This window comes from Nostoc sp. (assembly GCF_036919575.1).
In the GTDB taxonomy this organism is placed as follows: Bacteria; Cyanobacteriota; Cyanobacteriia; order Cyanobacteriales; family Nostocaceae; genus Nostoc.
The window spans coordinates 56777-114447 of record NZ_JBALBY010000045.1 but is presented as its reverse complement, the minus strand read 5'-3'; the positions used below and the strand labels follow the sequence as shown (position 1 = coordinate 114447).

Sequence of the window (57671 nt, the reverse complement as noted above, 5' to 3'; positions counted from 1 at the left end):
TGTATGCTTTGAGGTTTTTGTCTAGTTGGTTTTCTAGTTCGTTGCGGTCAACAATCAAGATTACAGTATTATCGCCGCTAATATTGCGGAGTTGGGCGGCAATTGTAATCATCGTGAGGGTTTTACCACTGCCTTGGGTATGCCAAACTAGTCCGCGTTTTTTATTCGGGTCTTGGATACGTTGCAGGACTTTTTTGACTGCACGCGTCTGGTGTTGGCGTAAAATTACTTTGGTTAAGCCGTCATCGCGTTCGAGGAAAACAACGTAATATCTAAGAATCTCTAAAAAGCGTTGATGGTCGAAGAAGGTTTTGATTTTCTCTTCATAGTCGCCTTCTTGGATAATGGAACCTAACCCCCCGACCCCCTTCCCTGCCTTCGCATAGCGTGCCGAAGGCAGGGAAGGGGGAGTAATATTGTTGTTCCCGTCCCCTTGTAGGGGAGGGGTTAGGGGAGAGTTCAGTTTCCATTCAAACAAGTTTTTGCGGTTGGTATTCCAGGTTAAGCCATACCAGAAATTCCAGAGTTCTGTGACTTCAAAAACTTGGGGAAAGGCTAGCAATTCGGGGGTTTGGTTGTGGTAGCGGCGAATTTGGTCAATGCCTAGTGCTAAACCATCAGTTTTATTTTCTGCTTTGGTTTCAGCAATGGCAACGGGAATACCGTTAATTAGAAAAATAATATCAGCGCGGTTAGGAAATTTTGCGCCTTTTTGCGACCATTCATCTGTGACTTGGAAGATGTTATTTTCTGGGTTGTTAAAGTCGATAAGGGTAATGTTTCTGTCGCGGTTTTCTTCTTGGGCGACAAAAATAGATTGTTTGCCTTGCAACCAGTTTAAAGCTTCGCGGTTGCCTTCGATGGTGTTGTCAATGTTTCGCAAGCGGCGAAGAATTTCATCTATGTTGTTAGAGGTGACTACGCCAGGATTTAGTTTAATTAGTTGGCTGCGAAGAACATCGGCAAAGTAGCGTTCTTTGAGCTTCTCCTCTCCCTTCCCTTCCCGCCGTTGTAATGCTTCTTTTGAAGTTAGGTATTCCCAGCCTATTTGATAGGCGTATTTCAGCATCGGTCTTTGCACGGCGGAAGTTTCGCTCATACGTAAGTCTCGGTTACGGGTTGGGTGGAAATTTTACCTGTCATCAGTTGTTCTAGCATGGCGTGAAAGAGTTCGTCGATAAGGGTGATTTCTTTTTCTAGGGAGGAAATTTTGCGATCGCAGTTTTTCAAAATGTCTGTAATATATATCTGTTCTTCAGGAGAAGGGAAGGCAATTTTATACTGTTTAAGCAAACCAAGATTAAGGTGTGAAATTTGCCCTTGATGAGCCGCTTCTCTTAACTTCTCATATTGATTCATTAAATATTGCCAGAGAAATTCTGAATCTATTTTGTAATTTGGTATAATTGCTGCTGTATTTTGTGTAGTTGCGGCACCGATTTCTAACAAAGCTACTTGTCCTCTGGTTTTCCCCTGACCGTACATTGCCATGAATACGGTTTTAGGAGGATAAATCTTTAGATTATAGTTTAGTAATGCCTGCTCACTTATATAAGTATCAGATTCATAAATTCTGTTATTTACTATTTGCGCTGTCTTGATAAATGGAATATTACCTATGTAATATTCTGGTTTGTTAGTAGATGGTGTAGTACCTGTAGAAATACTACAAATCTCACCCAACTTCACAACTTGCCAACTTTCAGGAATCTTGCCTATATCTGTCTGCTTGCGGGGTTCATTACCAGTACCATTAGTAAAGAGATACTGCATCAGTGCAGCTTTGCGTTCCCGTTCCAGGTCTAACTCTCGCTGACGGGTTTCTTTGGCTTTCTGGATGGTTCGCAGAGTATGAGCGATCGTTTTTTGTTCAGGAAGTGGGGGAAGCGGTACAAGAAGATTTTTAATAATTGGAATATTTACACCGCCTTTTAGTTTTCCTCCTTTATTTGCATCTATCTGCTGCCAATATGTTTCAGTTTCAAAATAAAAATTTAAAAAGCTAGGGAGTAACTCATGCTTTGTTCTAATCCGAATTAAATAAGAAGCAAATACAGCTTCAGGGCAATCATCTATCAAAAATGATTTTCCGGTAGTTGCTCCGATCCGAGCAACTACTATGTCGCCTAAAATTAATATATATTTATCAATCTTGGTTTTATCAATTTCACAGTATGGCACATTATTCCATTGCACTGTACCATCCTGAATATCAGTAATTCTTAAAAATTTATACCCACTATCTTTTTCAGTTGCACTGGCTGTATAACCATACTCCGGCTTTTCGCAATATTCCCCTAACTTTACAACTTTCCAATGAGGTGGTAATTGAATCTCACTCATCCCTACCCCTCTCATATTCCATCAGCAATAATTAAATCCATCATTTCATTTTTATTCTTACGATAAACCCGAAAATCACTATCTAGAGTTAATACACTACTACCACTAATCAACTCACTCATTCTTACCAAACACGCATCAGCTAAAGACATCGGCACATTCTGATATCGCTTCAGCAACTCTCTAACCGTTCCTATTTCATCACTGAGACGAAACGAAATTTGAATTAAGCCAGTATCTAGTAAAGACATAACCGCATCTTCACCCCCATAAAAATCTCGCAATATAAAACACGCTTCACTAATTACTGCTTCACAAGTAAAAAAAGGATAAGCTAAATTAGCAACTTCTTTAGTAGCCCAACTATGATATTGTTCCCGATTATTAATTAAAGCAACTAAAGGGCCAGTATCAATAATGATATTTTGCTTCACTACCTACCGAACCCTTCTAAATACTTTTTATTAGTCGCCAAATCTCCGGGGCCTCCATCAATACATCCAATAAACTCCTTAGCAGCTTCTAAAAATGAAACTTGTTTTTCCTCCTCTTTGTCCTCAATTTTTTCTTCCTTTTGCATCTCCTTAAACTGCAAAAACTGAATAAAATCAATTACCTCCTCCTGCTTCTCAGGAGATAACTTTTTAAATTCATCAATCACTATTTGTTCCTTATCAATTGCTTGAGTCATTATCCTATCCTCCTGACAAAATCAATCTAAAATCTAAAGTCTCAAATTAGCAAGCACCTCAGCTAAATCCTTATCCGCCCATTCCCTCTCTTGTCTTGCTACCGCCAAATCTGTCAAAATATCTTCAATGGAACGATGCACAACTTTGTCGCTAACATCCACAAACTGCGACGGGCTAAGATTATAATCTGCTTCCCTCAATTCTTCTAACTTAACAACTTTACTCAGCTTCTCCCGCGTTTCCCAATTGCAATAAACCTCACCAACCGCCTTAATCCCTTCCTTTGTGAAAATATTCTTTGGATCGCCTTTTACAAAATAATCAGCAGCATTAATCAGCAAAAACTCGCCCTTACGATTCAGAGGTTTCAGGCGATTTAACAAAATTACCACCCCTGGTGCAGTCGTGTTATAAAACAAATTTTCAGGTAGTAAAATCACCCCTTCAACTCTGTCCCTTTCCACAAACTCCTTGCGAATGTCTCTTTCTTGATTTTTGTTCTGACTCCCGGAACCGCGCGATACTGCACCTGTATCCAAAACAACCGCCGCCCGTCCGTTATCTTTCAGCGATGCCCAAATATGCTGCACCCATCCCCAATCTGCTGAAGATTTGGATGCAATTCCGTCCTTAAACCGTTCAAAAGAATCTTCTTCATAAGCATCTGCGCCGTAGTTATTCTGATTCCACATCGGATTAGCAACCACATAATCAAAGCGCATCACCTTCTTATCAACCGTAAATTTAGGTTGCCTGAATGTATCGCCAATCTTAATTTGTGTATCAGTAAAATCTTGCAAAAACATATTCATTTTAGCGATCGCAAAAGTTGTCGGGTTCAACTCTTGCCCAAATAAGCGAGGTGCTTTACTCTCCTCCCCTGGATGTTTGCGGTTGAACACCAGACGCGGCTTAGTCAACAACCTTCCCGATCCACAAGTGGGATCATAAATCTTCGTGTAGGGTTCAGGGTCAATAATTTCCGCAATCAACCAACCCACCTCTGATGGTGTCAGAAACTCCCCCGCACTATCCCCCTGTCCTTCGGCAAACTTCCGCAGCAGATACTCATACGCTTCCCCTAAAACATCTGCATTGGTATTCTTTAACCCCAAGCGATGCCGACTGATGACTTCAATTAACTCCTTTAAACGGTCATCATCCAAAACGCGCTGATCGCTTTGCTTCTCGTTATAATCTTTTAGCGTCAGCGTTCCCGATAACCCAGGATTGCGATTTACCACCTCCCGCATCGCCGTTGTGATAAATTCTCCTAAGCCATCTTTAGGATGAAAGCGAATCGCATCCCAACGGTATTCATGGGGGACATAGTAACGCACAATCGGCTGACGGTTATTTTTAATTGCATCTTTGTGATCTGCTTCAATGAAAGCACGGGCTAAGTCTCCACCCCCAAACTTCTCGGCGCACTTTTCATACTCATCATCAAACACATCAGACAGCCGTTTGTAGAAAATTAGCGGCAGAATAAAATCCTTGAATTTTGGTGCATCCGTCGAACCGCGTATCTTACAAGCAGCATCCCACAGCCATTGTTCCATTGCGGGAATGTCCAAACGCTCATCAGCTTGGTTCGCTAACTGTAGAAGTGGTAAATCTCCAGAACCGTTTTCCTCTGCTTGCTTTTTACTGTTTTTCCTTGTTCCACGCGGCACTATACTTAACTCCTGCGTTAGCGAAGCTCGTCGTTGGCAAAGCCTCTCGTAGAGAAGACATCGCTTCTATCTTATGAAAGAGAATCCCTATTTTCCCAGTTTCTCGGCTAATTGTTGATAAATGATATCTAACCACACAGGAATCACAGGTTGACCTTGTTCTAGAGATGCGATCGCTTTTTTTCTGTCAAACTCCACAAGCTCAAGTGAGGCAGCCCCCGTCTTGGCGGTTCCCGTCGATGGGGGACTGCCGAACCCGGAGGGCGAACGCTCCTGCGCTTGGGACAACAACATAAACCGCTTACCTTTGCCTGAAGTAAATAACTCCGGCTCTTGGTCTTTCAGCTTTTTGAGCGTGGTGCTGGCTATGTCAAAACTCAACCCCACAGATAGCCAATATGACATTGCAGCCAGTTCCAGCAAATTAGACTTTGAGTAATAAATACTACGTCCTGTCCCCGTATCACTGATTATAGGAACAATCACCCCTCTCTCTCGCCAATACTGTAGCTGACGAAGGGTGCAGCCTGTGATTTCAGCCGCTTCCTTGCTTGTAAAAAATGTCTCCTGCATACAATTTATTTTACAGAAGACTTGTTTAATACAATTATGTTAGTATTAGACAATATTGTTTTAAAGCGATGAGCCAAATCACTATTCAGTGTCGTCTTGTAGCCTCAGAATCATCACGCCAGCAACTATGGAAGTTGATGGCAGAGCTAAATACGCCACTGATTAATGAACTATTGCATCAGGTAAGTCAACACCCAGAGTTTGAAACTTGGCGACAAAAGGGCAAACACCCCACTAGTGTTGTCAAAGAACTCTGCGAACCTTTGAAAACTGACCCTCGCTTTATTGGTCAGCCTGGACGGTTTTATACGAGTGCGATCGCCACAGTCAATTACATCTACAAATCTTGGTTGGCACTGATGAAGCGATCGCAGTTTCAACTAGAAGGCAAAATTCGCTGGTTGGAAATGCTCAACAGTGATGTTGAATTGGTAGAAAGTAGTGGTGTCAGCTTAGATAGTCTTCGCGCTAAAGCTGCTGAAATTTTGGCTCAATTTGCTTCCCTCAATACTTCTGAAACTCCATCAACGAATGTAAAAAAAGCTAAAAAGCGCAAAAAAGCTCAAAGTTCAGACAGCAAGAGTTTATCAAAGAACTTATTTGAGTCCTATCCCAAGACAGAAGATAACTTGACTCGTTGCGCCATCAGCTATTTACTCAAAAATGGTTGCAAAATCAACGAGAAAGAGGAAGACGCTAAAAAATTTGCTCAACGTCGCCGTAAACTTGAAATTCAGATTGAACGCATCAGAGAACAGCTAGAAACACGAGTTCCCAAAGGTCGAGATTTAACCGCTACCAAATGGTTAGAAACTATTGTTGTTGCCACTCATAACGTTCCAACAAATGAAGCCGAGGCGAAATCTTGGCAAGACAGCCTTTTAAGGCAATCTAGCAAAGTACCTTTCCCGGTAGCTTACGAAAGCAACGAAGACATGACTTGGTTTAAAAACCAGTTTGGGCGTATCTGTGTAAAATTCAACGGTTTGAGTGAGCATAGTTTTCAAGTCTATTGTGATTCTCGCCACCTTCACTGGTTTCAACGCTTCCTAGAAGATCAACAAATTAAGAAAAATAGCAAAAACCAGCACTCTAGTAGCCTGTTCACTCTGCGTAGTGGGCATATTGTTTGGCAAGAAGAGGAAGGCAAAGGCGATCCTTGGAATGTTAATCGTGTAACCCTCTACTGTTCTGTAGATACCCGCCTATGGACGATTGAAGGAACCAATCAAGTAAGGGAAAAAAAAGCCGAAAAAATCGCTAAAATTATCACCAATACAAAAGCCAAAGGCAAGCTTAATGAAGAACAGCAAGCCCATATAAAACGGCAAAACTCTACTTTAGACACAATTAATAACCCTTTTCCTCGCCCCACGAAACCTTTATATAAAGGACAATCTCATATTCTTGTTGGTATTAGCCTCGGCTTAGAAAAGCCTGCAACGCTAGCGGTAGTAGACGGCACTACAGGTCAAGTAATTACCTATCGCAGCATCAAACAACTACTGGGTGATAATTACAAACTGGTAAATCGACAGCGAGAGCAAAAGCATTCCTTATCCCACCAACGCCAAATAGCTCAAACGCTTGCTGCACCAAATCATTTTGGAGAATCGGAGTTAGGGGAATATATAGACAGATTACTAGCGAAAGAGATTATTGCGATCGCCCAAACATACTCTGCTGGAAGTATTGTTCTACCTAACTTGGACAATATGCGAGAACAAGTTCAAAGTGAGGTTCAAGCCAAAGCTGAACAAAAATCAGACTTAATAGAAGTTCAAAAAAAGTATGCCAAACAGTACCGAGTTAGTGTTCATCAATGGAGTTACGGCAGATTGATGGCAAATGTTCACTCGTCAGCTGTTAAAGCTGGAATTGTGATAGAGGAGTCAAAACAGCCAATTCGAGGTAGTCCACAAGAGAAAGCGAAAGAATTAGCGATCGCAGCTTACCATTCTCGCAAAATAAACTGATTGACAAAACACCGAACCTTGATAATAAAATAAGAAAATTCAACAGCGCCGCAGTTCATGCTTGTTATAAGCCTCTGTGCTGTGTAAATTTGGGTTAGTTTGACTGTTGTTAAACAGTCTTGCTTTCTGACCCTGGTAGCTGCCCACCTTGATGCTGCTGTCCCTTGCGGACAGGAATAAGGTGCGCCCCCAGTAATAGAGGTGCGGGTTTACCGCAGTGGTGGCTACTGAATCACCTCCGACCAAGGAGGAACCCACCTTAATTATTTTTTGGCGAATCAAAGCGGGGTCAATTTCTCTGGGGTTCTGCCAAAAGTTTAAATCGCTTGTTTAGTGAGGTTTATAGCCTTTAACGTGTCAGTTGATTTACTCTTTTAAGTGTTAACTGACGGGCGTTTTTGGGAGACGTGACAAAAATGCCTTCATAACTATTGGTAAATCAAGGGTTTGAAGCGCAGAGTTTCAACACCCCTCCCAACTAGAGGCGGGTTGAAAGAGATATTCTTGCATAGTAAAAATCCTGAATAGTTGAGTTTCAACACCCCTCCCAACTAGAGGCGGGTTGAAAGATATTTGCTAGAAGGACAAATGAAGCAACTCTACTTCGTTTCAACACCCCTCCCAACTAGAGGCGGGTTGAAAGTCCGCAGGGAGCAAACTTAATCCATGAACCACTGAGTTTCAACACCCCTCCCAACTAGAGGCGGGTTGAAAGTTTCTGGTATCGGCATGATAAAACCCTTTGGCAGTTTCAACACCCCTCCCAACTAGAGGCGGGTTGAAAGAAAATCAAAACCCCGATAATTGAGAATAAGCTACGAGTTTCAACACCCCTCCCAACTAGAGGCGGGTTGAAAGATGCTCAATCTTTCCCTCTTGTACCAGAGATGCGAGTTTCAACACCCCTCCCAACTAGAGGCGGGTTAAAAGGAGTGGACACACAAAAAACAAAAGCAATCAGAAGTATTTCAACACCCTTCTCAGTCAAAGATGGTTTAAAATCAGGAAAAATGAGACTTTGCACGATAATACTTTTTTACGTTTGAAAAGCATTCCTAGCTAGCGATGGGCTGAAAGAAAACTCTGAAAATTGACAATTTTTTTGGGGAGAGTTTTACAAACTTCTCTTAAAAATAGGTGGGTTGAAAGATTGGTAAAAGTCATGGAATTCTTGGACTAATGGGACAAAAACTTGTCAACTTACAGCAATTTTCATTTCTTTGAACCACAAATCCTCGTAGGGGGTGTAAGGTCTTGCGCCCCTACCATATGGTCTATTTACCTGAAGATATCTGTAACAAAATCAAAATATTGTCAATTTTCTTCCACCTATAAGATACAGAAGATCACAGTTAAATTAGGGAGACTCATAGTAGTGCATGAAGGGTTAGAATGAAAGTCTACTCAATTGACTTGCGATAAAAAACATAACTATATTACAAAAAGTAAATATGCTCCAAACCCTTACCATTGAGAAATCACAAATGACGACCCTCTCTGGTTGGAGACGCACTTTCGTTGATAAGTACAGTTTATTTGCGCCGACATCCTTAGTTAATAAGTCATGCATTGTTAAACTGGTATTGTGACCATAGCAGTTCATTTTTGATATGCCTTATCCAGACTGTCTAATGGACACTAATTTGTTAACGCGGACATTTATCTGTCAATATGGACATTAATTTGTCAACGCGGACAAATAAATTGGCAACCGACAGCTTTTAAAGCAGGGGACTTAAACCCCTAAACTTAGTTAAATTCCATGACTTTTACCAATTACCCAATTACGCCGGAAAAACCGGGCTAAAGCTGATTCTTCTAAGGATAGATATATTGGACGTCCGTGGGGACAGGTACGGGGATTGCGAGTGCCTTGCCAATCATCTAAAAGTGTCTGCATTTCTTGCTGGTTCATGGGTGTACCATTACGAATGGCACTGCGACAGGCGACAGCTACTTGGGCTGTTTGTAAGTCGCCTCCCCAACTAAGTTCTAAAATTGCTTCTGCACAATCGTCTCGCTGCTGCAAAGGTGCGGGGATGTTACGGACTGCCCAAAGTTGTTCGCCAAAGGGTTCTATTTCTAAACCGATGCGTTGCAGTTGTAATACTTGCGCTGGCGACAATTGATAAAGAATGATTGGCGGTTCCACGGAAACTAGTTGCCAATCATCACATAATTGCTCATACAAAACTCGCTCATGGGCGATGTGCTGTTCCACTAACCACATACCACCTGAATGTTCCGCCACAATATAGGTATTGCTAACTTGAGCGACAGCTTTTAAGGAATTAGGAGAGACGCGATTAATCGCGTCTGTACAAGGCTTGGGATTTTGAGGATTGAAATTGTAGCCGCCTTTGGCTTCTGCGGTTTTGAGTAATTTACTAACTCGTGTTGTGTGAACAGCTTCTTTGAGATTGGTAGAAGAGATGCTGAGTGCTTGGTTAATTGCTTGGGTAATTTGCTCTTGCCAATAAATGATTTCGTTCAGGTAAATTTCTGTTTTTGCCGGATTGCGATTCCAGTTAATTTGATCGGGGGAAATGGCAAGATGTAAGAAACAAATTGGATAGCGATCGCGTGGTAATGTTCTATGAAATGCTGATAATATCGTTTGCTCTAGTTCCGGCGTCTTAACCATCCGTCCGTTAATAGCTACACGCACCCAATCTGGACGATGACGATGAGTGCGATCGGGTAATCCTACCACTAAAGTGAGTGCTGAGTGGGGAGAGACGCGATGAATCGCGTCTGTACAAGAGTCTGGAGTAGAGACGCGATTCATCGCGTCTTCTGTATAGGAATTTAGCGGGTTGGGTATTTCGAGTTTCACTTCTTGCAAGTCACCTTGTCGCACTTGCGGTAAAATCTGCGGTAGCAGCTGCCCAGTTGTGGCGGCGGGACAGATGGTGAACCATTGACGGTCATTTTGCCAAATCTGCCAGGTGACATGGGGATGACATAGGGCAATTTGTTGAATTGTGGCTTGCACGGCTTTCATTTGCTGTGCTGCTGTGGGTAATCCCTGACGACGAGATGAGCAATTACCGAAAAGATGCGAAACTGTAACCACTGTACCAGGTGCGATCGCAGTTACTTCAACTTTTACAACTTCTCCGCCATCGCCATAGCTAATCCGCCATCCTAATTTTCCACCCACAGGACGACTCAAAATTTCCAAATCTGCCAGAGTCGTCAAACTGTGCAACGCCTCACCACGAAACCCTAAACTGTTTATTTTCCATAAATCGTCACTAGAGCGAATTTTACTGGTGCTGTGGGCTGTGGCTGCTTGTTGCAAATCATCTAGGTTCATTCCACAACCATTATCTGCCACACGAATTCGCCATTGCTGTGGCCATAGAGAAACCACAATTCGCGTTGCACCTGCGTCTAGGGAATTTTCTACCAATTCCCGCACCACAGAAGCTAAAGAGTCGATGACCTCTCCAGCTGTAATCAGATATACAACTTCTGTCGGTAGAGCTTGAATAGTAGATGCCATAAATTTCAGTGAAAAAGGAACCACAGATAAACACCGATGAATTATCTGCGTGCATCTGTGGTTTAATTACTCAAACATTGATTTTTTCAAGATATCTATTGTGCATTAGAACTTTCTCTACGCCATCAAAAAAAATCACTGATTGCAACATTAATTAACATTAAATCCTCTTACTTTCTACTTCTCTCTAGGTGGTCGTTAATTACTATCCCTTGTTGCCAAAACTTTCGGTGGTTCAGGTTTCAGCAAACCGTTTAACAGGGATGCGGGAGGTTGACTGTAAGGCCAAGCAAAAGCATGACGGAAAGCGGCATCTTGACAAGCTTGTAGTTGTTCAAAACTAATTATGTTGTAAGTCAGAAGATTTTCATACTCAAACGGTAGACGCACATTATGCAATCCAGCATTATCAGTACAAATAGCGATATCTACCCCAGCATCAAAACAACGATCAAAAACTAATTTGAGTTGACGTATATCTTGCAAAGTACCAGTTTTTAGGTAAGTTGTCGGACAAACCTCTAAACATTGTCCGCGTTTAGCCACATCATTAAGTAACTCTGGATACAGTAGGGGAATTTGAATGCCGTGACCAATCCGCATTAAATAGGGTAAAAGTTCTGGATAACAACCGGCGGTGGTTTCATATAGATGTCCCGTGGTCTTAATGCCCAGCGATCGCGCATAATCATATAGGCTGATCCATTCTTCCATGCGATCGGCGTAATAGCTATCACCCCCCGCTACATCTACTGCACAGACATACTGCTTATTTTGCGCCGCCAAATCAACAATCGCCTTGTTCACCTGATATGGTAGGCGCGTGTGCATACAGAGAATTTGGCTACTAACAATCGGATATTCTGGCTGGTGGCTAGCAAGTCCGACTACTTGCACAATTTCTGCCATCTTGTCAATTCTCTGTGATTGATTCAGATGCTCAGGTGTCCGTAAATAGGGAGTGTAGCGCAGTTCCAGATAAGCCAAATTTTCAAATATGTAAGCACCCCGCACCAAGCGATAGATAAAGTAAGGCAAAGTCTCCACAGTTTGCACACTTTCTACCAAGGTGTGTAATTCTAGATACTCATCTAGGGTATTGCGTGGGCGGGTATAAAAATCTTCAAATTCTGAATAGTCAGCAAATCGGGAAATTAACTCTGAAGAATGTCGCTCAAAATATCGCCATAAAACTCGCGGTACGACCGAGCCGCCCAGGTGTCTATGTAATTCAGCATATAAAGCCATAGTGGTATTTTTAACTAAAAATTTCAATAATTGTAACAAAAACATCAGAATAAAAAATCTCTAGTCGAAAAAATGTAGCTAAAAGCAATCATATGCCTCTCACTCACCCGGCTACGGTGTACACACAAGTCGGAAAACCCGATCCAAATTGACTCTACAACCCACTGACCAAAACCTCACCCAAGATTACCCAAGGGTAAATCTTTCCCTCTCCTTAGTAAGGAGAGGGACAGGTTTTGCGTAGCAGAAGCAGGGTGAGGTTTTTCGAGATTTTAGGCTTATTTTCTGAAAATCTAGCATTTAATAGTGTTTTGAGCATACATAAATAAACTTGACATCATCAAGATGAAATTGATAATATTAATAACCTTAATTTTTGTGTTACACTGAAAAAATATTGCTATTGTTGAGCAAGTAAAATATAGCAATATATTTTTCCTTTAACTAAGCAAATTCCTGGCAAGGTTGGTATTAATTGAAAATTCAAGCGTTGGATGTCAAGGCTGGCGATCGCATTATTGCTTACTGCAACAACAAAATGCAAACCTGCAAGGTAAAACGCATTTTAGATCCTGGTCAAGCTAATATCACACTATCAGTCTTCACTTCTGAGAATTATCGCGGTTGCTCAGTTTCATCTATAGTCCGTTTTCGGAGCAACGCGTTGGTAGATTTGGTAAGTTAAAAATCAAGGAAACATTCAATCTCAAAAATCTCTCTAGCTCTTGTCCAGCCTCAAACTGGATCTAATTTTTATTAAAGATGCGATGTCTGCTGTGGGCTACGTCTACGCACATCCAAATCCGTTAATTGTGGCTGGATGATTTTTAAAATGATTTTTAAAGAAAAGCGCCCTGAGACTACACCAGTGCAGGCGACAGCAATTGTTGAAGAAGAATTCAGGAGTCAGAATTCAGGAGTCAGAATTCAGGAGCGTGGGAGATTGACCCACCACTGATTGAAGGCCACTAAATCGTTCGCGCAGCGTCTCTGAAAGAGAAGATTTAGTGGGGGTCTAAACCCCCTGATTCATCCGCTTTTTCGTTCAAAATTCTTATCTGTTTTCTGGCTCCTGACTACTGAATTCTGTTTCGATAAAAATCTGAGAGGAAAAATTGGGAGTGTGATGGCGCTTTGCGTCTAGGCATTACTAAAATCACCCTCCCCTTGATGGCTTTTGTTAGTTCTTTTTCACATCACGAGCCATGTTGAGGTAATAGTCGTCAATTTTGGCATTAGGACGACGGCGGTTAGTGGTGGAAATTTTAGCAGTGTTATCCTGAGCCTTTTCAATTGGCTGTTTCGCTGAAGCTTGTTTTTTGGCTTGCGCCTCATTAGATTCTAAGAAATAATCAGAGCTAGTAAATCCGAAAAGCTTGGCAAAGAAACCAAAAAAATTTCCCACAAGATTAGAAATAGTTTGGAATAAAACACCAAACAAGCCTTCCAAACGAAGGAACAAGTTCCGAATAGTTTGAGGTAGACGAAGCATGACAGCACCTTCAATGATTGCCTATTCTCATTGTGACTCAATTCGGATTCGCGGGATTGGTGCTATGGCAAAAATCTACCACTGGGTAGGCGTAGCTCAAACAAAGCCCAATCTCTGCAATCATACTGTCTGTCCAATATTAGTTTTCCTGAACCAGCAAAACCGACTTCACCGGACGCTTGATAGAATTTCCCTCCAAATCAACCTTTCCGTAAAAGGTTTTGCCCTTGTAATACAGCGAAGACGAACTCCCTCCATCCAGATTCATCGCTTGATCGGCACCAAGAGTTTTCATAAAATCAGCTAATGCTGGCAATGACACCCCAGAGTTAGCGGGAGCCGAGGATTTTTGAGCCACCATAACTAAAACAACGCTACCATCACGGGTGATACCCACAGCAGTTCTGGCGTTGGGTTGGTTGCTGCCAAGTGCATCTCGTTTATTGGCATTATCCACAAAGCCCTCTTGCACTGACGTGAGTTCTGGTAACAGCCGTGGGCCTGCACCTACAGCATCGACTAACTTACAACCTGCTGGTGGTGACTGGCTGTGTAGGGCAATATCATAGCGAACGGTTTGCCCACATAAGTAGCGGCGGAATTCTGTGCGATTGAATATTTGACCCAGGTAAGATTTTAAGTTGGGATTGTTCACTAGGCGATCGTTTTGCTTGGGGTCAGCTACCAACTTCCCTTGTACGACAATATATGATGTAGACTTTTGGTTAACTGGGTCAAAAAAGCCTGCGTTCAAGATAGCTACGGCTCGATACTTCTGGGCAAATTCTTCTACAGTCGCTACCTTCTCTGATAATGCAGGAGTTACCAAAAATTTGCTATTAGCTGGAATTAACAGGATATGAGCTATGCTTTGGCGCAAAGTGCGCTCGAAGTAGCGGATAGTTTTTAGTGGTGGAGATGCAACAGTCGATATTGACGGTGTTGAGGAACGCAAATTAAACCACAACACCATTGCCAAACTAATTAATATCAAACTCAGGAGTTTAATTTTTCTCACTTATGAACTTACGCGATCGCTACTTTTGGCTGATGGTAAAAATGCTCTCAAAAGCCCTATTCGATTATAACTGTCGCGCACCTTGCGGTATAAGCATTTTAAAGACTTTTCACTCTTATAAGAGCTTGAAAACTTTGCTATTATGTACACATCCGCGCAACTGAACCTTAAAACCTAAATACAGCAAAGCTTTCAAAGGTCAGCAGGTTGCAAAACACCTTATAAGGATTGAAACGGAAATATTTATTACAGACACAAAGGGGATTGAAACCTTGTGCATTCTACCTGCGTATCCCTTAGCCATTGCAAAACACCTTATCCCTGATAGGGATTGAAACGCTTGAAACTTACTAAATCCCTATTGGGGATTGAAACTAAGACCATGTTAGAAACCACAAACCTAAAAAATATCTCCAAAAAATTCGCTCTAGCCAGAAATTCTGCTTCTTTCAAAGAAAATGAGGCAATGAGAGCTATTGCATATAGCATGGATTTACTACTACCTGGTTTGTATATATGGCTACTTGGTTTTAGTATTCGCATTGGTGGGAGCGTACCAGATGATATTCCCTATAAATATCCGGGTAAAATTCACAGTTACACTGGAATTGCTTTAGTATTACCAGGATATAGAATTTTTACGACTTACCAGGGTAGTTATGACCCTAAACAGACATCAGATACAGGGACTAACAGCTTTTAATTGTACGGTTCTCGACTCAAATACTTTTGAAACCTTAATGACTCAGGCAGGATATTCAATCTCAGGTAGCGCACCTGCACAGTCTAATAGAATAAAAGTATGGTGGATTCATACCGAATACCCAAGAGTCGAGTCCGTATATAGTCCAGACAAAAGAATAGTGATAACGGCATATCATGTTAACTGATATTTTTTACAGCAGATTTCAAGTTGGTGAGGTACAGAAGCTAAGTCCCAAAGCCAGGTATAAACCCTGTTTTACTTCTGAATTCTGAATTCTGGATTCTGAATTCTGAATTCTGCTGTATTTCTATTAACCTAAAAAAACTGCAAAACTCTAGCGACCTTGCAGGTTTTTAATATTCAAAAAGTTACTTTTTTTCAATAATCATCCAGAACTATTCAACCTTTTCAATACTTACTTCCCCAAACTCATGGAGTTTTTAACTGCTATCGAAGTTGAGGTCTATTTTGTTATTCACCATTCCCGTCGTTTGCGGAACATTGTAGTGAAGCGCCTTGAATTACCGGGCTTCAGTTTTAGGGTGACTCCAGATTCCACAATTGGCGGTTGTCCAATCGAAGCACTCGATATCCCACCAAGGGCAAGTCATCCAGATGGTTCACCTCGCTATGACTTGTTGAACTTTCGGCTGAGGACTAAGTTAGACTGTTCTCATTTCCAAAGTGGACAGAAAGTTTTGGTTGATAGGATTTTTTGTAGTCTGTGATATTTTCACCAGCAAAATTAATTAGCCATCTCCTCTAACTGATTCCAGTTCTGGAGACAGCGAATGTGCGTCTCTGGATGTTGAGGCAGGCAAGTAGACTGTAAATTGAGTACCTCTGCCTATCTGACTGTAAACATTGACAAAACCACCGTGATTCTTAATAATACCCAACGCCGTGGAAAGTCCTAAACCTGTACCTTTGCCTACGTCTTTAGTTGTGAAAAATGGTTCAAAAATCCGTTCCTGGATTTCCGACGACATCCCCATACCAGTATCCGTCACCACGATCGCAATATAAGAACCCACTTTTGCATTAATATTTATCTGGGCAGAATGTTCACCAATCACCAGATTTTCCGCCGCAATCCTTAAAATGCCGCCATTGGGCATGGCGTCGCGGGCGTTGACTACTAAATTTATCAGCACCTGATGTAGTTGAGTTGTGTCTCCACGGACGTACCAGAGATTTTTGGGGATATCTATTTGGCAGATGATGGATTTGGGGAATGTTTGAGCGATAATTTGCTCAATTTCTGCCATCAAGGGCTGAATCTGCACAATTGTCCGTTTACCTTCAATACCTCGTGCAAAGGACAAAACCTGCTTAAGCAAATTAGCGCCGCGTTTAACATTATTTTCTAAAGTTTGCAGTATTTGCTGACTCTGCTGGTCGGGCAATTTCTTCTGTAACAGTTGAACTGACATTAAAATTGGGGATAGTATATTGTTGAGGTCATGAGCGATACCGCCAGCTAGAGTACCAATACTTTCCAAACGTTGCGATCGCAGAAGTTGAGCTTCCAATTGTTTTTGCTGGGTTATATCTCGCATCAGTGCCAAATGCATGAACGTCCCATCAGATTCGTTACGCAGTGGTACGGCATAAGTTTCCATGTAGCGGCGGGTGCCCTTAAATCCCACAATTTCAAACTCCAAAGTCCCCTTGTTACCTTGGCAGACATTTTTATGCAAGTCGGCAAAGGCTGCTCTATACTCTGGTACAATTACGGCATCAACAGGTTTACCAATCAAAATATCAGCACTTTCTACTTCCATCATTGCCAACCCATAGGCATTAATTTCTAAAAGGGTGCCATCCCTGGCAATTAACTTGATACATTCTGGTTCTGCATCTATCATGGCTCGTAAACGATTTTCGCTTTGGCATAAGGCCAGTTCCGTCTGCTGAAGTTGCCTGATATAACGCCACAACAAGTCATACAGCAGTGCCACCAGCACCAAATCCACAATAGCCGCAATAAAAAATATAACTATCGCCTTTTGGGAACTCGCTTGTGACTGTTGCACTCCCTGCTGTAATAAATTTTGTTCCGCCTTCAAAGAGTCGTGAATCAGCTGTTGGATATCTTTGCCGATTTGCTTGTTTTTATCAGATAAGATTTGCTGTCGAACTGCTTCTAATCCCTGGTTTTGTCTGAGGTAAATTTCTTGTTGCAGGATGTTGAGCCTGTTGGTAATTTTCCGCTCCAACAAAGAAATCCACTGCTGCTTTTGATGCTTATCAGCAGTTAACTTACTGAGAATCTGAATATTGCTATTGGTTTGTTGATAGTCTGCAAGATAGGTTTGTAAATCATCTGCATCTGCTGTAATTAAGTAATTACGTTGTGCAGTTTCAGTATCTTTAAATGTAGATTGGATATTTTCAAGTTGGGTAATAACTTCATAGGAGTATGTCACCTCTTGCTGGTTGTGAATCAGCTTAACAGTGTTGCCATAGGAAACTACAGCATTAGTAAATACAACTGCCAATGCTAGGACGAATATTGCTTTTAGCTTTTGGACTCGATACCATTTTTTGAGCATACGATCGCCCTTTCTGCCGCAGATGACCTCCATTAGTTAAGATTAAAGAATACAAACAAATATTGAGAATATTTTAAGGATTTTGATAACACGGGTAGCAAAATACAATCTGTTATAGTTGTAAATATCTGGATTTTTGGGGATGATAATTTATACATATTAGTTACAAATAAATCCGCTAATTTTTAATATAAATTCATTTTTAGTACTAACGTCGCCAATGCAGTTTGGATTAGATAATTTGCCTATCCAGAACATTTGTAGAGACGTTGCATTATAACGTCTCTTGTTTGGACTCGTGATTTTTCCCTTAAACTCGTGATTTCTGATAAAAAAAATACCTATAGGACTTACGCACTTTACAAATTGAGCATCATCTGGATATCAAGCTTATTAAGATAAAAGTCTTGCCCTGCCTTGTAACGAGATGTGATGCATATTTGGTTATGTCTGTCAATGCGTAAGTCCTATATTTGATGCAGGAGTTGAAGTATGGAAAGAAGGAAAATAACTGTTGAAGAGTTGCTCAGGTGCTACGCTGCTGGAGAAAGAAACTTTACTGAAATCGAGATTGTACAAGTTACTCCCTTCATGCAAATCGATTGGTATTTTCAGGGAGTTGATTTGAGTGGAGCTAGTTTTAGAGATGGTGACTTGCACAGGATTGCTCTCTGGATGCAGGGAATCAATTTGAGTGGAGCTGATTTGAGTGGACTCGACTTGGCTTATGTCCATTTGGAGAATGCCAACTTGAGTGGAGCTAACTTGAGTGATACTTGTCTGTGGCGAGCTAGTCTTCACAGAGCTAACTTGAGCGGAGCCAATTTGAGCGGAGCTGACTTGCAGGAAGCTCACTTCTTCAAAGCTAATTTGAGTGGGTGTAATTTGAGTGGAGCTAAGATACTGGAGACTTGGTTCAATTGTGCTAACTTGACCAGTACTGACTTTAGAAAAACCCAGAAATTGTTGAGAGTTTCTTTCGCTAAAGCTAACTTGACCAAAGCTAACTTCTTTGGAGCCGATATTTGCGAAATCGAGAGAGCTATTTTTGCTGATGCCTATTTTAAAGATACCATCTTGCCCGATGGAACTACTTTGAGTAGTGATGCTTGATGTTGGGCTTTGATTAATTAAATTCACATCCGCTAGAAGGTTTGCGCCTAATTGAGGATTTATAATCCTAGAGATTTCTTCTCGCTTATTTTTTTCCGTTTGATTTTTAATATTAGAGAGAAAATCATATCTAAATTCTGATATGACCGCATAAGATCACCTTTCTGTCAATGCGTAAGTCCTAACCTATTAAAAAACGTTAAGCTACTCTTGAGATAGCCAAGCTGCTGACTGAATATTAAATTTAGATTTCTTAAGAAAACTCAATGAAAGCTAGACAAATTGATACAGAAGTGGCGAGGTTAGAAGCCCTCCGCCAGTATCAAATTCTTGATACTGAACCCGAAGAAGCCTACGACAATCTTGCTCAATTAGCGGCACTTATTTGTGAGACTCCCATCTCATTGGTAAATTTCATTGATGAAAACCGTCAGTGGTTTAAGGCAAAAGTAGGTTTAGATGTATCAGAAATGCCCCGGAGTGTTGGGTTATCTTACCTTTGCCAAGAACGGTGTAACGTTGTAGTGGTTCCTGATACCCTAGCTGATGAAGAGTTGGCAAATAATCTAGTAGTAACTGGCTATCCATATATACGTTTTTATGCAGGTGTACCCTTAATTAGCCCAAAGGGAGATATATTGGGAACTCTGTGCGTAATTGACCAAGTTCCACGGCAATTGAGCCACAAACAAGTGGAGGCGCTTGTAGCCCTGAGTCGCTTGGTAATCGACCAACTAGAACTCAGGCGTCATATAACTGAGGTATCTCAAATTACCGAGAAACTAAATTTTCCAGACATTACTGAACGGCGGAAAACGGCAGAAGCACTTCGGGAAAGTGAAGAACGTTGGCAATTAGCATTACATGGTAATAATGATGGCATTTGGGATTGGAACCTCAAGACTAATGAAGTGTTCTTCTCAACTCGATGGCAGGAAATGCTCGGTTATAAAGACCACGAAGTTTCCAACGGTTGGGATGAATGGATACAACGAATCCATCCCGATGAGCGAGATTCTGTACTTCAAGCCTTCCAAGACCACTTTGCCAAGAAAACACCGTTTTACGTCTTTTCATATCGAGTCCAATGCCAAGACGGCAGCTATAAATGGATTCTAGATCGAGGACAGGGACTTTGGGACGCATTGGGTGATATAGTGCGGATGGTGGGTTCTTATACAGATATCACAGATCGCAAGCAGGTAGAAGAAGAATTAAAGCGACAGAATTTGCGATCGCAATTATTTGCCGAAATCACTTTAAAAATTCGAGAATCTTTACAAATAGACGAAATACTTCAAACCACGGTTACAGAGGTACAAAAATTACTACAAGCTGACCGAGTTTTGATTTTTCAACTGTGGCCTGATGGTTCGGGAACAGTAGTGCAAGAGGCGGTGTTGCCTGGTTGGCCGGTAATTCTCGGAAAAAATCTGCTCGACATCTGCTTTAAAGAAGAATACCTAGAAAGATATCGCCGAGGAAGAGTCAGTGCCATTGAAGACATTGAAGTTGCTGATATTCACCCCTGCCATCGAGAATTTCTTCACCAGTTTGCTATCCGGGCTAACCTTGTAGTCCCGATTCTTGTCAGGGATAGCATTTGGGGTTTGTTGCTGGCTCATCAGTGTGCCGCACCTCGACAGTGGAATAACTTTGAGACGGAGTTGTTACAGCAACTAGGTAATCAAATTGGGATTGCTTTATCTCAAGCGCAACTATTAGAAAAAGAAACCCAGCAAAGTCAGGAACTCGCTCGTTCCAATACAGAATTGGAACAGTTTGCCTATATCGCTTCTCATGACTTGCAAGAGCCGTTGCGGATGGTAACTAGTTATTTACAACTACTAGAGCGAAGATACAAAAATCAACTAGATGCCAATGCCGATCAGTTTATCACCTACGCAGTAGATGGCGCCAACCGGATGCAGACCCTAATCAACGATTTGTTGAACTATTCCCGCGTCAGCAGCCGTGGACAGCCCTTTATACCAGTTGATTGTAGTGTTGTTTTAGAACAGGCGATCGCTAATCTTCAAATTGCGATCGCCGATAGTAGGGCAGTTGTCACTTATGATACTCTACCAGAAGTGATGGCTGATGCTACTCAACTGACACAAGTATTTCAAAACCTGATTGCCAACGCCATCAAATTTTGTCGTCATCAGCAGCCACGAGTTCATATTGGAGTGGGGAGTGGGGAGTGGGGAGTGGGGAGTGGGGAGCAGAGGAGCAGGGGAGCAGGGGGAGATGAGGGAGCAGGGGGAGATGAGGGAGCAGGGGAAGCAACAGTAACATCCCCCTCATCTCCCTCATCTCCCTCATCCCCCTCATCCCCCTCATCCCCCTCATCCCCCTCATCCCCCACTCAAAACGAATATTTGTTCTGGGTGTGCGATAATGGTATTGGTTTGGAATCTCAGTATGCTGAACGTATATTTATAATTTTTCAGCGCTTGCACGGTAGAGACAAGTATCCAGGTACTGGGATTGGTCTGGCAATTTGTAAGAAAATTATAGAACGCCACGGCGGCCGGATCTGGGTTGAGTCGAAACCGGGTCAAGGCTCGACTTTCTACTTCACAATTCCAGATAGAGCTCTTAAGCAATGGTGAGAACCATAACAGCAATTATGCCTATTGAGGTTTTGTTAGTAGAGGATAATCCTGGCGATGCCCAACTCACACGCATCGCCCTGGAAGATAGCAAAATCTCGATTCACTTGAACGTGGTCGAAGATGGTGTAGAGGCAATGGCATTCTTGCGAAAACAAGAAAAGTATGCTAAAGTAGCCCATCCACATATTGTACTACTCGATTTAAACCTGCCTAGAAAAGATGGACGGGAGGTATTAGCAGAAATTAAAGGAGATAAAAACCTCAAACGAATTCCTGTAGTAATTTTGACGACTTCTCAAGCTGAAGAAGACATCCTCAAAGCTTATAACCTTTATGCCAACTGTTATATAACTAAGCCAGTAGATTTTGATGAATTCGTTAAAATTGTCCAATCAATAGAAAATTTTTGGTTTGCGATCGTAAAACTGCCGCCGGAGTAGTGGAAATGGCAGGTAAAAATATTAAAGTCTTGTTAGTAGAAGATAACTCTAGTGATGTCTTTTTATTACAGGAGTTTTTAAAGGAAGTTACGACAGTTGTAGTTAATTTGATGCCCGTTGAGCGGCTTTCGGAAGCACTCAACTACCTAGCAAACGAAATTTTTGACGTGATTTTGTTAGACCTCTCGCTACCAGATAGCCAGGGACTTGAAACCTTTGTCATCGCTCACCATCAGGCAAAAGCAACTCCGATAATTGTGCTGACGGGTTTAGACGATGAAACCCTGGCAATTAGGGCAATGCAGCAAGGAGCGCAGGATTATTTGGTGAAAGGGCAAGTAACTGGCGACTTGCTGGTGCGCTCAATGCGTTATGCGATCGAGCGTCAACGGGCAGACGATGCACTGCGTCATAGTGAGGAGCGATTTCGGGTTGCCCTGAAAAACTCTCCAATCTTTGTCTACAACCAGGATTGGGAGTTACAGTACACTTGGGTTTATAATCCCTCCGATGGATTGATGGTTGAGGAAATGTTGGGCAAAAAAGACTTAGATATCATCCCAGTTGAAGATGCTGAACGTCTCACCATAATTAAACGTGGGGTACTAACCACGGGCATCGGAACGCGAGAAGAAGTATCAATTAGAATCAAAGATACAACTCGATATTACGATTTAACTGTCGAGCCATTGCGGAATGAGTCGCAAGAAGTTGTCGGCGTGACTTGCGCCAGTATTGATATTAGCGAACAGCAAGCGGCGCTACGCGAACGCAAATTAGCACAAGAAAAAATCCGCGAACAAGCAGCATTACTTGATGTCACCACAGATGCCATTTGCCTCCGAGATTTAAACAATCAAATTATCTTCTGGAACAAAGGCGCAGAAACACTTTACGGCTGGCAAGCTACAGAGGCTTGCGGCAAAAATGCTAGTGAGCTTTTGTATGACGAACCTTCACCAGAAATCGAAGCAGCTCTATTGCAAGTTATTAGTAAAGGTAAGTGGCAAGGTGAGTTAACTAAACTTACCAAAACTGACAAAGAAATTCTTGTTGCTAGTCGCTGGAGTCTGGTATGCGATGAACAGGGGAAACCCAAATCAATTCTCACCGTTGACACAGATATTACCGACAAAAAACATTTAGAAGCCCAATTGTTTCGCGCTCAACGCCTGGAAAGTATTGGCACTCTTGCTAGTGGCATTGCTCACGACCTCAACAATATCCTCACACCGATTCTGGCAGGAGCGCAACTATTACCACTCAAATTTCCTGATGCGGATAAACGCACCCGCCATCTACTAGAGATTTTGGAAATCAACGCTAAACGCGGCGCTGATTTAGTCAAACAAGTGCTGTCCTTTGCGCGGGGTGTGGAAGGGAAGCGCATCACTTTGCAACTCAAGCATTTAATTGTGGAAGTTGCCAAGATTCTGAAAGAGACATTTCCCAAATCTATAGAAATTAGCACTGATGTACCGCAGGATTTGTGGATGGTTTCTGGAGATAGTACCCAACTGCATCAAGTGCTGATGAACCTCTGCGTTAACGCCCGTGATGCTATGGCCAATGGCGGTAGTTTGAGTATCTCTGCCGAAAATCTATTGATTGACGAAAATTATGTCCGCATAAACCTGGAAGCCAAAGAGGGAACTTATACAGTGATTACTGTCTCCGATAGTGGAGTTGGAATTCCTAGAGAAATCTTAGATAGAATTTTCGAGCCATTCTTTACCACAAAAGATGTCGGACAAGGCACAGGGTTAGGACTTTCCACCGTCCTGGGGATCATAAAAAGTCACGGAGGTTTTGTAAACGTTTACAGCGAACCGGGAAGTGGCACTAGTTTTAAAGTTTACTTGCCAGCAGTGGGGGGAATGGAAACATTCAGCCCAGAAGATTTGCCACCACAAACAGGAAAAGGAGAATTGATTTTGGTTGTGGATGATGAAGTTGCCATTCAAGAGATTACCAGAACATCATTGGAAACTCACAACTACAAAACCCTAATTGCGAGTGATGGCATTGAGGCGATCGCGCTATACGCTAAAAATATGGACAAAATTAGTGTTGTACTAATGGATATTATGCTGCCCTCGCTGGATGGTTTAACTGCCATCCGTACCCTGCAAAAAATCAACCCCCAAGTCAGAATTATTGCCAGCAGTGGACTTATGTCTGACAATAAGCTCAGTGCAGTAGCTGCTATTGGTGTGAATACATTTTTGTCGAAGCCTTATACTGTCAATGAATTATTGCTTTCTTTACAGAAAATCCTCTCGTGAGTCAATTCACAGTGAGTGTGGGGCAACTGAAGTTTTAGCTAAAATTAAGAAGTATTAAATTAAGTTGAGGATATTATGGCTGCAAAAGTAGAAATTTACACTTGGAGGACTTGCCCGTTTTGCATTCGTGCCAAAAGTTTGCTGAAGAACAAGGGAGTTGAATTTATCGAATACACCATTGATGGAGACGAGGCAGCCAGAAATAAAATGGCTCAAAGGGCAAATGGAAAGCGCTCTTTACCGCAAATTTTCATCAACGACGATCACATTGGTGGTTGTGATGACATCCACGCTTTAGACAGTCAAGGCAAGCTGGATGAGCTACTAACTTCTAGCAATAGCGTTTAGATTCAGAAGGTTTTACGCTAGCGACAAGCCCCTGCAAATTACTTACGGGCTTTTTTCTCATGAAAGCGATATCTGTTTACAAGACTTTTCCCTCCAGGTTCTACTCCGCAGTACATATATTACGTCAATTGGTGAGATCATCAAGAGATAATAATTGAATAACTATTTAATTTCTTGGTGATTGAGGTATAAAGGGTGAAACTGGCTTTTATCATTGATCCCATCCATCAGCTTGACCCGTGTCATGATACCAGCATTGCTCTGATCGAAGCAGCGCAAATCCTGGGACACGAAGTTTGGATAACTCAGGCAAATCTGCTGAGTGTGGTGGAGGGCAAAGCTTGGGCTGTCCTACAGCGAGTCGAAGTTGTACCAGTGCAGTTGGTGGAGGGACGCTGGGTAGCGATGAATCCTTGGTATAAGTTGATCGACTCCTCCTTAACTTCTTTAGAGACAATGGATGCCGTATTTATGCGGACAGATCCACCTGTCAACGATTCCTACCTCTATGCCACCTACATTCTCGATTGCATTGACCAAAATAAAACCCTAGTGATTAACAGTCCTAGTGGTATCCGAGGGGCAAATGAAAAAATGTATGCCCTCCAGTTTACCAAAGCGATTCCAGAAACGATTGTCAGTGCTGATAAGCAGTTGATCCGGCAATTTGTCGAAGCAAAGGGGGCAGCAGTTCTCAAACCACTGGGAAACAAAGCTGGGGAAGGGATTTTGTTTTTGCAATCAGGCGATCGCAATTTTAACTCTATTGTCGAACTCAGTACCCTCCAAGGTCGAGTGCCAGTAATGGTGCAAACCTATTTACCGGAGGCAAAAGAGGGAGATAAGCGAATTATCCTGCTCAATGGCGAACCGATTGGTGCGCTCAATCGCCTCTCTAGTGGAACTGATTTTCGCAATAATATGGCAACTGGTGGCACAGTCGCTCAAACTGGAATTACCCCAAGAGAGTATGAAATCTGTACCCAATTAGCCGAACGTTTACGCCAAGACGGGTTAATTTTTGTGGGTATTGACGTTATCGGTGGCTACCTAACTGAGGTTAATGTCACCAGTCCCACCGGAATTCGTGAGATTGACCGCCTAGATGGTACTCGTCTTGGTTATCAGGTAATTGAATGGATTGAACAGACACTAAAAATCAAAAAATAATTTACATTTAGCTTTTCTTTTTGTTTCGTGTCCTTATTCACCGGAAGTCTACTTAGTTAAGGTGAGTTCGACAAATCTTGTTTGACCTCTCAAGAGCAGCCCCTCGACCTTGGTGTCAGCCTGCCGTTAGGCAAGCCCAGAGGGGAGTAAAAAGCTTAATTTTTCGTTGCTCCTCCCTTTCAGTTTCGGAGAGGGAGGCTGTCCGGGAGAGGTTCATCGAACTCACGTTTAGTTAAATGATAATTATGCAGAGGGAGGAAAAGGCTGCTTTAATTTGCCTTTTCCTCCCTTTTTTCTCCTTTAGACATAGAACTTACAACTCTTAACATCCGTTATTTCGAGTACTTCCATCTGGCATGATAGTTCTACAAAAGATTGCACCATCAAAACAACCCCCGTGGTCATCATCTTCCATATATGCTCCTTCAAAACTTGCATCACTTAAATTAACGGTAATGAAGGAGTTGTAAGCTAAAGCTGCCTCCTTAAAAACAGCGCCACTCAGGTCAGCAAAATCAAAAAACGATGTTTGAATTCTTGAGCTTTCAAAATTACAGTTTCTCAAATCAGCATAACGCAATTCAGACTCTGTAAGCCAGAAACGCAGAACACTACCGCTCAATCTGATTCCTGTTAAATCTAAACCCCCAGACTCAAACGTGAAAATTCTTTCTCCTGAGTCATAGCGTTTTTGTAATGATTCAACAGCCTCGCTCGGATGATAGTTATAACTCTCAATATCTCCATTAGGCAATATGGTTTCATGAAAAATTACGTCAGCGTAATTCCAATCCCAATTAGCATTTGTGAAAATTGCTTGGCGACAGAATGAACCAGCCAAGTTACATTCTTGTATTGTCGCTTCCATGAAATTTGTCCTAACTAGACTAGAGTCACAAAGAAGCGTTTTAGTTAAATCAGCATTGGTTAAATTACTTTCGTTAAAGTTAGTTGCCTCTATTTGTGAGTTACTTAAATTAGCATTGCTTAAATTGGCAGAACCTAAGTAGCAAAACCTCAGATTAGCACCGCTTATGTTTGCATTGCTTAAATTGGTCGCCATCAAACAAGTAGATTCAAGCCAAGCTTGATTTAGATTGATGCCGCTGAGGTCAAGGTGATTTAGCTGAATACCTCTCAAAACAACCTTAGAAAAATCTCGTTCTCCTGATTCGTAACGTCTGAGAAACTCTTCAGCATTCATTACACACTTCAAAATATAGGAGTTTCAGACCATGTTGGATAATTTTACAAGACATAGGCTCGATGTGCTTTAGGGAGAGAGGTGATACCGTGCTAGCTCTCTCTTGCCAAAAGTGCGATTATCATTCTTATTAGCACTTGAATATAAGTTTAATGGATCGCAAGGGGTAGATGTAGCGATCGCATCTTTGATCTTTAGTCGGGCAGGTCTTCCTGTTTTTTTGTACCAAAAGCATAGCTGGACATGGGAGCCAGCAGACTCCTGCCCAAGTTTATTCTATAAAGTAGCGTTGACGAGTTTTTTTACCAATTGGCAAAATTGGGTATGGCAACGCATTGCTTACCCCTGCCTTTGGTAAAACCCTGGAACTAGGAGATTTTATACAGCACTCAGCCTGACCTGAGACTGCTAATTTCATCTAAAAATTCAAATCCAAAATCTCTTAACGAACTTTGGGGTTTAAGTCCCCTGTCTCTACAGGCAGCGCGTTTTGTGTCGGAGTCTGTCTTGAGAAATCGCTCCACTTGGGCAAAGCCCAAGACCGCGTTTCTCGCTAAATCCCTGTCACAAAACGTAATTGCGAATTGCGAATTGCGAATTGCGAATTGGTTTAACTCCTTGGTGTACGTCGGTTTTTCAGAAAATCAGGTATATCCAATCCAGGTTTTTCTTTTGGTTCTGGAGTTGGAGTTGGAGTTGGGGTTGAAGTTGGGGGATTAACTGCGGGTTGCTGTGTTGTTGGTCGCTTCGAGGTATTAGGTGCTACCCGAATGTTAGCCACGTTTTGTTGTACCACCGCTTGCACTTCACCTGTAAACCCGGTGGCAATTACAGTAATTCTTACCTCACCTTGGAGTCTGTCATCAATTACAGCCCCAAAAATAATATTGGCGTTGGGATCAACTACTTCATAGATTGCTTCTGCGGCTGCATTCACTTCATGCAGGGTGAGGTCAGTACCACCAGTAATATTAAAGACAACCCCTCTAGCGCCTTCAATAGAACATTCTAGCAACGGAGAAGAAATAGCTGCGATCGCAGCTTCTCTGGCTCTAGATTTACCAGAACTCACTCCAATTCCCATCAATGCCGATCCCGCATCTGCCATCACAGCTCGGACATCAGCAAAGTCAACGTTTACTAAACCGGGGATCGTGATGATATCAGAAATACCTTGCACCCCTTGACGCAGCACATCATCTGCATAGCGAAAAGCTTCTTGCACAGGCGTTTGTTCGGGGATCACTTCCAGCAGTTTGTTGTTAGGAATAATGATCAGCGTATCTACTCTACTTTTTAGTCCATCAATACCTTGTTCCGCTTGGCTGGTGCGGCGGCGTCCCTCAAATACAAATGGACGTGTGACTACACCAACAGTAAGAGCGCCCATTTCTTTGGCTATTTCTGCCACAATCGGGGCTGCACCCGTCCCAGTACCACCACCCATACCAGCAGTGATAAATACTAAGTCTGCACCCTCTAAAGCTGTAGCAATTTCGTCCCGTGATTCCTCAGCTGCCTTTTGACCAATAGCAGGATTACCACCTGCTCCCAAACCCCGCGTTAGCTTCTGTCCAATTTGCAATCGACTTGGAGCGCCAGCTAAGGTAAGAGCTTGGGCATCAGTATTAATTGACCAAAACTCTACCCCAGAGACATCAGACTCGATCATCCGGTTAACAGCATTCCCACCACCACCACCGACACCAATCACTTTGATGTTGGCGACCCGACCAGGAACAATCTCCCCAATTCGGCTATTTTCCGTAGAAATCTTCTTATTATCGTGATTTTGTCCGAAGTTCAGCCCAGAGTTATTAAAAGGATTAGTCGAGTTAACTGCCAGAGAGAATCCCGGCTGTCCCGCAGATTGGGAATTTTTATAGGTAAGTCCTTGGTTATTATCAAGTGTCATTGGATTTGTGAAAGGGTAGATAAACGACTTTTTCAGGTGTTATTCACCTCAGAGTCAACTTTAGTTTGACAGTGCCACAATACTATGGCACTGTTCCTTATTGTTTTCACTACTGCCAAGCCTAACAGAATTGGCAGGGCGAAAATTTGCTATGGGATAAGCTTTGAACGCAGCCGATCGCACAGCCAATTCTAGAGAAGTATACCGACATTTATCTAAAATTGACTTGTATAACTTCAACCAGACATTAATCTCTTCATTCTTCTCAGTGGAAGGCATAACTTGTAAAGACATACTATAGCGCCTCTTCTCTGCCTCAACAATAATATTGTTAATAGGTTTCACCATTGGGGATGATTGCAACTTTAGACACAAAACTTCCGTTATACTTACTTATCCTTAAGGTTCAAGTCAGCAAGAATTTACTTGTCAGACTATACCTGATTAACTTGTTCTTTGGGTGGTCTTAATGGACACTTTGTTGCAGCAATAGTCTATCCTACGAGAACTCTCACTAGTGTGATGAATGGGGAGTGGGGAGTGGGGAGTGGGGAGTGGGGAGTGGAGAAACTAAACCGCTTAACATCGGGTAGCCAGTCTCGTGGGCGGGTTTCCCGACTTGAGAGAACCGGTATCGGGGTTTCAACCTCCCTTGGAAAATAGGGATTTTTTCGCCCACCCTTCTCTACGAGACGCTACGCGAACGGCAAGTGTTAAAGTAAGCCCTTCGACAGAGCTACGGGTAACACCTGTCGAACTGCTCAGGGCATCGCAAGGGGCGATGCTTAAAACCTTGTTTCGGGGCTAGTTTTCTCTTCTACTCCCTACTCCCTACTCCCTACTCCCTACTCCCTACTCCCTACTCCCTACTCCTTACTCCCTACTCCCTACTCCCTACTCCCTACTCCCTACTCCCTACTCCCTACTCCCTACTCCCTACTCCCTACTCCCTACTCCCTACTCCCTACTATTAGATGTTAGGGTAACAATTGAGAATGTTTTACTTGCAATAGAGATTTTATGATTGATCTTCTCATTTTAATTAGAAGTTAATGCCGATTTTCGTGCGGTTTGCCAGAAAACTGAAAATAATAAATATATTTATCAGCATAAAGCTTCTTATTTTACTCGGAGCTATCAATACATTAAACACGCTAGATGTTTTTAGGGATTTTGGGAGTTAATTTTTGGTCTTTTTGGTTCATTTGTACTAAGGGAAATTCGGGATTTTTCAGATCAATATACTCTATTTGACTGGAATTGAGTTTTGCTCCTAAATGGCGCATTTGAGCGAGTACCTTAATTTGTTCAGACAACTGGGGGCCTGGAGCGCCGAGATGCACATTTCCTAGTTCTGTTTTCAAAATTAAATTCGTGGGATTTCGACAATCAATTTCCATTACGTTCACGGGACTTTGGCTGATAGCTTGATGAAGTTGAGTCCAGTAAAGGCAGTATTGTTTTGACGAGCCAATTACTCTGAGATTGGGTAATTTCCTAGTGGGATTCAGTGATGTGTATTTTTCTAAAGGCATCCAGACCCCACTTGCATCTAGTAAGCCGATTATTACTTTTTTGTTACCAGATGTTTGAGTCACCGCTACAGGAACTCGTTCTTGGATTTCAATGATTAACCCAGGAGGAAACAGGCGGCGTCTGACGATCGCTTCGGCAATAGTTGGTTGTTTCTTCAAAGAGTTAGCGATCGCCGCAGGTTCAATCCGCCACAAAGACTGGGGGTAAGATAGCACCAACAATGACTGAGCCGTTTCATCCGACAGTAATTTATCACCTGATTTCATCAGTATTTGTTTGGGAGCTTTTAGCATCCACACTGGTTGCACTGCCACCCAGAATAATCCACTCGTCAAACCAATAATGGCAAAGGTTCGCCAAATCGCCTGAATAATTTTCATCCGCCTCTGCCGACGTAATTTCTGACGACGCTGGGCTAGATTCGTGCGGGAAACTGATATTATGCCAGCCATTCAAACCCCTTTGTGGTTGCAATCTAAATTCCTTGACGCGATCGGATCATTCTTAATTTCAGTAAACAGTGTTGGCATCTGTTAGCCGATCTCCTCAATACTTTTTTATTTTTAGTAACACTTTACAGTAACTACACAGATTATGGCGCTAGCGATCGCTCCGATTCAAGTTTCCAGTGTCCATTTTTAACTGACTGTAGTCTTTTTGACAAGTTATTTTTGAAGATTTTTCCCTAAAGATTACCAAATATTAATTTAGATGTTGAGGATTTTGTTCCCTTGACAAATTTAACATGCAATGATATATAGGTATTCCTGAATCTCTGTGTACTTTGCTATAATTCATACTAGTTCTACTCATCAGCCATACAAACTGAGAACCATGTTAGCTTGTAGCTTTTTTTACTGATTCACTAAGCCCTAAAGGTTTCTGGCAGGTAAAACAAAAGCTAGAGATTGTCAAAACCTCAATACCAGGTGTAAAAATTAAGGACAGATATGCTTAAGGTTGTTAGGGTCAATTAAATCTCTACTAGACTACTGACAGTGAAGCTGCTTTAATTGCTGTCTTTTTTAAGACACAATCAACTTGCGAGTTAATCGGATGCCTACATCCCGGATAGAGACTACTTGTATAAAAACACGGATTAAACTGCATCTACATACACATCTACATACATGAAAACGACATTAAATTTATCACGTTTTTATAAAGCATGTAACCCCAGCTACACGCTAAATATAAGTAACGTCCTAGATCGGCAGTATTACATAGATTTTGCTGATGTACGTGGTTGCAAGATTGTCGAAGAATTGCAACGAACTATTGTTCGGATTTCTCCTGATGAGCCAACCTGTCAGTTATTTACGGGTCATATTGGCTGCGGTAAGTCAACGGAATTGCAGCGCCTGAAGACAGAACTAGAATTGGCGGGATTTCATGTGGTTTATTTTGAGTCGAGTCAAGACTTAGACATGGCGGATATTGATGTCAGCGATATTTTGCTGAGTGTAGCCCGTCAAGTCAGTGCCAGTTTAGAAGGCATTAACATCAAACTCAAAGCTGGTTACTTTACCAATTTGCTTAAAGAAGTAGGCGATTTTTTGCAAACCCCCATAGAACTTTCTGGACAAGCAGAGTTGTCCTTGGGTATTGCCAAAATTACTGCCAAAACCAAAGATAGCACCCAGATGCGGAATCAACTGAGGCAATATCTGGAACCACGTACCAATAGTATTTTGCAGGCGATTAACGAAGAAATTTTAGAAAAGGCTGTTGAACAGCTAAAACTGCGGGGTCAAAAAGGACTAGTAGTGATTGTAGATAATTTGGATCGAGTGGATATGCGTCCCTTAGCATCGGGGCGATCGCAACCAGAATATCTTTTCATCGACCGAGGCGAACAGTTACGCCGACTCAAATGCCACTTAGTTTACACAATTCCCCTAACCTTAATTTTCTCCAATGAGTATGAGACACTGAAAAATCGCCTGGGGGGAGGGATTGCGCCAAAAGTACTGCCGATGGTATTAGTGCGGCAAAGAGATGGCAGTGATTATGAACCAGGGATGTCACTAGTGCGCCAGTTAGTTTTAGCAAGAGCTTTTCCAGAAGTTGCTTTGAATGGCAGGCTTTTATTAATTACAGAATTATTCGATCACCCTCAAACTTTGGATCGTTTATGTCGCGTTAGTGGTGGTCACATTCGTAACTTATTGGGTTTACTTTATAGCTGCCTACAACGACAAGATCCGCCTTTTTCTCAAGACTGCTTAGAAGCCGTAATTAAGGACTACCGCGACGATCTGCTATTAGCTATTGATGAATTCCAGTGGGAATTATTGTTTGAAGTAGTGCAGCAGCAGAGAGTTAAAGGTGAGTCTGATTACCAGAGTTTACTAAGAAGTATGTATCTGTTTGAATACCGCGATCCTCTAGGACGCTGGTTTGGCATCAGTCCAGCCTTAGCAGAAACAGAAAAAGTTTTGGCTTGGCAACAAAAGAAGTAACTAGTCATTAGTCATTAGTCATTAGTCATTGGACTAATAACTAATGCCCAATGCCCAATGCCCCATGCCCAATGCCCCATGCCCAATAACCAATGAGTAATGACAAACAGCTACACATCTACAGTAAAGAAAATCAGCAAACTTTGCAAAGACTGATTAGAGCGATCGCGCTTTCCGAAGGTCAATTTACCCTGATTTTAGTTCGATGTAACTATGGGCTATTACGTGAGCAAATGTTAGAGAATGTTCGCTCCATCAGCAAAGACATCTATATCAGAGAAATCGTTCTCAATCCATTAACTACTTCCTTACATAGCACAATCATCTCAGAACTATCTTTAGATAATCCTGCCGTCCTTACAGACTCTTTGCCATCTGCTGTCATGGTTTTCGGTATTGAGTCAATTATCGACCTGGAAAACTTACTTACAGGCATCAACCAAGCACGAGATATCTATGCCGCGACTTTTCCATTTCCCGTAGTGTTGTGGCTACAAGATGAAGTAGCATCATTGCTTTCTAAATTAGCGCCTGATTTCAAAAGCTGGGCTGCAACCACTATTAAATTTGAAATGGCCAAAGCAGATTTAATTGCTTTGATCCGTCAAGAAGCAGAATCTCTATTTGACAAAGTTTTAGAAGCAGGTGCCGAAACATTTTTATCTAATGCCTTCCTCGATTTAGATCCTAAGTCGCAACACCGCCACGAAATAGAATCAGCCCGTAATGATTTGCTGCGCCTGTATGGTGTTCAATTAACACCAGGATTAGAAGCTAGTTTAGAATTTGTGTTGGGGCGAGATAAATACGCCAACGATCAAATTAATGGCGCTTTAGCCAATTATCAAAGAAGCCTAGCGTTGTGGCAGCAGGAAGCAACCAGAGTGGCAGAATCGGAGAGTAATTCTTCTTTGCCCCTCTCATCCCCTTATTTCGTAGCTCCTTCAGCTTTACTCAAGCAAGCAATAGTACTATTCCACCTGGGGCTGTGTTATCACCGAATGGCAGACTTATACCACAATAATAATAGTAACTATTGTGAACATGCTCTCTTATGGTTTAAACAGTGTTTAGAGCTATTGGAGCAGGTACAAAGAGAAGACTTAGTTGCTAAATTTATTTCGCCTGCTTGTGAAATGCTGCAACGCTTACAAGCTTGGAATGACTTAAAAGAATTAGCTCAAAAGTCATTAAGTCTACATCAAACTTATGGAACTCCCTCACAAGTTGCTCAAAATTATGGCTTTTTAGCAAATGTGGCGCTTTCCGAGTCGAATTGGTTATTGGCTTATGAATTAGCGAATACAGCACTTTCTATCTCCGAAGAAGTAACACAAGTTTCTCTGCGAGACGCTTTGCGAAGACGACGACAAGAAAGTTGGTATCTTCTCTTGCTAGCACGTACACAGAGACATCTGGGTGAGTCGGAGGAAGCTATCAATAACTTGGAATGGGCGAGGATAGTTTGTGAACTACAACATCAGCCATCACTTTACTTAGAGATTTTAGAGGAATTGCGATCGCTTTACTTTGTTGAGCGTCATGACTATACAGAAGCCTTTAAGCTGAAGCAAGAAAAAATTCAAATAGAACATCAGTATGGCTTTCGCGCCTTCATCGGTGCAAGTCAATTGCAGCCGCAACGCCCCAGAATTAACCCAGTACTAGAACCTCACAAAATACCGTTTATTCCTGAAGAAATTGCCCAAGAAATATCTGCTTCTGGACGGCAGCAAGATGTTAATCGCTTAATTGAAAGAATTACCCGCGCTGACTACAAACTTACAGTAATTTATGGGCCATCAGGTGTAGGTAAAAGTTCAATTCTCAAAGCTGGTTTAGTCCCCGCACTCAAGGGAAAAGCTATCGGTGAACGTATTCCTATACCTATTGTTTTGTCTGTTTATACTGATTGGATTACAATCTTGATCGGCAGTATCAACCAAGCGCTGGCATACACAGGAATATCAGTTAATATTGACTCTACACCCACTTTACTGCTTGAAAAAATTCGGTTAGCATCTGAGCGCAATTATACAATAATTATCATATTAGATCAGTTCGAAGAATTTTTTTTTGTTAGTAATCCTCCCACACAAAGAATAGAATTTTATAATTTTTTTACTGAATGTTTAAATATTTCATTTGTAAAAATTATTCTTTCGTTAAGAGAAGACTATTTACATCATTTATTAGAATTTGAACGTTTGAGCCAGAAAAATACTACTGGATTATATGATTTAGGAGTAATTAATAAAAATATTCTCGATAAGGACATTCGCTACTATTTAGGAAAATTCTCTAGCCAGGATGCCAAAGCCATAATTCAGAGTCTTACTAAACGTTCACATTATGAACTGAGTGAGGAATTAATTAACCGATTAGTCCAGGATTTGACAGGAGAACTAGACGAAGTACATCCAATTGAATTACAAATAGTTGGCGCTCAACTACAAATAGAAAACATTACCACACTCGGACAATACAAGCTTTCGGGCGGCTCGACAAAATTGGTGGAACGCTGGCTTGGGGAAGTTATCAAAGACTGCGGTCAGGAAAACGAAGAGTTAAGTTGGAAATTATTATTTGAGTTAACTGATGAAAAGGGGACGCGACCGTTAAAAACTAAAGCTGATTTAGCGGCGGCATTAGTTAATAATTATGATATAGATACAATCTCAAGCTTTGACACAGTTGGGGAACTCATTTTAGAAATATTGGTGGGTTCAGGGTTGGTATTGCGAATCAGAGAAGAGTTAGGCGATCGCTACCAGCTAGTTCACGATTATTTAGTTGAACCAATTCGCCAAAAAAACAACTATGGCATGGTTGCCGAATTAGAAAAAGTAAAACTTGAAAAAACGAAAGCTGAAGTAGCCCAAAAAGTTAGTGAAAAGCAACTCAATTTTGTATTGCAACGGCGACTGCGGGAAGCACGGATTGTAGGCGCAATCCTGGCAATCATGGGAGGAACAATAGCAGCATTATGGTGGCAAGCCGACTTACAAAAAAGAGCAGCAATTAGCCAAACTCTACGAGCTGAACACAGTGAAACCAACTTGAAAATTAGTGCGATCGCTGCTGCTAGCGAAGCTTTGTTTGCGTCTAATAAAGAGTTTGATGCCCTATTAGAAGGTTTGCGGGCTTGGAGAGGACTTAAACAGGCAGATGACGTGCAGCCAGATACTCGAATGCGGGTCGTGACAGCCCTGCAACAAGCAGTTTATGGCGTAACAGAGGTTAACCGCCTGGAAGGGCATACTGATGTTGTCTGGGGAGTAACTTTCAGCCCAGATGGTCAGTTGCTAGCATCAGGTAGCCGAGATAAGACGGTGAAACTTTGGCGTCCTGATGGAACCTTACTCCAAACCCTCAAAGGTCACACTGATGCTGTTACTTGTGTAAGTTTTAGCCCTGATGGTCAAACTCTAGCCTCCGCCAGTCTCGACAAAACAGTGCAAATCTGGCGCAAAAACCCGATTACAGGTGAATTTGACCCCAAGCCATATAAAACCCTGAAAGGATACGGAGATTGGGTTTATAGCGTTAGTTTCAGTCCTGATGGCGAATTGTTAGCTACTGGTAGTAACGATAGAACTGTAAAACTCTGGCGTAAAGACGGTAGCTTAGTAAAAATATTGAGAGGACATCAAGGGTGGGTTAACTGGGTAAACTTCAGTCCCGATGGTCAATTCATCGCCTCCGCTAGTGACGACAAGACAGTGAAAATCTGGCGGCGGGACGGTAGCCTCGTTACAACTTTGCAGGGACATCAGCAGGGTGTAACTGTAGCTGTTTTCAGCCCAGACGGTAAATTCTTGGCATCAACAGGTCGAGATAAAACAGTGAGACTTTGGCGACGGGAAAGTAACAGCACTAAAGACGGTTTTGACTTTCGTCCTTACAAAACTTTACGACACCATAGCGATATAGTGTGGAGTTTGAACTTTAGTTCCGATAGTAAAAAGTTAGCTTCTGCAAGTGAAGACAAAACCATAGACCTCTGGAGTATCACTGGTACTTTACTCAAAACCTTCAAAGGACACAGCGATGGTGTTGTCAGCATCGCTTTCAGTCCAAATAACAAATTGCTGGCTTCAGGAAGTTATGACAAAAGTGTGAAACTATGGAGTTTAGATGCCCCAACACCGTCTATTCTTCAAGGGCATCGCAAGCGAGTTTTAAGCGTTGCTTGGAGTCACGATGGCCGGATGCTAGCTTCTGGTAGTAGCGATCGCACTATCAAACTTTGGCAACGATACACCAGTAATGGCGAGGTCAAAACCCGACTTTACAAAACTTTAGTGGGACACACAAATCAAGTTTCTAGTGTCAGTTTTGACCCCAAAGGTGAAATGCTGGCCTCAGGAAGTTATGACAAAACTGTGAAACTTTGGCGGCTTGATGGTACTTTAATCATGACTCTCCGAGGGCATACCGATAGTGTGATGAGCGTGAATTTCAGTCCTGATGGTCAGTTGTTGGCATCAGCTAGCAAAGATAAAACAGTGAAACTTTGGAACCGTCAGGGCAAGTTGCTCAAAACCTTAGTGGGGCATCAGGGTTGGGTAAATAGCGTCAGCTTCAGCCATGATAGTCAGGTTTTAGCCTCTGCCAGTGATGACCGAACTGTTAAACTTTGGCAACGGGATGGTACTTTACTCAAAACTTTCTCGCCCAATGACAGCTGGGTGATGGGTGTCAGCTTTAGTCCCAATGACGAGTTAGTGGCTTCTGCCAGCTGGGATAACACCGTGAAACTGTGGCGACGGGATGGTACGTTGTTCAAAACCTTATTAAAGGGGTCTAGCGATAGCTTCAATGCCGTGACTTTCAGCCCGAATGGTGAATTGCTCGCCGCCGCCAATTGGGACGGTACTGTGAAACTCTGGAGCAGTGACGGCAAATTAATTAAAAGTCTCAATGGGCATCCCACTTCAGTATTAAGTGTCAGTTTTAGCCCAGATGGTCAAACACTAGCATCAGCTAGTGATGACAAGACGATAATTCTGTGGAATTTAAATCTTGATGATCTGCTTGTTCGTGGTTGTAGCTGGGTGGGCGATTACCTCAAACACAACCGCAATCTTGAAGAGAGCGATCGCCTTCTTTGTGATGGTATAACTCGTAAAAACCCTTTTTAATTACAAATTACGAATTACGAATTACGAATTAGATTAAAGCCTCAACCAGCAACCGCTCTTGGTTTAGCGGTTGATGAGGCGATCAGAATTGTTAATTCAGAGCTAGAAACTTATTTGGAGATGATCAGCCGCATGAGCGATCGCTCTCCAAAATCTCGTGGCTCTTTTCTTCGGGAGCCTCTGGTGGCAAATTCGCTAAAAATGCTTGTAGTCTCATGCGCTCAATGTAAGGCCAGCCTCCCTCAGACTCAATATCTTTCAGCAGCGAGTAGAGTTGCCGACGGTTAACAGGTAAACTCTCTTGAAAAACCCCATCCCGGATCTCTCGGTGTAACTGCTCCAATTGCCTAAGCATTGCCAAAAGAGCTTCAGTATCGCCTTGACAAGCCTGAACAGCATCATACACCACAGTTGCGATCGCCTGCTGTTTCCTAGACAACTCTCCTGATTCCAAATTTTGATTATTGTCCATGCCACCCTTTCCGTATAAATAATGAGGTCAACTCAAATTTACCGGAGATTTTTAATTTTCCCTAGCTTGTCAGGGACTGACAAGAAATAAATTATCCATCTTGTGGGGTGGGCAGGAAAGCCCGCCCTGAATATAGGACGGGTGAGGACACCCATCCCACAAGAAAATGCTCCGAAAAGAGCGTAGTAACCCTTAGCATAGCCTCCACAGCAGCTCGATGCGATCGGGACAAGATTTTTTTTGATTAAGAGTACTTTGATTTTGAGTTAAAAAAAATCGTATGATCTGGCTAATTTCCCCATAAAACAATGGACTGTATGTAGTAGCGTCACATACATGATACAAAAAGACTTGGGCGACACCGCTTTTGCCATAGGCAAGAGCAAAGTGCAAAGCAGACAATCTAAACGCCCAAACACTTGGTTCAACTCTGGAAATCAGAGCAAAGCCGTGTCCGAGCAAAAATAGCTTTTCGCAGAGTAGCGGCTTCTCATCAGAGATCAAAGCTTCGATGCAGTTTTACAACAAATCTATTAATTTTTGAGATTGAGGTAGACCATGAGGTATCGCGCTTTAATTGTTGCATTCTTGGCTTTGTGCCTGGGGTTAATAACTGCTTGTAGTGATGCTCCTGCTAGTAGTAGTAGAGATGTACTCACTTACGATCAAATTCGCGGGACTGGCTTGGCTAACAAATGCCCCCAACTAGCAGAAACAAGCCGTGGCTCCATTCCCATTGATTCTAGCCAGTCCTATGGCATCAAAGAACTTTGCTTGGAACCAACCAGCTTCTTCATCAAAGAAGAACCTGCTAATAAACGGCAAGAAGCAGAATTTGTTGCTGGCAAATTGTTGACCAGATACACTTCTACCATTGACCAGGTGCAAGGTAAACTAAAAATCAACTCAGATAATAGCTTGACCTTTGCGGAAACTGATGGTCTTGACTTCCAAGCCATCACTGTGCAGCTTCCTGGTGGTGAGCGAGTACCTTTCCTCTTCACCATCAAAAACTTGGTTGCTCAAACACAACCCAGTTTGACCAGCATTAACACCTCCACGGACTTTAAAGGCACTTTCAAAGTTCCTTCCTATCGTGGTGCTGCCTTCCTAGATCCCAAAGGTCGTGGTGTTGTCAGTGGCTACGATAATGCCGTGGCTCTCCCCGCCCAAGCAGATGATGAAGAACTTACCCGCACTAACGTCAAGCGTGCAGAAAATCTCAATGGCAAGATTTCTCTGCAAATCGCTAAAGTAGATAACTCTAGTGGTGAAATTGCTGGTACTTTCGAGAGCGAACAGCCATCTGATACAGATTTAGGTGCTGGTGAACCTAAAGAAGTCAAAATTCGCGGTCTATTTTATGCACGGGTTGAACCAGCTCGTAGCTAAATCCTCGGAAGTAACGCATGTACTTACAGCAGTTTTCAGGGATCTAGTCCACGACTGACATGGGCAATGGTGAATAAGGAGTGGTGTAGTTCAATTACTTGAAAAGCACTGTAAGTATAACAAAGGGCATCTTGCCCTTTTTTATTGGCTTGCATAAATATACATAGTATTTTTTAATTTTTATTAGTAATTTTTAAAGATTGGATAAATCCCAGTTGAATAGACACGTAATTTTACTGTAAATCCAGCCTTTGCTGCTCCAACAAAATACTGATCGCTATTTTTTTATTTATATAAATTAACTTCACCATTAATTAATTCAAATTAAGTACAATCTCGGTTTGATATTTAGTAATTAATTTTATATTTTATTTGTATGTAGTTCTAAAAAACCTACAGGTCATACCAAAGATAAATAACAAACTAAATACTGATTTCGCCAATTTGAATTTGGCTCGATTTTCAAGCACCCTATTGAATATTTCTAGAAAAACTTTGTGACCTACATAGTATTTGCTAGGAAATATAGCACGATATTGTCTTTAATATTGTGCGATGCCTACGGCGGGCGTGTACGCCATCGCAGCTGAATTTAAAAACGAACATTAATCCTTTCTTTGCTCAATAAACAGGGTGCTATGCCTACCACAGTCACCAATGAACTCAAACACGAAATTTGGCAGTTGTTGCGAGAATATCAGCAATCTCCGTCAGAAAATGTCCGCAATCAACTGGTAGAACTCAATTTTGGGCTTGTGAGAAAAGAAGCTCACTACTGGACGAATCAATGTCATGAAACCTATGATGATTTGCTCCAGGTTGGATGTCTGGGTTTAATCAGAGCTATTGAAAAATTTGAACTTTCCAAGGGACATGCCTTCAGTTCCTATGCTCTTCCCTATATTCGGGGTGAAATTCAACACTATCTCCGAGATAAAGGTGTCACCGTGCGAATTCCTCGGAAGTGGTTAGCCTTGCAACAGCAAGCAATAGGAGTTTCACGTTCTTGGCGTGAAAAACATAATCGCCAACCAAACGACTCGGAATTAGCCACAGCACTAGAAATTTCTCCAAACGAATGGCAAGAAATTAAATTAGCATGGATCAATCGCGCTCCCCTAAGTCTCGATGTGCCAGTCCAAGACGGAGAAGAAGGCTCTACCTGTTTGGGAGAATTGGTTCCAGATCCTCACTATCGCAGCTTCCAACTAGCGCAAGAAGACCAGTTTCGCTTACAACAAGCATTGGTTCAGCTAGAAAAACGCACCCGCGATGTGTTGGAATGTGTGTTTTTGCAAGATTTGACACAAAAGCAAGTTGCAGAACATCTAGGGATCAGTGTAGTAACGGTTTCCCGTAGAGTCAAGAAAGGACTGGATTTGATGAAAGAACTGATGGGTGTGGCAGAGGATTGACTGCAAATCACCGTAATCCGCAGTTATGCTGGGTAGGCAGTGCTAAAAATAACCTTTAAAATCTAAAAAATGAGGTTAAAATGAGGTTGTAAAGGGAACAGACTTTGCCTTTGATACAAATTTCAGGCTTGTTGATTTCCACTTTTCAATTTTCTAATGGCTTTTGAGAACAGATTATGGGCAGAAATTTAAAAATTACAATTGTAGCTATTTTAACTTTGGCGATCGCTGGATGTGCTTCTGAAAATACACAACAAGCCATCAATCCTGCGCCAGTTCCCAAAATAGCAGCAAAGTTGCCACCATCGGCTCAACCCTTTAAGAATCCAGTCATACCAGCCAAAGAGGTTTCACAAGTTAATCCTGCATCTGTTAACTTGATTCAATCCACTAATGCTACAGAGCGGGCACCGCTAATTGTGCTATCATCAAAAAATAGAAGTGACCCGTTTGCACAACTTTTCGGGCAGACGGTTCCCGGAATGGTTCAAACATCTGCAAAACCTGTTCCCGTGGTGCCTAAGCTCCCGACTGCATCACTACCAAAAGCAAAACTTCCAACACGCAGCATAGCTTTAAATCCCAAGAAAAATATCGTTTCTTCTATACCAAAACCCAAAAAAGTCAATCCTACCTTGACTTCAGTCTTGCCTAAAGTTTTGCCTCAAGTTGTCTCCAACCCGACTTTAGTATCTGTATTGCCACTGCCAGCACAACCTAACTTAGCAAGGGCAGTCCTTGTGACTGGTGTAGTTCTAATTAGTAAGGAACCACAGGCAATTATCAAAGTACCCGATGAGCCGACGAGTCGCTATGTGCAGGCGGGACAGCGATTAGCAGATGGCGTACTGATTAAACGTATTGAAATGAATCAGGGCTACAACCCCATCGTGATTCTGGAACAATATGGTATTGAAGTTGCGAAAATGGTAGGGGAAGGGGCTGTCAATTCAACGCCGTCAGCTGCACCTGCTAGCGGTAATCCTGTTTCAGTGACAACGCCCCCCTCGAATCCTTCTAATGTTGGAGCTTCATAAAGATGGAGACTAAGGAAAAAATTGAATTCGCTGGTTTGCCTTTAGCAGTCTATACAGAGATAGCAGCTCATTTACGTCAAGTCGAAGGGGTAGAAGTGGATTTAATTCCCCAGTCATCCCCACAGTTTGATTACAATCAAAGTCAAATTGGTGGCTTGTCCATCTCGTGGACAGCAAACTCTGGTTCAGAAAGTCGGCAACGAGTTAACCAAATTTTGGCTTACTATCAAAATCGCTATATCAATCTTATTTGATTTACGAAAATCGAAGCCTCAGATTGCCGATTTTCCAAAGAAGTCGGGAATTTTGTTGTTCAGGGACTTTCAACAAATAAATTATCCAATCTTGTGGGGTGGGCATCTTGCCCGCTTTTGACTAGGGCTCTCGTGTCGCCCACCCCACAAGAAGTAGTTGAGTATTTTTTTATTTGTCAGTCCCTCACGAATGTTAATATCAGTTTATTGAATTTAGCTGAAAACTTGGGTACTCAAAAAGCTGCTGTCTTTCTAGAAAACGTCTACAAGTTTTACAACAATGTACCTGTAGTCAATGACCTGTCATTCAAAATTGAAGCGGGGGAGATATTTGCTCTACTTGGCCCGAACGGTGCGGGTAAATCAACCACAATTCGGATGCTGACTACACTCACGAAACCGTCCCAAGGACGAATAGAAGTTGGTGGATATGACGTGATGAGCCAAGCAATGCTGGCAAAACAGAGTATTGGCGTAGTCTTGCAGCAAATCAGCGTGGATAACGATTTAACCGTTTGGGAAAATATGGAACTGCATGGGAGACTACATCACATTGGCAACCCGCAGCGACAAAAACTAATTAATCAATGGCTAGAGTATGTTGAGCTAGCAGAAAAACGTGGTGATTTGGTAAAAACCCTGTCTGGGGGTATGAAACGACGGTTGCAAATTGCGAGAGCTTTATTACATCAACCGCAAATTCTGTTTTTGGATGAACCAACGGTAGGACTAGACCCCCAAACCAGGCGACGCCTCTGGGAAATTATTCGGGATTTGAATAAGCAGGGGATGACGATGCTACTGACGACCCATTATATGGATGAGGTCGAATTTTTGTGCGATGCCTTTGGCTCTACCAAGCCAGGACGCATCGGGATTATGGATAGCGGTAAGCTGATTTCTTTGGGAACTTTACAACAGCTACGTTCTGCTCACGGTGAAGGTTTGGTGATGAAGCAATTAGGTTTATCTGAAGTGGAAAGTGATGGCGCTCGTGGCTGGGAATATTTGTTTTTTCCATCCCTGGAAGCAGCAAATTTCTACTTGAATGAACAGCCCGATAAAACCGGAATGATGGTGCGTCCCTCTAACTTGGAAGATATTTTTGTTGAATTAACGGGACGCCAGTTAGATTAACAAAGTTTAGGGGTTTAATTCCCCCCTCTTGACAGGCAGCAAGTTTTGATGTCTAAATCTAAATCCCCACAGCATTACTTAATTACGAATTACGAATTATTTAACAAAGTTTAGGGGTTTAAGTCCCCTGCATCAATTGCCGAACGTTTTGGGTCCGGGTCTCTCTTACAAAGTTGCTCCTCTTGGGGAGACCCCAAGACCGCACTTTGCGCTGTCTTGAGAAATCGCTCCTCTTGGGCAAAGCCCAAGACCGCGTTTCTCGCTAAATCCCCGTCACAAAACTTACTTGCGACTTGCGACTTGCGACTTGCGACTTGCGACTTGTTTTAACCTCATCCTCCTAACTGTCGCAGGATAGCTTCTACCCTTTCTACGCCATCTGAGTCATTGCGCCGCTTGTACAAGTCACGGGCTTTCTGAAGCAAGGTGTTTGCTTGTTTGGCTTGTCGTCGCTGTTTATACATGGAACCCATCAACTCATAAGTTTGAGCATTGTTCTTATCCAAGCTGATTGCTTGTTGGTATGCCCAGGTAGCTGCACTATAGTCTCCCATACGCGATTGCGTCACAGCCAATCCTAAATAGGCATTAACACTGTTACGGTTCAGCTGTATGGCACGACGGTAGCCTTCCTTTGCCCCAGGTGTGTCGCCCAAATTCGCTTTGATGTAACCCACAGCGTAGTAAAAATCACTATTGTTAGGGTTGATAGCGATCGCCCGACGATAAGCAGTTAATGCCGCTCGGTAATTTCCCTGTTGAGCGTATAAGTAGCCAATACCTGAATGAATTTTAGCATTTTTGGGATCTAGGCTAGCTGCTTGCTGATAAACTGCGATCGCACCACCATAATCGCCGGTATCAACTAACCTCCGTCCTTCTTCTAGCAGTTGCTTTAACTGTGGGTTTTTGGCTTGTGCCACTAATACCTGAGCCTGAGCCACTGAAGGTATGGTGAAGGCAAAACATCCTAATAACACCACACTAAACACAAATGATGTTGGCTTGTACACAGTAAATTTCCTGAAATTTTAGACGACTTTTTTCTTGTACATTAAAACAAAAATATGGACTTTTGAAAACTGTATTTCCTCGTATTAATTAAGATGTTATTGTTCATCTAGTCTTTCCTTTACAATCAGGGCTAGATCACAGAGTTTTTACTGAAAGATGAAGTGCGATGTATAAATGATGAAATCAGCTTACTCTACATATAAATTCGGAGAATACCAAAATTGCACTCATTTTTGACAGTAGTTATACTTATTATTCCCAAAAAACCAACAGTGATCTCACTTAATTCTAAATAGGCGATCCGCCAATGGTATTTCATATCCGATAGAAGCGATCGCAATCTAAAATTGTGTGAGAATATGTTTATCAAACCTATCTCAACCCAGGCTAATTAGATATTGTGTAAATAAATTTACATTTTTTAGAGTATTTTAATATTGAAGAAGAATTCAGCTATTCTGAATTCAGGAGCGGAGCTTAGGATTGCTCCTCGGCTTGGCGTCAGAATCAATCAGTCGGGGATTGGGACCGGCGCAGGAATTGTTGCACCACCAAAAATTCTAGTTTTGTGGGGGTGCAAAAACTCCGATTATTCATCCGCTTTTTGGTACATAATACCCAACTGAATTCTGACTCCTGATTCCTGAATTCTGTTGGATAAATATCAACCTATATGCTATCTGGGAGGCTAATTTATGATTATAACTACCACTGATGTGATTCAAGGAGCCGTTATTGAGTCATATTTAGGTATTGTGACAGCAGAAGTAGTCTACGGCAGCAATTTCTTGCGCGACTTTTTGGCGGGTATTCGAGATATTATCGGTGGACGCACTGGTAGCTATGAGCGTCTATTTGAGCAGGGTCAACGCAAGGCATTAGAAGAATTAGAACAACGGGCACAACGTTTAGGAGCAAATGCTGTGATCGGGATTGAAATTGATACTGGCACAATCAATCTTGACCAGTCAGGAGTTCTTTTGCTGATTACTGCCACAGGCACTGCTGTCAGAATGCGTTAATCTTTTATTGGCTGTCTAATTACTTTGTGAAAATTTTATAATCAGGCTTACAAAGCTTTGTCTTAAGTCTAATTTTTTTCCAGATCGATTATTATATATAGCAGTTAATAACTGTATTTTAACTTCTAAATAATCATTAAATAATAAATAAATATTGAAGTTGATTAAAAATTGTTAAAGGCGTTTGTTTTTTATCACTAAAGATATATTCATTAAATATTTCTATTGATAGAGATAAAAGCAGATGATTTAGTTATTTAATTGTAAGCATAAACACGAATATACCTGAGCAGTAACTTTGCTGATACAGCACTGGAGAACATAAGCTATGTCATACGTAAATCGCGCAGGTGATAATGTTAGTGCTACTGAGACTGCGGTAGTAGGTCGAGTGGCCGAATATCATGATCTTGTTCGCTGGGGACCGATTATTTCTGGTTTGTTGGTTTCTTTAGCCACTCAATTAATTTTGAGCGCTATAATTGGTGCTTTTGCAGCAGGTGCGGTTGAAGGTTCAGGTGCGCCGAGATCAATTGCTCCTAACGCTGCTGGTAATGCGGGGCTTTGGTCAACTATAGCTCTACTAATTTCCCTATTTACTGGTGGTTGGATTACAGCCCGTGCTTGTGGACCGATGAAGCGCAATACAGCTCTTCTTAACGGCGCAATTCTTTGGGCTACGACTTTGGCAGTTAGTTCGTTCCTATTGGCAAATGGAGTATCGGGTGCTTTTGGTGTTGCTGCTTCCAACGCTGGGGAAGTCTTAAACCAGGTACAACAGCAAGGTGGTATTAATGTACCGCGAACAAACGTAAGCGCTCAACAATCTCGTGATATTGCAGCAAATATACGTTCGGGATTATGGTGGTTTGTGTTTGGTTCCTTATTGGGTTTAATAGCCTCAATGGTTGGGGCTGTAACTGGAGCTCGCAATGTTCGGACTAATAATTACAATCCTTAAAAAATTGTCGGGTAAACGAAATGTCATAAATTTTTAAAGCACCTTTTTACAGGTGCTTTTTGTTTATTATTTAAGGTTGGCGTTTGTAGCGTCTAATTAATTGTGCCGTAGTCATAAAACGCTTAGGAATAAGAATTAAATAATATACAATTTATGTCCCTGGCTTACCTCACCCTCAATCCCTCTCTGATGTATTGGAGAGGGAAGCTAGAGACAGAATGAAGTTTTGCATTTTATTTAATCCACGTTCCTTAGGAAACAGAACCCCGACTTCTGGTGAGAAGTTGGGGTTCTGGATATTACTTTATATCTAGCTAGTTATATTCCTAGTTCACCACTTCAGATATGAAACTTCAATTCCCTGTTCACGTCGAATTTTACCATCTTTTTCAAACCAAGCAATTACTTGCTGCGCTGTCAAATCTTCAATAGCAACACCGTACTCTTGGGCGATATGCTTCAAAAGCTTAAGTGATGAAATTGTCAATCTTGTCAAAAACTTTTCTGGGGAAGACAACAAGGCCGCATCTACTTTTGCTGACTCTTCCAGAGTTAAAAATTGTGCTGATGGTTGCTGTGATAGTACATCCATAAACGCTATGTCAAACTTAGTTGGGCATGGGGCATGGGGCATTGGGCATTGGGTATTGAAAAAAGAACTAATGGCGAGCTTGTACTAAATAGCCACAACGATGTTCGCCGTTGATAATCCAGTGGGTGCGTTCTACGGTACAATCAGGTAAGACGGCTGCAAACATTTCTAATTCGTGACCACAAATGCTGGGGAAAGACTCGGCAACGTTGGAAATAGCGCAGTTATGCTCCATTAAGATAAAGCGATCGCTCTCAAAGGAATCATTGACATCAACAGGGTGATACTCCGCCATGAAGCCTTCCGCTTTTCTGAATTCTACTAAGTTGGCTACACGTTCCCGCAGTGAACCGCTACCCACGCGATCGCGGTATTCTTGAGCTTTGCGCTGCCACTGTTTCTCTAAAATCGATTTAAATTGCTCGTGTCCCATCGTTTCGGCTAAGGTGTCTAGCAGCGAAACCGCAAAATTGCCGTGGCCATCACCAAAGCGATCGCTCATTGTTCGATGCAAGCGATCGCGTCCCTGACGACTCAGTTGATAAATGTGCTGCGGACGCCCCATCCCCGCCTGTACTGTTGACGAATACAAAACTAGCTCCTCCGTCTCCAAATCCTTGAGATGGCGACGAATCGCTTGGGGGGTAACGTCTAAAACTTCAGCTAGCTCCAAAGCCGTTGCTTTTTCCTGTTTGTGCAGATACTCTAGGATATCTTGCTTGGTTGAGGACTGGTGGATAGTCGCCATCTTCTGGTGCGAGACGTTCAGCGAACGTCCCAAAAATTTCTTTGAAAATTTGACTTTGACAACATTGTTGTTGTTAATTTAGCGTAAAATGAAGATACATTAAACAACATAGCTGTTGTTTTACTCTCCACCACTATTCTAGCAGCCGTGTAACCATTCCGTAACGTGATATGGGAATCGGCTAAAGAAAAATTCGTCTCCCATCCTGAAAGAGTTCTGAACACGAGAGATTATTACCGATGAGTGCCACTGTCAAAACCTTAGTCAACCAACCTTACAAGTACGGCTTTATCACCGATATTGAGGCCGACACTATTCCGCGTGGACTAGACGAGGACGTTGTTCGCTTGATCTCCTCTAAGAAGAACGAGCCGCAGTTCATGCTGGACTTTCGCCTCAAGGCTTATCGCCAGTGGCAAAAAATGACAGAACCAACTTGGCCTAATGTCAAGTATCCGCCAATTAATTATCAGGATATCATTTACTACTCAGCGCCGAAACGCAAGAAAGAAAAACTAAACAGCTTGGACGAAGTTGATCCAACCCTTTTAGAAACTTTCGAGAAGTTAGGCATTTCCCTATCTGAACAGAAGCGACTGGCAAATGTCGCCGTTGATGCGATTTTCGATAGCGTTTCTATTGCCACTACATTTAAAGAAAAGCTAGCGGAAGATGGCGTTATTTTCTGTTCGTTTTCGGAAGCGTTGCAAGAACACCCAGAATTAATCAAAAAATACCTGGGTAGCGTCGTTCCCATCGCTGACAACTACTTTGCCGCCTTGAACGCCGCCGTATTTAGCGATGGCTCCTTTGTCTATATTCCTAAAGGCGTAAAATGCCCAATGGAACTGTCTACCTACTTCCGCATCAACTCTGGTGACACGGGACAATTTGAGCGGACTTTGATTGTCGCCGAAGAAGGTAGTTATGTTTCTTACCTGGAAGGTTGCACGGCACCAATGTATGACAGCAACCAGCTACACGCTGCTGTAGTGGAACTCGTCGCCCTCGACAACGCCGAAATTAAATATTCCACTGTCCAAAATTGGTACGCTGGAGATGCTAACGGTAAAGGTGGTATTTACAACTTTGTCACCAAGCGCGGTTTGTGTCAGGGCGTAAATTCTAAGATTTCCTGGACTCAAGTAGAAACAGGTTCGGCAATTACTTGGAAATATCCTAGCTGTGTGTTGTTGGGTGATAATTCTGTGGGTGAGTTCTACTCGGTGGCGCTGACAAATCATCAGCAGCAAGCCGATACTGGCAGTAAGATGATTCACGTAGGTAAGAATACCCGCAGTACAATTATTTCTAAAGGAATCTCCGCAGGTAAATCCAGCAATAGCTATCGGGGTTTGGTGAAAGTTAACCCGACGGCGAAAGGGGCGAGAAATTATTCTCAGTGCGACTCAATGCTAATTGGGGATAATGCCCATGCAAACACTTTCCCTTATATCCAGGTGCAAAATAACGCTGCGAAGGTGGAGCATGAAGCTTCTACTTCTAAGATTGGGGAAGATCAGTTATTTTACTTTGCTCAACGGGGTATTTCTTCAGAAGATGCTATTTCGATGATGATTAGCGGCTTCTGTAAGGATGTTTTCAATCAGCTACCGATGGAGTTTGCTGTGGAAGCTGATAAGTTGTTGAGTTTGAAGTTGGAAGGCAGTGTTGGATAAATGGAAGCAGAGATAGACACAGATACATCTGTGTTTATCTTTGGAAGAATAACGAACCGCTGAGGCGCAGAGAGCGCAGAGAAAGAGAAGGGAGAGAAGATGATTATTGAAAATAGTGAAGTTGTGCTGTCAGTACGGGATTTGACGGCTAATGTTGATGGAACACCGATTTTAAAGGGTGTAAATCTTGAGGTGCGATCGGGTGAAATTCATGCGATTATGGGGCCGAATGGTTCTGGTAAAAGCACCTTTTCTAAGGTGTTGGCTGGGCATCCAGCGTATGAGGTGACTGGCGGTGAGGTGATTTTTCAGGGGCAAAATCTCCTGGAATTGGAACCGGAAGAACGGGCGAGAAGTGGTGTGTTTTTGGCGTTTCAGTATCCGTTAGAAATTCCGGGTGTGAGCAATTTGGATTTTTTGCGGGTAGCGTATAATTCTCGTCGGAAAGCGCAAGGTTTGGAGGAAATAGACGCCTTTGATTTTGACGATTTGATTGAGGAAAAGCTGGATGTGGTGAAGATGAATCCCAGTTTTCTCAGTCGGAGTTTGAATGAAGGGTTTTCTGGTGGTGAGAAAAAGCGGAATGAAATTCTGCAAATGGCGCTGCTAGAACCAAAGTTGGGAATTTTGGATGAGACAGATTCGGGTTTGGATATTGACGCGCTCCGAATTGTGGCGAATGGAGTAAATCAACTGGCAAGTCCTGAAAATGCCACAATTTTGATTACCCACTACCAACGGTTACTTGATTATATTGTGCCTGATTTTGTGCATGTGATGGCAAACGGGCGGATTATTACGAGTGGTGGTAAGGAATTGGCACTAAAATTAGAGTCTCGCGGTTATGACTGGGTGCTGGAAGAGTTTGCAGCTGCTGAGGTGGGTGTGTAATGAGTATTCAAGTTTCTCCCAGTCCAATTCCTAATTCAAATGTAGTCAGTTTGACATCGACTCTGCTAGATAAAGATGTCTATCTAACCGAATTATTAAATCTGGTAACTGCATCAAAAACAGAAGGGTGGTTGCAGGATTTACGTGAAGGTGCTGCTAATTGGGTACGCCACTCGACTATTCCCACCACCCGCGACGAAGAATGGCGATTTACTGATTTGTCGTCTCTGCGAAAGGTGCAATTTAATGTAGAGACGGGAAATTTTGCGTCTTTAGAATTTGATATTTTGCCAGAAGCGGCTAATAGTCGTTTGGTATTTGTTAATGGCGTTTTTGCACCGGAGTTATCCGCAGTTTCAGATTTACCACCGGGAATAGTGGTGAGTAATTTGGCTGGCTTACCTCTGCATGAGCAGGAGGATATACAGAAGTATTTAGCTCAAGCGGAGGGAGCGCAAGAAGTTTTTACGGCTCTCAATACGGCTGGGATAACTGATGTAGCTGTGGTGTGGGTGAAGAAGAATGTGGTTGTTGAAACGCCAATTCATCTGGTGTTTATTTCAGGTGAGATGCCGACGATTTCACAGCCGCGTTGTTTGGTGGTGGCGGAAGGTGGTTCGCAGGTGACGTTGGTTGAGGAGTATACGAACCGCAGAGGCGCAGAGAGCGCAGAGAAAGAGGGAGTATATTTTAGTAATGCGGTTACGGAAATTTGGGTGGGTGACAATGCTGAAGTGAGTCACACTAGGGTTGAGCGAGAAGGTGCAGAGGCTTTTCATGTTGGGAAGACTGCGATCGCACAAGCTCGTGATAGTCGATATACTTGTCATGCCATAACTTTAGGCGCGAAGCTGTCACGGCACAATTTGGAGATTTTGCAAACTGGTGAGCAGACGGAAACTAATCTCAATGGTTTGACGATAATTTCTGGTAAACAGTTGGCTGATACTCACAGCGCGATCGCACTTAACTATCCTCACAGTACGAGTAAGCAATTGCATAAGTGTATTGTAGGCGATCGCGCTCATGCAGTGTTCAATGGTAAAGTTTTGGTTCCCAAGCTGGCACAGTTGACAAATGCAGTCCAGATGAATCGGAATTTGCTGTTATCATCGAAAGCCAGGGTTGATACTAAACCCCAATTGGAAATTACTGCCGATAATGTCAAATGCGCTCACGGTGCTACCGTTAGCCAATTGGAAGATGATGAAATATTCTATCTCCAAAGTCGGGGAATTGATGAAAATGATGCTCGGAAGTTGTTAATTAACGCCTTCGCCGCCGAAATCATCAACCAAATACCTGTTACCTCTCTGCGAGAAATCCTTTTAAACACAGTTAATAATCTCAAGTCTCTGACTAATGACTAATAACTAATCTACCAATGACTTTTACCTCTACCAAAACCCTTGCTGATAAAGTTCGCGCTGACTTCCCGATATTGCATCAGGAAGTCAACGGTAAACCCCTGGTTTATCTCGATAATGCTGCGACATCGCAAAAGCCTTTGTTGGTGTTAAATACCCTACGGGATTATTACGAGCAATATAATGCTAACGTGCATCGCGGTGCCCATACCCTGAGTGCTAAAGCTACCGATGCTTATGAAGGTGCTAGAGACAAAGTTGCCAAATTCATCAATGCTGCATCGCGTCAGGAAATCGTCTACACCCGCAACGCAACTGAGGCGATTAACCTAGTAGCCTACAGCTGGGGCATGAACAATTTGCAGCCGGGGGATGAAATTATTCTGTCGGTGATGGAACACCACAGTAATATTGTACCTTGGCAATTCGTAGCGCAAAAAACGGGTGCGGTACTGAAATTTGTCGAACTAACACCAGAAGAAACTTTTGATTTGTCACAGTTTAAAAAACTGATTTCTGACAAAACAAAGTTGGTGTCAGTAGTGCATATTTCTAATGCTTTGGGTTGTATTAATCCAGTGGCAGAAATTGGTGCGATCGCTCACAAAAACGGTGCTAAATTCTTAGTTGATGCTTGTCAAAGTGTTCCTCACTACCCCATTGATGTACAGCAGATAGATTGTGATTGGTTGGTAGCATCTGGTCATAAAATGTGTGCCCCTACTGGCATCGGATTTCTTTATGGCAAGTTGGAATTGTTAGAATCAATGCCACCATTTTTTGGGGGCGGTGAGATGATTGCAGAGGTGTATTTAGACCATTCCACCTATGCAGAATTACCGCATAAATTTGAAGCTGGTACACCTGCAATTGGGGAAGCGATCGCACTTGGTGCTGCGATCGATTATCTTAGCAGTATCGGCATGGATAAAATTCACGCCTACGAAGCAGAATTAACAGCTTATTTGTTCCAACAATTAGAGCAAATTCCCCAAATTAGAATTTACGGCCCCAAACCAAATGCTAAAGGGGAAGGTAGAGCCGCTCTTGCGTCATTCACCGCCGGGGAAGTTCACGCCAACGACTTATCTACATTATTAGATCAAGAAGGCGTTGCTATTCGTTCTGGACACCACTGCACTCAACCATTACACCGTTACTTAGGTCTTGCTGCAACCGCACGAGCAAGTCTATCTTTCTACAATACCCGCGAGGAAATTGATATTTTCATCAAAGCATTGAAGGAAACTCTGGACTTTTTTGCAGGTTTCCTTGGTTAAAGTTACAAAATCTTCAGACACTAATTGTGCCAAATATCAGCAACATATCTTGCTAATAATTGGCACAATTTAATTATGTGGATTCTTTACAGGAGTAACTAAAGTGTCATACAGTGACTTTACTTTAGATAGAGTTAGAAAAACTTTTGGCTTAACTATTTCTGATAAAATTGATATATTTGCATCTGTATATCAAGTAGAGTGTCCACCATTACTTGCAGAAGTATTGCGGGAAAATGTACCTTTAGCTCTTGCTAGTAATACTGAAAAATCCCGTTCAGAAATGATTATTGCACCAATTTTAATTGCTGTAAGGAAATATTTAAATAATCAAATAAGTTTATTTTCTGGTATCGATTTTACTGTTGATTCAGCCCAAGGTTTAAATGGTAATTGCGATTTTATTATTAGCCGTTCACCAGAGTTACTAATTCTGAATGCACCAGTTGTGACTATTGTAGAAGCTAAAAAAGAAAATATCAATGCCGGATTAGGTCAGTGTGTAGCAGAGATGCTAGCAGCTAAATTGTTTAATGAACGTGAGGGCAATAACATTCAGACAATTTATGGTACTGTCACCACTGGAACTAACTGGAAGTTTTTGAAACTTATTGGGCAAGTGATTGAAATTGATTTGAGCGAGTATTATATTAATGACATAGGTAAAATTCTCGGGATTTTATCTCATATCCTGACAGAAGAAGTATTGTAATATGCTTGTCAAGTCAACCCTTGCGGAACAAAGAACAGTCTTACACAACGTTACCTGGGAAACCTTTGAAGCCTTGCTGAGAGATACAGGTGAAGATAGAGGTTCTCGGTTTGCTTATGACTGCGGTGTTTTAGAAATCATGACTCCACTTTTTGAACACGAAAATCCTAAAATTCAGTTTGACCGATTGATATTCGCTTTAGCTGAAGAAGTGGGAGTAGAAATTAAAAGTGCTGGTTCTACAACACTGAAGCGGCGATTAGCACTTCGAGGGATAGAACCAGATAACTGCTATTATATACAAAATGAATTGAGAGTCAGAGGTAGCGTAACGCTAAATTTAGAAACAGATCCGCCGCCTGACTTAGCAATTGAGATTGACATTACCAGCAGTTCAGTTAACAAATTGGGGATTTATTCAGCGTTGGGTGTAACTGAACTTTGGAGATATGATGGGCAAAATTTAAAGTTTTATCAGTTGAGAGAGGGGGAATATGTCGAGTGTAAGTTTAGTATTGCCTTTCCTTTAGTTTCAGTGAGCGAGATAAGCAGATTTATTGAGCAGAGTAAAAGTATGGGAGAAATTGCTTTACTCAAATCCTTTCGCGCTTGGGTGCGGGAGAAGATAGGATAGTTTACAAGAGAAACTAAGAAAATTAACACTAGCTTTGTTAGAATATTGTGAAATACTACAAAGTTAGGATATTTTTATAGTAGCTATTAATTGGAAAAGTTCTTATGATAAAACTCAAGATAGATATTGACTGGATAATAGAAGTATTAAAAAACTATAACGAATTGGGTGAATTGATTATAGATATGCAAAGCAAAGTCATCCACCTATCTAAGGATAGTGAAATTAATGATTTAGATTTTGAAGAATTAGAGTCTGGTAATCGGTATCTCCAAATACCAGATTTATGTGATGGCAGCAATGACATGGAACTTTTCATCGAAAATATTGAAGTTCCTACACTGCGTTTACAGGTGGAAAATGCATTTCATGGAGGAGCAAGAGGACATTTTAAACGAGCAAAATATCTTGTTGGTGGTGATACTTGGAGTGAATTTGAAAATGAACAAATAAAAAAACGGTTAACAGATTGGTTAGAATCAGTCGGTATTGAGATAATCAAGAATAATGCCCTAGAAGAAATAATAAGTTATAGCAGCATTTCAAATAACGGTCAAATTCAAGAAGACATTACAGAGCCTAATAATACTGAAAGTTTAGATAATATTATTGATGATTTTGATCCAGAAAATATTCAGGATGCTAGAAAAAAAATCGCTACATCAATTACTCGTCGCCAAGGTCAGCCTCAATTTCGTCAGCAGTTGCTTGTAACTCATAACGGTAAATGTGCCATTTCTGGGACTGATGTAGAACAAGCCCTGGAAGCAGCACATATTATTCCTTATCTTGGTTCAGAGACTAATCATCCTTCCAATGGTTTGCTTCTTCGGGCAGATTTACACACTCTATTTGATCTGAATTTGATTGTAATTGACCCAGAAGAAATGACAGTATTAATTGCTCCAACTCTACGCGGTAAATATTGTGAGGAGTTTGCAGGTAAAAAAATTTATATTCCTGAGAATCCAATGTATGCACCGAGTAAAAAAGCATTGAGAAAGCGTTATGAACAATGTGAGTGGCTCAAAAAAAATAATTCCTTTACCATCTGAATGTGTCGCCGTAGTATGGCGATTTACAGGTGATTATGAAGGAGAATATTGTACAGTTATATTTTCGTCTGTTCCGCTTATCGGTTACGAGTCTCTTTACTGGTGGACTAATAAATTTGTGGGCTACCAATCTAAAGATTTTGAAAAAGTGAAAAAGCAATCGATTGAAATAGCCGAAACTAATAAACTTTCTTTACTGTGGGGTGTAGGTCACTTGATTAAAGCTGGAGAAGGCGTTTGTGTATCTGCTAGTCATCAGCCTAAGTCACCTAAAAATGGCTTTGATTACTGTATACGTAATTTTTATCCAGTAGATGAGCAAGGTAATCAACTTGAATTCAAGTCAGCCACAACATTAGAAGATGAACTGGGTTTAACCTCACAACAAATCAAGAAGTTGGGAGAGCCAGATGGGATCAGAAAAAATCCATATTTCAAGAATGGGCACCCAATGAAGTTGTATTCGGTAGATAGAATTAAAAAGCTATTTTCCATTTCATGAGAGGTTTACTCTACATTACTAATCAATATCAATATCAATCCAACGCATTCCAGCACTTACAGGGTCAAACCCTTCAGGAAATTTAGTGAATCTGTTGTAGCAAGCATCTTGAAATTTGGTATCGAAAATTATTGCTTCCTTAAGACTTGCGAAACTTAAATCTGCTCCTATTAGGTCTGCACCAGATAAGTTTGTCTGTAATAGTTCTGCACTATTAAAGGATGCTCCTTTCAAAGTTGCTCCTTGCAGGTTTGCTTTCTCCAAATTTGCATCAGTTAAGTCTGCCTCTGTTAAATCTGCCTCACTTAAATCGACTTCAAATAGCAATGCTTCGACGAGTTTTGCCCCTTGCAGTGACACTTTAGGAGCAATTAAATACATTCCAGCACTAACTGGGTCAAAATCTTCAGGAAAACGAGTTTTTTCGTTATAAAAAGCGCTTTGAAAAACTGTATCTTGAAGTTCGGCGTTACTCAGGTCAGCTTCAAATAAACGTGCTGTTTTCAGGTTAGCTTTTCTCAGGTTAACTCCTTGCAGGTTTACCTTCTCTAGGTTTGTCGTCTCTAAGTTAGCGCCTTGCATATCTGCTGCAAGCAAGTCTGCCATACTTAAGTTTCTAACGCCTACTAAATCTGCTTGTCTCAGATTTACCTCTTGTAGGTTTGCTCTACGTAATTCTGTCCCGATCAACTTTGCCCCTTGCAAGTTAGCTTTTCGCAGATTAGCCCCTTCTAAATTTGCTTCTGATAAGTCGGCTCTTTTCAGGTTAGCTCCCTCCAGGTTTGCTCCTTGCAGGTCTACCTCCTGTAAGCATGATAATTGTAGGTTTGCTCCTCTCAGATTCACCTCTGACAAATTTAAGACTGCATATCTCAGATTCACCTCTGGCAAATTTACGACTGCGAGATATGCTTGTTTCAAGTTTATATTTTGAAAATCTCTTTTTCCGTCTGCATACAGTCTCAGGAACTTATCTACATTCGTCTCTAGAGTAAATCCTTTTTTCATATATGTATCTTTAAGTCTTTACGAGCAGATATTAAATGTATTTTACCAGAAATACTTGGTAAGAGAAATTTATTTTAAACATCAGCGATCAATTGCCAAAACACTGCGAGTTGATTCAATTCAGTTGCGATCGCACCACAATTTATTGGGAATAAGATAAGTCATTTTCTAATCTAAAATTAAAGTTATATTGAGCAAGTACATTAACAACAACCATACACCCCATATTAAAAGTCGATATTTCCGAACTAAGTGTATCTGAACGTATACAGCTTGCCGAGGACTTATGGGACAGCATTCTTACCACACCCCATGAAGTTCCTCTCAACGATGAGCAAAAACAAGAATTACACAGACGCTTGGAGATGCATCGTCAAAACCCAAACCAAGGTTCAAACTGGCAATCCGTCAAGGAAAGACTAGGTTTATCTGAATGAGCTATTAGTTAATAAAACGATCGCACCCCACATCAACTCA

51 protein-coding genes and 1 CRISPR repeat array (2 of these 52 running past the window's edge) are annotated in these 57671 nt (G+C 41.9%); of the genes, 29 read left to right on the top strand and 22 right to left on the bottom strand.

Annotation, left to right across the window (positions count from 1 at the left end):
* The 6 genes from V7K27_RS13585 to V7K27_RS13560 all read right to left on the bottom strand — a co-directional run.
* Positions 1–1099, bottom strand: the 5' portion of a protein-coding gene (locus V7K27_RS13585; protein WP_334947934.1) for a type I restriction endonuclease subunit R. Its footprint begins 2105 nt before the window's first position; 1099 of the gene's 3204 nt are visible here — the first part of the coding sequence; its start codon is at positions 1097–1099; its stop codon lies beyond the left edge, outside the window.
* The gene (locus V7K27_RS13580; RefSeq protein WP_334947932.1) at positions 1096–2343 is read right to left on the bottom strand and encodes a restriction endonuclease subunit S; all 1248 of its coding nucleotides are present in this window, start codon (positions 2341–2343) and stop codon (positions 1096–1098) included. The genes V7K27_RS13585 and V7K27_RS13580 overlap by 4 nt, the downstream gene beginning before the upstream one ends.
* An 11-nt stretch (positions 2344–2354) precedes the next feature.
* Positions 2355–2777: a type II toxin-antitoxin system VapC family toxin gene (locus tag V7K27_RS13575; RefSeq protein ID WP_334947930.1), complete on the bottom strand. Its 423-nt coding sequence runs from the start codon at positions 2775–2777 to the stop codon at positions 2355–2357.
* On the bottom strand, positions 2777–3034 hold the full coding sequence (locus tag V7K27_RS13570) for a hypothetical protein (RefSeq protein ID WP_334947928.1): 258 nt from the start codon (positions 3032–3034) through the stop codon (positions 2777–2779). The genes V7K27_RS13575 and V7K27_RS13570 overlap by 1 nt, the downstream gene beginning before the upstream one ends.
* A 33-nt stretch (positions 3035–3067) precedes the next feature.
* Positions 3068–4711: a type I restriction-modification system subunit M gene (locus tag V7K27_RS13565; RefSeq protein WP_334947926.1), complete on the bottom strand. Its 1644-nt coding sequence runs from the start codon at positions 4709–4711 to the stop codon at positions 3068–3070.
* Between the two features lie 87 nt (positions 4712–4798).
* Positions 4799–5284: a MerR family transcriptional regulator gene (locus V7K27_RS13560; protein ID WP_334947924.1), complete on the bottom strand. Its 486-nt coding sequence runs from the start codon at positions 5282–5284 to the stop codon at positions 4799–4801.
* 68 nt (positions 5285–5352) lie between these two features.
* On the opposite strand from V7K27_RS13560, the gene cas12k reads away from it, so the two are divergent.
* Complete coding sequence (gene cas12k / locus V7K27_RS13555) at positions 5353–7260, top strand: type V CRISPR-associated protein Cas12k (protein WP_334947922.1); 1908 nt, start codon at positions 5353–5355, stop codon at positions 7258–7260.
* Positions 7261–7719: 459 nt separating this feature from the next.
* A CRISPR array of direct repeats spans positions 7720–8190; the repeat unit is 37 nt; unit sequence GTTTCAACACCCCTCCCAACTAGAGGCGGGTTGAAAG.
* A gap of 823 nt (positions 8191–9013) precedes the next feature.
* Here cas12k and mutL read toward each other — a convergent pair.
* Together mutL and V7K27_RS13545 are read right to left on the bottom strand one after the other, a co-directional pair.
* Positions 9014–10768: a DNA mismatch repair endonuclease MutL gene (gene mutL / locus V7K27_RS13550; RefSeq protein ID WP_334947920.1), complete on the bottom strand. Its 1755-nt coding sequence runs from the start codon at positions 10766–10768 to the stop codon at positions 9014–9016.
* A gap of 198 nt (positions 10769–10966) precedes the next feature.
* Positions 10967–12016, bottom strand: coding sequence for an adenosine deaminase (locus V7K27_RS13545; protein WP_334947918.1), 1050 nt, complete (start codon positions 12014–12016; stop codon positions 10967–10969).
* A gap of 475 nt (positions 12017–12491) precedes the next feature.
* Between V7K27_RS13545 and V7K27_RS13540 the strand changes: the two genes are divergently transcribed.
* Both V7K27_RS13540 and V7K27_RS13535 read left to right on the top strand, forming a co-directional pair.
* A complete protein-coding gene (locus tag V7K27_RS13540; RefSeq protein ID WP_292834571.1) occupies positions 12492–12701 on the top strand; it encodes a hypothetical protein in 210 nt (69 codons plus the stop codon).
* 147 nt (positions 12702–12848) lie between these two features.
* Positions 12849–12974 (top strand): hypothetical protein, encoded by a 126-nt coding sequence (locus tag V7K27_RS13535; protein WP_334947916.1) that lies wholly within the window; start codon positions 12849–12851, stop codon positions 12972–12974.
* Positions 12975–13196: 222 nt separating this feature from the next.
* Here V7K27_RS13535 and V7K27_RS13530 read toward each other — a convergent pair whose 3' ends face one another.
* Both V7K27_RS13530 and V7K27_RS13525 read right to left on the bottom strand, forming a co-directional pair.
* Positions 13197–13508 carry a threonine dehydratase gene (locus tag V7K27_RS13530; protein ID WP_334947914.1) on the bottom strand — a complete coding sequence of 104 codons (312 nt, stop codon included), beginning with the start codon at positions 13506–13508 and terminating at the stop codon, positions 13197–13199.
* 139 nt (positions 13509–13647) lie between these two features.
* Entirely contained in the window at positions 13648–14526 is an 879-nt protein-coding gene (locus V7K27_RS13525) for a phosphodiester glycosidase family protein (protein WP_334947912.1), read from the bottom strand.
* A 382-nt stretch (positions 14527–14908) separates the two neighbouring features.
* Here V7K27_RS13525 and V7K27_RS13520 point away from each other — a divergent pair, with 382 nt between their 5' ends.
* Entirely contained in the window at positions 14909–15229 is a 321-nt protein-coding gene (locus tag V7K27_RS13520; protein ID WP_334947910.1) for a hypothetical protein, read from the top strand.
* A 434-nt stretch (positions 15230–15663) separates the two neighbouring features.
* Complete coding sequence (locus V7K27_RS13515) at positions 15664–15960, top strand: hypothetical protein (RefSeq protein WP_334947908.1); 297 nt, start codon at positions 15664–15666, stop codon at positions 15958–15960.
* A gap of 21 nt (positions 15961–15981) precedes the next feature.
* Here the strand turns inward: V7K27_RS13515 and V7K27_RS13510 are convergent, their stop codons facing one another.
* Positions 15982–17820, bottom strand: coding sequence for an ATP-binding protein (locus tag V7K27_RS13510; RefSeq protein WP_334947906.1), 1839 nt, complete (start codon positions 17818–17820; stop codon positions 15982–15984).
* A gap of 459 nt (positions 17821–18279) precedes the next feature.
* Between V7K27_RS13510 and V7K27_RS13505 the strand changes: the two genes are divergently transcribed.
* The 6 genes from V7K27_RS13505 to gshB all read left to right on the top strand — a co-directional run bounded on the left by V7K27_RS13505 (position 18280) and on the right by gshB (position 25761).
* Positions 18280–18900, top strand: coding sequence for a pentapeptide repeat-containing protein (locus V7K27_RS13505; RefSeq protein WP_334947904.1), 621 nt, complete (start codon positions 18280–18282; stop codon positions 18898–18900).
* Positions 18901–19166: 266 nt separating this feature from the next.
* Positions 19167–21515 carry a GAF domain-containing protein gene (locus tag V7K27_RS13500; RefSeq protein WP_334947902.1) on the top strand — a complete coding sequence of 783 codons (2349 nt, stop codon included), beginning with the start codon at positions 19167–19169 and terminating at the stop codon, positions 21513–21515.
* The gene (locus tag V7K27_RS13495; RefSeq protein ID WP_442947613.1) at positions 21509–21958 is read left to right on the top strand and encodes a response regulator; all 450 of its coding nucleotides are present in this window, start codon (positions 21509–21511) and stop codon (positions 21956–21958) included. The genes V7K27_RS13500 and V7K27_RS13495 overlap by 7 nt, the downstream gene beginning before the upstream one ends.
* A 5-nt stretch (positions 21959–21963) precedes the next feature.
* Complete coding sequence (locus V7K27_RS13490) at positions 21964–24243, top strand: hybrid sensor histidine kinase/response regulator (RefSeq protein WP_334947962.1); 2280 nt, start codon at positions 21964–21966, stop codon at positions 24241–24243.
* 75 nt (positions 24244–24318) lie between these two features.
* The gene (gene grxC, locus V7K27_RS13485; protein ID WP_334947901.1) at positions 24319–24591 is read left to right on the top strand and encodes a glutaredoxin 3; all 273 of its coding nucleotides are present in this window, start codon (positions 24319–24321) and stop codon (positions 24589–24591) included.
* 195 nt (positions 24592–24786) lie between these two features.
* Positions 24787–25761, top strand: a complete 975-nt coding sequence (gshB, locus tag V7K27_RS13480; protein ID WP_334947899.1) for a glutathione synthase — start codon at positions 24787–24789, stop codon at positions 25759–25761.
* A 322-nt stretch (positions 25762–26083) separates the two neighbouring features.
* On the opposite strand, the gene V7K27_RS13475 is transcribed toward gshB, so the two are convergent.
* The 5 genes from V7K27_RS13475 to V7K27_RS13455 all read right to left on the bottom strand — a co-directional run bounded on the left by V7K27_RS13475 (position 26084) and on the right by V7K27_RS13455 (position 30868).
* Entirely contained in the window at positions 26084–26965 is an 882-nt protein-coding gene (locus V7K27_RS13475) for a pentapeptide repeat-containing protein (RefSeq protein ID WP_334947897.1), read from the bottom strand.
* A 610-nt stretch (positions 26966–27575) separates the two neighbouring features.
* Complete coding sequence (gene ftsZ / locus V7K27_RS13470) at positions 27576–28880, bottom strand: cell division protein FtsZ (protein WP_334947896.1); 1305 nt, start codon at positions 28878–28880, stop codon at positions 27576–27578.
* A gap of 60 nt (positions 28881–28940) precedes the next feature.
* Positions 28941–29174 (bottom strand): hypothetical protein, encoded by a 234-nt coding sequence (locus V7K27_RS13465; RefSeq protein WP_334947894.1) that lies wholly within the window; start codon positions 29172–29174, stop codon positions 28941–28943.
* A gap of 220 nt (positions 29175–29394) precedes the next feature.
* Positions 29395–29526 carry a hypothetical protein gene (locus V7K27_RS13460; RefSeq protein WP_334947892.1) on the bottom strand — a complete coding sequence of 44 codons (132 nt, stop codon included), beginning with the start codon at positions 29524–29526 and terminating at the stop codon, positions 29395–29397.
* Between the two features lie 508 nt (positions 29527–30034).
* Positions 30035–30868 carry a cell division protein FtsQ/DivIB gene (locus V7K27_RS13455; protein ID WP_334947891.1) on the bottom strand — a complete coding sequence of 278 codons (834 nt, stop codon included), beginning with the start codon at positions 30866–30868 and terminating at the stop codon, positions 30035–30037.
* Positions 30869–31546: 678 nt separating this feature from the next.
* Between V7K27_RS13455 and V7K27_RS13450 the strand changes: the two genes are divergently transcribed.
* Both V7K27_RS13450 and V7K27_RS13445 read left to right on the top strand, forming a co-directional pair.
* Positions 31547–32878: a P-loop NTPase fold protein gene (locus tag V7K27_RS13450; RefSeq protein ID WP_334947889.1), complete on the top strand. Its 1332-nt coding sequence runs from the start codon at positions 31547–31549 to the stop codon at positions 32876–32878.
* A gap of 92 nt (positions 32879–32970) precedes the next feature.
* The gene (locus tag V7K27_RS13445) at positions 32971–38022 is read left to right on the top strand and encodes an nSTAND1 domain-containing NTPase (protein WP_334947887.1); all 5052 of its coding nucleotides are present in this window, start codon (positions 32971–32973) and stop codon (positions 38020–38022) included.
* 124 nt (positions 38023–38146) lie between these two features.
* On the opposite strand, the gene V7K27_RS13440 is transcribed toward V7K27_RS13445, so the two are convergent.
* A complete protein-coding gene (locus tag V7K27_RS13440; protein WP_334947886.1) occupies positions 38147–38494 on the bottom strand; it encodes a hypothetical protein in 348 nt (115 codons plus the stop codon).
* A gap of 558 nt (positions 38495–39052) precedes the next feature.
* Between V7K27_RS13440 and V7K27_RS13435 the strand changes: the two genes are divergently transcribed.
* From V7K27_RS13435 to V7K27_RS13415, 5 genes are all read left to right on the top strand, one after another.
* Positions 39053–39886: a photosystem II manganese-stabilizing polypeptide gene (locus V7K27_RS13435; protein ID WP_334947884.1), complete on the top strand. Its 834-nt coding sequence runs from the start codon at positions 39053–39055 to the stop codon at positions 39884–39886.
* Positions 39887–40524: 638 nt separating this feature from the next.
* Positions 40525–41301, top strand: coding sequence for an RNA polymerase sigma factor SigF (locus V7K27_RS13430; RefSeq protein WP_334947882.1), 777 nt, complete (start codon positions 40525–40527; stop codon positions 41299–41301).
* Between the two features lie 176 nt (positions 41302–41477).
* Complete coding sequence (locus V7K27_RS13425; RefSeq protein WP_334947880.1) at positions 41478–42338, top strand: hypothetical protein; 861 nt, start codon at positions 41478–41480, stop codon at positions 42336–42338.
* Positions 42339–42340: 2 nt separating this feature from the next.
* Positions 42341–42592, top strand: a complete 252-nt coding sequence (locus tag V7K27_RS13420; RefSeq protein ID WP_334947878.1) for a hypothetical protein — start codon at positions 42341–42343, stop codon at positions 42590–42592.
* Between the two features lie 225 nt (positions 42593–42817).
* The gene (locus V7K27_RS13415; protein ID WP_334947960.1) at positions 42818–43729 is read left to right on the top strand and encodes an ABC transporter ATP-binding protein; all 912 of its coding nucleotides are present in this window, start codon (positions 42818–42820) and stop codon (positions 43727–43729) included.
* A 332-nt stretch (positions 43730–44061) separates the two neighbouring features.
* On the opposite strand, the gene V7K27_RS13410 is transcribed toward V7K27_RS13415, so the two are convergent.
* Entirely contained in the window at positions 44062–44742 is a 681-nt protein-coding gene (locus tag V7K27_RS13410; RefSeq protein ID WP_334947876.1) for a tetratricopeptide repeat protein, read from the bottom strand.
* 696 nt (positions 44743–45438) lie between these two features.
* Between V7K27_RS13410 and V7K27_RS13405 the strand changes: the two genes are divergently transcribed.
* The gene (locus V7K27_RS13405) at positions 45439–45765 is read left to right on the top strand and encodes a YbjQ family protein (protein WP_100900674.1); all 327 of its coding nucleotides are present in this window, start codon (positions 45439–45441) and stop codon (positions 45763–45765) included.
* A 328-nt stretch (positions 45766–46093) separates the two neighbouring features.
* Positions 46094–46726, top strand: coding sequence for a hypothetical protein (locus V7K27_RS13400; RefSeq protein WP_334947874.1), 633 nt, complete (start codon positions 46094–46096; stop codon positions 46724–46726).
* A gap of 331 nt (positions 46727–47057) precedes the next feature.
* Here V7K27_RS13400 and V7K27_RS13395 read toward each other — a convergent pair whose 3' ends face one another.
* Both V7K27_RS13395 and sufR read right to left on the bottom strand, forming a co-directional pair.
* Positions 47058–47318, bottom strand: coding sequence for a hypothetical protein (locus V7K27_RS13395; protein ID WP_334947872.1), 261 nt, complete (start codon positions 47316–47318; stop codon positions 47058–47060).
* Between the two features lie 67 nt (positions 47319–47385).
* On the bottom strand, positions 47386–48066 hold the full coding sequence (gene sufR / locus V7K27_RS13390) for an iron-sulfur cluster biosynthesis transcriptional regulator SufR (protein WP_334947871.1): 681 nt from the start codon (positions 48064–48066) through the stop codon (positions 47386–47388).
* A 239-nt stretch (positions 48067–48305) separates the two neighbouring features.
* Here sufR and sufB point away from each other — a divergent pair, with 239 nt between their 5' ends.
* From sufB to V7K27_RS13350, 8 genes are all read left to right on the top strand, one after another.
* Positions 48306–49745 carry a Fe-S cluster assembly protein SufB gene (gene sufB / locus V7K27_RS13385; RefSeq protein WP_334947869.1) on the top strand — a complete coding sequence of 480 codons (1440 nt, stop codon included), beginning with the start codon at positions 48306–48308 and terminating at the stop codon, positions 49743–49745.
* Positions 49746–49844: 99 nt separating this feature from the next.
* Positions 49845–50636: a Fe-S cluster assembly ATPase SufC gene (gene sufC / locus V7K27_RS13380; protein WP_334947867.1), complete on the top strand. Its 792-nt coding sequence runs from the start codon at positions 49845–49847 to the stop codon at positions 50634–50636.
* Positions 50636–52006: a Fe-S cluster assembly protein SufD gene (sufD, locus tag V7K27_RS13375; RefSeq protein WP_334947865.1), complete on the top strand. Its 1371-nt coding sequence runs from the start codon at positions 50636–50638 to the stop codon at positions 52004–52006. The genes sufC and sufD overlap by 1 nt, the downstream gene beginning before the upstream one ends.
* Before the next feature lie 14 nt (positions 52007–52020).
* Complete coding sequence (locus V7K27_RS13370; RefSeq protein WP_334947863.1) at positions 52021–53283, top strand: cysteine desulfurase; 1263 nt, start codon at positions 52021–52023, stop codon at positions 53281–53283.
* Between the two features lie 103 nt (positions 53284–53386).
* Positions 53387–53995 (top strand): hypothetical protein, encoded by a 609-nt coding sequence (locus tag V7K27_RS13365; RefSeq protein WP_334947861.1) that lies wholly within the window; start codon positions 53387–53389, stop codon positions 53993–53995.
* A 1-nt stretch (position 53996) separates the two neighbouring features.
* Positions 53997–54629, top strand: coding sequence for a Uma2 family endonuclease (locus tag V7K27_RS13360; protein ID WP_334947859.1), 633 nt, complete (start codon positions 53997–53999; stop codon positions 54627–54629).
* 104 nt (positions 54630–54733) lie between these two features.
* Positions 54734–55684, top strand: coding sequence for an HNH endonuclease (locus V7K27_RS13355; protein WP_334947857.1), 951 nt, complete (start codon positions 54734–54736; stop codon positions 55682–55684).
* Positions 55638–56186, top strand: coding sequence for a hypothetical protein (locus V7K27_RS13350; RefSeq protein ID WP_334947855.1), 549 nt, complete (start codon positions 55638–55640; stop codon positions 56184–56186). The genes V7K27_RS13355 and V7K27_RS13350 overlap by 47 nt, the downstream gene beginning before the upstream one ends.
* Positions 56187–56204: 18 nt before the next feature.
* On the opposite strand, the gene V7K27_RS13345 is transcribed toward V7K27_RS13350, so the two are convergent.
* Entirely contained in the window at positions 56205–57194 is a 990-nt protein-coding gene (locus tag V7K27_RS13345; RefSeq protein ID WP_334947854.1) for a pentapeptide repeat-containing protein, read from the bottom strand.
* A 215-nt stretch (positions 57195–57409) separates the two neighbouring features.
* Here V7K27_RS13345 and V7K27_RS13340 point away from each other — a divergent pair, with 215 nt between their 5' ends.
* Positions 57410–57631 carry an addiction module protein gene (locus V7K27_RS13340; protein WP_334947958.1) on the top strand — a complete coding sequence of 74 codons (222 nt, stop codon included), beginning with the start codon at positions 57410–57412 and terminating at the stop codon, positions 57629–57631.
* 32 nt (positions 57632–57663) lie between these two features.
* On the opposite strand, the gene V7K27_RS13335 is transcribed toward V7K27_RS13340, so the two are convergent.
* Positions 57664–57671, bottom strand: partial view of a Uma2 family endonuclease gene (locus V7K27_RS13335; protein ID WP_334947956.1) — the end only. It continues 691 nt past the right edge of the window; only the last 8 of its 699 coding nucleotides appear in the window; its start codon lies off the right edge, out of view; its stop codon occupies positions 57664–57666.

What these genes read in the sequence shown, in the direction of transcription:
- V7K27_RS13570 (WP_334947928.1), bottom strand. Translation starts at nt 3,034, where the DNA reads ATGACTCAAGCAATTGATAAGGAACAAATAGTGATTGATGAATTTAAA.
- V7K27_RS13545 (WP_334947918.1), bottom strand. Translation starts at nt 12,016, where the DNA reads ATGGCTTTATATGCTGAATTACATAGACACCTGGGCGGCTCGGTCGTA.
- V7K27_RS13515 (WP_334947908.1), top strand. Translation starts at nt 15,664, where the DNA reads ATGGAGTTTTTAACTGCTATCGAAGTTGAGGTCTATTTTGTTATTCAC.
- V7K27_RS13500 (WP_334947902.1), top strand. Translation starts at nt 19,167, where the DNA reads ATGAAAGCTAGACAAATTGATACAGAAGTGGCGAGGTTAGAAGCCCTC.
- V7K27_RS13535 (WP_334947916.1), top strand. Translation starts at nt 12,849, where the DNA reads ATGATTTTTAAAGAAAAGCGCCCTGAGACTACACCAGTGCAGGCGACA.
- sufD (WP_334947865.1), top strand. Translation starts at nt 50,636, where the DNA reads ATGAGTATTCAAGTTTCTCCCAGTCCAATTCCTAATTCAAATGTAGTC.
- V7K27_RS13440 (WP_334947886.1), bottom strand. Translation starts at nt 38,494, where the DNA reads ATGGACAATAATCAAAATTTGGAATCAGGAGAGTTGTCTAGGAAACAG.
- V7K27_RS13360 (WP_334947859.1), top strand. Translation starts at nt 53,997, where the DNA reads ATGCTTGTCAAGTCAACCCTTGCGGAACAAAGAACAGTCTTACACAAC.
- sufC (WP_334947867.1), top strand. Translation starts at nt 49,845, where the DNA reads ATGATTATTGAAAATAGTGAAGTTGTGCTGTCAGTACGGGATTTGACG.
- sufR (WP_334947871.1), bottom strand. Translation starts at nt 48,066, where the DNA reads ATGGCGACTATCCACCAGTCCTCAACCAAGCAAGATATCCTAGAGTAT.
- V7K27_RS13520 (WP_334947910.1), top strand. Translation starts at nt 14,909, where the DNA reads ATGTTAGAAACCACAAACCTAAAAAATATCTCCAAAAAATTCGCTCTA.
- V7K27_RS13455 (WP_334947891.1), bottom strand. Translation starts at nt 30,868, where the DNA reads ATGGCTGGCATAATATCAGTTTCCCGCACGAATCTAGCCCAGCGTCGT.
- V7K27_RS13345 (WP_334947854.1), bottom strand. Translation starts at nt 57,194, where the DNA reads ATGAAAAAAGGATTTACTCTAGAGACGAATGTAGATAAGTTCCTGAGA.
- V7K27_RS13505 (WP_334947904.1), top strand. Translation starts at nt 18,280, where the DNA reads ATGGAAAGAAGGAAAATAACTGTTGAAGAGTTGCTCAGGTGCTACGCT.
- V7K27_RS13350 (WP_334947855.1), top strand. Translation starts at nt 55,638, where the DNA reads ATGAACAATGTGAGTGGCTCAAAAAAAATAATTCCTTTACCATCTGAA.
- mutL (WP_334947920.1), bottom strand. Translation starts at nt 10,768, where the DNA reads ATGGCATCTACTATTCAAGCTCTACCGACAGAAGTTGTATATCTGATT.
- V7K27_RS13445 (WP_334947887.1), top strand. Translation starts at nt 32,971, where the DNA reads ATGAGTAATGACAAACAGCTACACATCTACAGTAAAGAAAATCAGCAA.
- V7K27_RS13405 (WP_100900674.1), top strand. Translation starts at nt 45,439, where the DNA reads ATGATTATAACTACCACTGATGTGATTCAAGGAGCCGTTATTGAGTCA.
- V7K27_RS13475 (WP_334947897.1), bottom strand. Translation starts at nt 26,965, where the DNA reads ATGAATGCTGAAGAGTTTCTCAGACGTTACGAATCAGGAGAACGAGAT.
- V7K27_RS13465 (WP_334947894.1), bottom strand. Translation starts at nt 29,174, where the DNA reads ATGTCTTTACAAGTTATGCCTTCCACTGAGAAGAATGAAGAGATTAAT.
- V7K27_RS13510 (WP_334947906.1), bottom strand. Translation starts at nt 17,820, where the DNA reads ATGGAGGTCATCTGCGGCAGAAAGGGCGATCGTATGCTCAAAAAATGG.
- grxC (WP_334947901.1), top strand. Translation starts at nt 24,319, where the DNA reads ATGGCTGCAAAAGTAGAAATTTACACTTGGAGGACTTGCCCGTTTTGC.
- V7K27_RS13355 (WP_334947857.1), top strand. Translation starts at nt 54,734, where the DNA reads ATGATAAAACTCAAGATAGATATTGACTGGATAATAGAAGTATTAAAA.
- V7K27_RS13490 (WP_334947962.1), top strand. Translation starts at nt 21,964, where the DNA reads ATGGCAGGTAAAAATATTAAAGTCTTGTTAGTAGAAGATAACTCTAGT.
- V7K27_RS13420 (WP_334947878.1), top strand. Translation starts at nt 42,341, where the DNA reads ATGGAGACTAAGGAAAAAATTGAATTCGCTGGTTTGCCTTTAGCAGTC.
- V7K27_RS13435 (WP_334947884.1), top strand. Translation starts at nt 39,053, where the DNA reads ATGAGGTATCGCGCTTTAATTGTTGCATTCTTGGCTTTGTGCCTGGGG.
- V7K27_RS13430 (WP_334947882.1), top strand. Translation starts at nt 40,525, where the DNA reads ATGCCTACCACAGTCACCAATGAACTCAAACACGAAATTTGGCAGTTG.
- cas12k (WP_334947922.1), top strand. Translation starts at nt 5,353, where the DNA reads ATGAGCCAAATCACTATTCAGTGTCGTCTTGTAGCCTCAGAATCATCA.
- V7K27_RS13450 (WP_334947889.1), top strand. Translation starts at nt 31,547, where the DNA reads ATGAAAACGACATTAAATTTATCACGTTTTTATAAAGCATGTAACCCC.
- V7K27_RS13560 (WP_334947924.1), bottom strand. Translation starts at nt 5,284, where the DNA reads ATGCAGGAGACATTTTTTACAAGCAAGGAAGCGGCTGAAATCACAGGC.
- V7K27_RS13400 (WP_334947874.1), top strand. Translation starts at nt 46,094, where the DNA reads ATGTCATACGTAAATCGCGCAGGTGATAATGTTAGTGCTACTGAGACT.
- V7K27_RS13370 (WP_334947863.1), top strand. Translation starts at nt 52,021, where the DNA reads ATGACTTTTACCTCTACCAAAACCCTTGCTGATAAAGTTCGCGCTGAC.
- V7K27_RS13425 (WP_334947880.1), top strand. Translation starts at nt 41,478, where the DNA reads ATGGGCAGAAATTTAAAAATTACAATTGTAGCTATTTTAACTTTGGCG.
- sufB (WP_334947869.1), top strand. Translation starts at nt 48,306, where the DNA reads ATGAGTGCCACTGTCAAAACCTTAGTCAACCAACCTTACAAGTACGGC.
- ftsZ (WP_334947896.1), bottom strand. Translation starts at nt 28,880, where the DNA reads ATGACACTTGATAATAACCAAGGACTTACCTATAAAAATTCCCAATCT.
- V7K27_RS13395 (WP_334947872.1), bottom strand. Translation starts at nt 47,318, where the DNA reads ATGGATGTACTATCACAGCAACCATCAGCACAATTTTTAACTCTGGAA.
- V7K27_RS13530 (WP_334947914.1), bottom strand. Translation starts at nt 13,508, where the DNA reads ATGCTTCGTCTACCTCAAACTATTCGGAACTTGTTCCTTCGTTTGGAA.
- V7K27_RS13495 (WP_442947613.1), top strand. Translation starts at nt 21,509, where the DNA reads ATGGTGAGAACCATAACAGCAATTATGCCTATTGAGGTTTTGTTAGTA.
- V7K27_RS13580 (WP_334947932.1), bottom strand. Translation starts at nt 2,343, where the DNA reads ATGAGTGAGATTCAATTACCACCTCATTGGAAAGTTGTAAAGTTAGGG.